This window comes from Kitasatospora cystarginea (assembly GCF_039533515.1).
GTDB lineage: Bacteria > Actinomycetota > Actinomycetes > Streptomycetales > Streptomycetaceae > Kitasatospora > Kitasatospora cystarginea.
This window is the reverse complement of record NZ_BAAATR010000018.1, coordinates 1-56,793: the sequence shown is the minus strand read 5'-3', so window position 1 is coordinate 56,793 and position 56,793 is coordinate 1. Positions and strand designations below refer to the sequence as shown.

The 56,793-nt window shown below is 72.3% G+C and carries 48 protein-coding genes and 3 pseudogenes (1 of these 51 only partly in view); 32 read left to right on the top strand and 19 right to left on the bottom strand.

Going from position 1 to position 56,793, the window contains the following annotated elements; translation table 11 throughout:
• Both ABD369_RS20555 and ABD369_RS20550 read left to right on the top strand, forming a co-directional pair.
• Positions 1-745, top strand: the 3' portion of a protein-coding gene (locus ABD369_RS20555; RefSeq protein WP_344637928.1) for a pseudouridine synthase. Its footprint begins 209 nt before the window's first position; the window shows 745 of its 954 coding nt (coding positions 210-954); its start codon lies beyond the left edge, outside the window; its stop codon occupies positions 743-745.
• 165 nt (positions 746-910) lie between these two features.
• Positions 911-2,011 (top strand): PP2C family protein-serine/threonine phosphatase, encoded by a 1,101-nt coding sequence (locus tag ABD369_RS20550; RefSeq protein ID WP_344637927.1) that lies wholly within the window; start codon positions 911-913, stop codon positions 2,009-2,011.
• 151 nt (positions 2,012-2,162) lie between these two features.
• Here the strand turns inward: ABD369_RS20550 and ABD369_RS20545 are convergent, their stop codons facing one another.
• The 3 genes from ABD369_RS20545 to ABD369_RS20535 form a co-directional block, all read right to left on the bottom strand.
• On the bottom strand, positions 2,163-3,518 hold the full coding sequence (locus tag ABD369_RS20545) for a DUF2254 domain-containing protein (RefSeq protein ID WP_344637926.1): 1,356 nt from the start codon (positions 3,516-3,518) through the stop codon (positions 2,163-2,165).
• Positions 3,519-3,614: 96 nt separating this feature from the next.
• The gene (locus ABD369_RS20540; protein WP_344637925.1) at positions 3,615-5,498 is read right to left on the bottom strand and encodes an APC family permease; all 1,884 of its coding nucleotides are present in this window, start codon (positions 5,496-5,498) and stop codon (positions 3,615-3,617) included.
• A 412-nt stretch (positions 5,499-5,910) separates the two neighbouring features.
• Positions 5,911-6,231 (bottom strand): ArsR/SmtB family transcription factor, encoded by a 321-nt coding sequence (locus ABD369_RS20535; RefSeq protein WP_344637924.1) that lies wholly within the window; start codon positions 6,229-6,231, stop codon positions 5,911-5,913.
• A 101-nt stretch (positions 6,232-6,332) separates the two neighbouring features.
• On the opposite strand from ABD369_RS20535, the gene ABD369_RS20530 reads away from it, so the two are divergent.
• The 4 genes from ABD369_RS20530 (at position 6,333) to ABD369_RS20515 (ending at position 10,815) form a co-directional block, all read left to right on the top strand.
• On the top strand, positions 6,333-7,529 hold the full coding sequence (locus tag ABD369_RS20530; RefSeq protein WP_344637923.1) for an MFS transporter: 1,197 nt from the start codon (positions 6,333-6,335) through the stop codon (positions 7,527-7,529).
• 181 nt (positions 7,530-7,710) lie between these two features.
• A complete protein-coding gene (locus tag ABD369_RS20525; protein WP_344637922.1) occupies positions 7,711-8,970 on the top strand; it encodes a globin domain-containing protein in 1,260 nt (419 codons plus the stop codon).
• A 609-nt stretch (positions 8,971-9,579) separates the two neighbouring features.
• Complete coding sequence (locus tag ABD369_RS20520) at positions 9,580-10,326, top strand: response regulator (protein ID WP_344637921.1); 747 nt, start codon at positions 9,580-9,582, stop codon at positions 10,324-10,326.
• 102 nt (positions 10,327-10,428) lie between these two features.
• On the top strand, positions 10,429-10,815 hold the full coding sequence (locus ABD369_RS20515) for a pyridoxamine 5'-phosphate oxidase family protein (protein WP_344637920.1): 387 nt from the start codon (positions 10,429-10,431) through the stop codon (positions 10,813-10,815).
• A gap of 299 nt (positions 10,816-11,114) precedes the next feature.
• Here the strand turns inward: ABD369_RS20515 and ABD369_RS20510 are convergent, their stop codons facing one another.
• The gene (locus tag ABD369_RS20510) at positions 11,115-12,830 is read right to left on the bottom strand and encodes a GAF domain-containing sensor histidine kinase (RefSeq protein WP_344637998.1); all 1,716 of its coding nucleotides are present in this window, start codon (positions 12,828-12,830) and stop codon (positions 11,115-11,117) included.
• Positions 12,831-13,107: 277 nt separating this feature from the next.
• Between ABD369_RS20510 and ctaD the strand changes: the two genes are divergently transcribed.
• From ctaD to ABD369_RS20495, 3 genes are all read left to right on the top strand, one after another.
• Positions 13,108-14,871 (top strand): aa3-type cytochrome oxidase subunit I, encoded by a 1,764-nt coding sequence (gene ctaD, locus ABD369_RS20505; RefSeq protein WP_449806460.1) that lies wholly within the window; start codon positions 13,108-13,110, stop codon positions 14,869-14,871.
• A 92-nt stretch (positions 14,872-14,963) separates the two neighbouring features.
• Positions 14,964-15,497 (top strand): hypothetical protein, encoded by a 534-nt coding sequence (locus ABD369_RS20500; RefSeq protein WP_344637919.1) that lies wholly within the window; start codon positions 14,964-14,966, stop codon positions 15,495-15,497.
• A 163-nt stretch (positions 15,498-15,660) separates the two neighbouring features.
• Positions 15,661-16,020, top strand: coding sequence for a peptidase inhibitor family I36 protein (locus ABD369_RS20495; RefSeq protein WP_344637918.1), 360 nt, complete (start codon positions 15,661-15,663; stop codon positions 16,018-16,020).
• A gap of 117 nt (positions 16,021-16,137) precedes the next feature.
• Here ABD369_RS20495 and ABD369_RS20490 read toward each other — a convergent pair whose 3' ends face one another.
• Both ABD369_RS20490 and ABD369_RS20485 read right to left on the bottom strand, forming a co-directional pair.
• Entirely contained in the window at positions 16,138-17,592 is a 1,455-nt protein-coding gene (locus ABD369_RS20490) for an alkaline phosphatase family protein (RefSeq protein WP_344637917.1), read from the bottom strand.
• A 184-nt stretch (positions 17,593-17,776) separates the two neighbouring features.
• Complete coding sequence (locus ABD369_RS20485; protein WP_344637916.1) at positions 17,777-18,052, bottom strand: helix-turn-helix domain-containing protein; 276 nt, start codon at positions 18,050-18,052, stop codon at positions 17,777-17,779.
• Positions 18,053-18,127: 75 nt separating this feature from the next.
• Here ABD369_RS20485 and map point away from each other — a divergent pair, with 75 nt between their 5' ends.
• Positions 18,128-18,895: a type I methionyl aminopeptidase gene (map, locus tag ABD369_RS20480; protein ID WP_344637915.1), complete on the top strand. Its 768-nt coding sequence runs from the start codon at positions 18,128-18,130 to the stop codon at positions 18,893-18,895.
• 95 nt (positions 18,896-18,990) lie between these two features.
• Here map and ABD369_RS20475 read toward each other — a convergent pair whose 3' ends face one another.
• Positions 18,991-19,386: a tautomerase family protein gene (locus ABD369_RS20475; protein ID WP_344637914.1), complete on the bottom strand. Its 396-nt coding sequence runs from the start codon at positions 19,384-19,386 to the stop codon at positions 18,991-18,993.
• Positions 19,387-19,544: 158 nt separating this feature from the next.
• Here ABD369_RS20475 and ABD369_RS20470 point away from each other — a divergent pair, with 158 nt between their 5' ends.
• Both ABD369_RS20470 and ABD369_RS20465 read left to right on the top strand, forming a co-directional pair.
• Positions 19,545-20,018 (top strand): winged helix-turn-helix transcriptional regulator, encoded by a 474-nt coding sequence (locus ABD369_RS20470; protein WP_344637913.1) that lies wholly within the window; start codon positions 19,545-19,547, stop codon positions 20,016-20,018.
• Between the two features lie 110 nt (positions 20,019-20,128).
• The gene (locus ABD369_RS20465) at positions 20,129-20,323 is read left to right on the top strand and encodes a hypothetical protein (protein ID WP_344637912.1); all 195 of its coding nucleotides are present in this window, start codon (positions 20,129-20,131) and stop codon (positions 20,321-20,323) included.
• 15 nt (positions 20,324-20,338) lie between these two features.
• Here the strand turns inward: ABD369_RS20465 and ABD369_RS20460 are convergent, their stop codons facing one another.
• Complete coding sequence (locus ABD369_RS20460) at positions 20,339-23,338, bottom strand: AfsR/SARP family transcriptional regulator (RefSeq protein WP_344637911.1); 3,000 nt, start codon at positions 23,336-23,338, stop codon at positions 20,339-20,341.
• Between the two features lie 386 nt (positions 23,339-23,724).
• Between ABD369_RS20460 and ABD369_RS20455 the strand changes: the two genes are divergently transcribed.
• Positions 23,725-24,423 (top strand): MBL fold metallo-hydrolase, encoded by a 699-nt coding sequence (locus tag ABD369_RS20455; RefSeq protein ID WP_344637910.1) that lies wholly within the window; start codon positions 23,725-23,727, stop codon positions 24,421-24,423.
• Positions 24,424-24,947: 524 nt separating this feature from the next.
• On the opposite strand, the gene ABD369_RS20450 is transcribed toward ABD369_RS20455, so the two are convergent.
• The gene (locus ABD369_RS20450; protein ID WP_344637909.1) at positions 24,948-25,571 is read right to left on the bottom strand and encodes a histidine phosphatase family protein; all 624 of its coding nucleotides are present in this window, start codon (positions 25,569-25,571) and stop codon (positions 24,948-24,950) included.
• A gap of 144 nt (positions 25,572-25,715) precedes the next feature.
• On the opposite strand from ABD369_RS20450, the gene ABD369_RS20445 reads away from it, so the two are divergent.
• Together ABD369_RS20445 and ABD369_RS20440 are read left to right on the top strand one after the other, a co-directional pair.
• The gene (locus ABD369_RS20445; RefSeq protein ID WP_344637908.1) at positions 25,716-26,150 is read left to right on the top strand and encodes a ribosomal maturation YjgA family protein; all 435 of its coding nucleotides are present in this window, start codon (positions 25,716-25,718) and stop codon (positions 26,148-26,150) included.
• 59 nt (positions 26,151-26,209) lie between these two features.
• Positions 26,210-29,011, top strand: a complete 2,802-nt coding sequence (locus tag ABD369_RS20440; RefSeq protein WP_344637907.1) for a penicillin acylase family protein — start codon at positions 26,210-26,212, stop codon at positions 29,009-29,011.
• Positions 29,012-29,084: 73 nt separating this feature from the next.
• Here ABD369_RS20440 and ABD369_RS20435 read toward each other — a convergent pair whose 3' ends face one another.
• The 3 genes from ABD369_RS20435 to ABD369_RS20425 form a co-directional block, all read right to left on the bottom strand.
• Entirely contained in the window at positions 29,085-29,843 is a 759-nt protein-coding gene (locus ABD369_RS20435; RefSeq protein WP_344637906.1) for a TIGR00266 family protein, read from the bottom strand.
• 166 nt (positions 29,844-30,009) lie between these two features.
• Complete coding sequence (locus ABD369_RS20430; protein WP_344637905.1) at positions 30,010-31,161, bottom strand: sensor histidine kinase; 1,152 nt, start codon at positions 31,159-31,161, stop codon at positions 30,010-30,012.
• Positions 31,158-31,994 carry a response regulator transcription factor gene (locus ABD369_RS20425; RefSeq protein ID WP_425557688.1) on the bottom strand — a complete coding sequence of 279 codons (837 nt, stop codon included), beginning with the start codon at positions 31,992-31,994 and terminating at the stop codon, positions 31,158-31,160. The genes ABD369_RS20430 and ABD369_RS20425 overlap by 4 nt, the downstream gene beginning before the upstream one ends.
• 115 nt (positions 31,995-32,109) lie before the next feature.
• Between ABD369_RS20425 and ABD369_RS20420 the strand changes: the two are divergent.
• From ABD369_RS20420 to ABD369_RS20410, 3 genes and pseudogenes are all read left to right on the top strand, one after another.
• Positions 32,110-32,784: pseudogene (locus ABD369_RS20420) on the top strand (glycosyltransferase family 2 protein); the annotation flags it as partial.
• Positions 32,758-33,459, top strand: a complete 702-nt coding sequence (locus ABD369_RS20415) for a TIGR04282 family arsenosugar biosynthesis glycosyltransferase (RefSeq protein ID WP_344637995.1) — start codon at positions 32,758-32,760, stop codon at positions 33,457-33,459. The pseudogene ABD369_RS20420 and the gene ABD369_RS20415, both read left to right, overlap by 27 nt.
• Entirely contained in the window at positions 33,456-34,205 is a 750-nt protein-coding gene (locus ABD369_RS20410; protein ID WP_344637904.1) for a methyltransferase domain-containing protein, read from the top strand. The genes ABD369_RS20415 and ABD369_RS20410 overlap by 4 nt, the downstream gene beginning before the upstream one ends.
• Before the next feature lie 67 nt (positions 34,206-34,272).
• Here the strand turns inward: ABD369_RS20410 and tnpA are convergent.
• Positions 34,273-34,644, bottom strand: a pseudogene (gene tnpA, locus ABD369_RS20405) (IS200/IS605 family transposase).
• A gap of 69 nt (positions 34,645-34,713) precedes the next feature.
• On the opposite strand from tnpA, the gene ABD369_RS20400 reads away from it, so the two are divergent.
• A complete protein-coding gene (locus tag ABD369_RS20400) occupies positions 34,714-35,931 on the top strand; it encodes an RNA-guided endonuclease InsQ/TnpB family protein (protein ID WP_344637994.1) in 1,218 nt (405 codons plus the stop codon).
• A gap of 15 nt (positions 35,932-35,946) precedes the next feature.
• Here the strand turns inward: ABD369_RS20400 and ABD369_RS20395 are convergent, their stop codons facing one another.
• Entirely contained in the window at positions 35,947-36,270 is a 324-nt protein-coding gene (locus ABD369_RS20395; protein ID WP_344637903.1) for a hypothetical protein, read from the bottom strand.
• Positions 36,271-36,615: 345 nt separating this feature from the next.
• On the opposite strand from ABD369_RS20395, the gene ABD369_RS20390 reads away from it, so the two are divergent.
• From ABD369_RS20390 to ABD369_RS20380, 3 genes are all read left to right on the top strand, one after another.
• Positions 36,616-37,251 (top strand): acetate uptake transporter, encoded by a 636-nt coding sequence (locus ABD369_RS20390; RefSeq protein WP_344637902.1) that lies wholly within the window; start codon positions 36,616-36,618, stop codon positions 37,249-37,251.
• A 635-nt stretch (positions 37,252-37,886) separates the two neighbouring features.
• Positions 37,887-39,779 carry an Ig domain-containing protein gene (locus ABD369_RS20385; protein ID WP_344637901.1) on the top strand — a complete coding sequence of 631 codons (1,893 nt, stop codon included), beginning with the start codon at positions 37,887-37,889 and terminating at the stop codon, positions 39,777-39,779.
• A gap of 84 nt (positions 39,780-39,863) precedes the next feature.
• The gene (locus tag ABD369_RS20380) at positions 39,864-40,421 is read left to right on the top strand and encodes a hypothetical protein (protein ID WP_344637900.1); all 558 of its coding nucleotides are present in this window, start codon (positions 39,864-39,866) and stop codon (positions 40,419-40,421) included.
• A gap of 45 nt (positions 40,422-40,466) precedes the next feature.
• On the opposite strand, the gene ABD369_RS20375 is transcribed toward ABD369_RS20380, so the two are convergent.
• On the bottom strand, positions 40,467-41,798 hold the full coding sequence (locus ABD369_RS20375; RefSeq protein ID WP_344637899.1) for a M1 family metallopeptidase: 1,332 nt from the start codon (positions 41,796-41,798) through the stop codon (positions 40,467-40,469).
• Between the two features lie 201 nt (positions 41,799-41,999).
• Between ABD369_RS20375 and ABD369_RS20370 the strand changes: the two genes are divergently transcribed.
• From ABD369_RS20370 to ABD369_RS20350, 5 genes are all read left to right on the top strand, one after another.
• Entirely contained in the window at positions 42,000-42,887 is an 888-nt protein-coding gene (locus ABD369_RS20370) for an AAA family ATPase (RefSeq protein WP_344637898.1), read from the top strand.
• The gene (locus ABD369_RS20365) at positions 42,884-44,377 is read left to right on the top strand and encodes a vWA domain-containing protein (protein ID WP_344637897.1); all 1,494 of its coding nucleotides are present in this window, start codon (positions 42,884-42,886) and stop codon (positions 44,375-44,377) included. The genes ABD369_RS20370 and ABD369_RS20365 overlap by 4 nt, the downstream gene beginning before the upstream one ends.
• Positions 44,378-44,480: 103 nt before the next feature.
• Positions 44,481-45,101 carry a DinB family protein gene (locus ABD369_RS20360; RefSeq protein WP_344637896.1) on the top strand — a complete coding sequence of 207 codons (621 nt, stop codon included), beginning with the start codon at positions 44,481-44,483 and terminating at the stop codon, positions 45,099-45,101.
• A gap of 157 nt (positions 45,102-45,258) precedes the next feature.
• On the top strand, positions 45,259-46,218 hold the full coding sequence (locus ABD369_RS20355; protein ID WP_344637895.1) for a helix-turn-helix domain-containing protein: 960 nt from the start codon (positions 45,259-45,261) through the stop codon (positions 46,216-46,218).
• 229 nt (positions 46,219-46,447) lie between these two features.
• Positions 46,448-46,876, top strand: a complete 429-nt coding sequence (locus ABD369_RS20350) for a spore-associated protein (RefSeq protein WP_344637894.1) — start codon at positions 46,448-46,450, stop codon at positions 46,874-46,876.
• Between the two features lie 101 nt (positions 46,877-46,977).
• Here the strand turns inward: ABD369_RS20350 and ABD369_RS20345 are convergent, their stop codons facing one another.
• Positions 46,978-47,325, bottom strand: coding sequence for a hypothetical protein (locus ABD369_RS20345; RefSeq protein ID WP_344637893.1), 348 nt, complete (start codon positions 47,323-47,325; stop codon positions 46,978-46,980).
• A gap of 122 nt (positions 47,326-47,447) precedes the next feature.
• The gene (locus ABD369_RS20340) at positions 47,448-48,785 is read right to left on the bottom strand and encodes a glycosyltransferase 87 family protein (protein WP_344637892.1); all 1,338 of its coding nucleotides are present in this window, start codon (positions 48,783-48,785) and stop codon (positions 47,448-47,450) included.
• Positions 48,786-49,005: 220 nt separating this feature from the next.
• Here ABD369_RS20340 and ABD369_RS20335 point away from each other — a divergent pair.
• The 3 genes and pseudogenes from ABD369_RS20335 to ABD369_RS20325 form a co-directional block, all read left to right on the top strand.
• Positions 49,006-49,385, top strand: a pseudogene (locus ABD369_RS20335) (dienelactone hydrolase family protein); the annotation flags it as partial.
• Between the two features lie 1,021 nt (positions 49,386-50,406).
• Positions 50,407-51,537 (top strand): molybdopterin-dependent oxidoreductase, encoded by a 1,131-nt coding sequence (locus ABD369_RS20330; protein ID WP_344637891.1) that lies wholly within the window; start codon positions 50,407-50,409, stop codon positions 51,535-51,537.
• On the top strand, positions 51,537-51,929 hold the full coding sequence (locus ABD369_RS20325) for a hypothetical protein (RefSeq protein ID WP_344637890.1): 393 nt from the start codon (positions 51,537-51,539) through the stop codon (positions 51,927-51,929). Before ABD369_RS20330 ends, ABD369_RS20325 begins: the two co-directional genes overlap by 1 nt.
• 154 nt (positions 51,930-52,083) lie before the next feature.
• Here the strand turns inward: ABD369_RS20325 and ABD369_RS20320 are convergent, their stop codons facing one another.
• A complete protein-coding gene (locus tag ABD369_RS20320; protein ID WP_425557694.1) occupies positions 52,084-52,977 on the bottom strand; it encodes an S-methyl-5'-thioadenosine phosphorylase in 894 nt (297 codons plus the stop codon).
• A 166-nt stretch (positions 52,978-53,143) separates the two neighbouring features.
• Between ABD369_RS20320 and ABD369_RS20315 the strand changes: the two genes are divergently transcribed.
• Together ABD369_RS20315 and ABD369_RS20310 are read left to right on the top strand one after the other, a co-directional pair.
• Complete coding sequence (locus tag ABD369_RS20315; RefSeq protein ID WP_344637888.1) at positions 53,144-54,430, top strand: TerD family protein; 1,287 nt, start codon at positions 53,144-53,146, stop codon at positions 54,428-54,430.
• A gap of 155 nt (positions 54,431-54,585) precedes the next feature.
• Complete coding sequence (locus ABD369_RS20310; RefSeq protein WP_425557693.1) at positions 54,586-55,380, top strand: alpha/beta fold hydrolase; 795 nt, start codon at positions 54,586-54,588, stop codon at positions 55,378-55,380.
• On the opposite strand, the gene ABD369_RS20305 is transcribed toward ABD369_RS20310, so the two are convergent.
• Positions 55,332-56,480 carry a hypothetical protein gene (locus ABD369_RS20305; RefSeq protein ID WP_344637886.1) on the bottom strand — a complete coding sequence of 383 codons (1,149 nt, stop codon included), beginning with the start codon at positions 56,478-56,480 and terminating at the stop codon, positions 55,332-55,334. The two genes, ABD369_RS20310 and ABD369_RS20305, sit on opposite strands and share 49 nt — an antisense overlap.
• Positions 56,481-56,793 lie beyond the last annotated feature (313 nt).

Here is a 56,793-nt window from a genome sequence, read left to right as displayed (position 1 = left end):
GTACGCGCCGGGTGCCTTCCTCTGGTACCACCGCGACTTCCCCGACGAGGTCCCGGTGCCGTTCCCGATCACGGTGCTGCACCGCGACGAGAACCTGGTGGTCGCGGACAAGCCGCACTTCATGGCGATGTCGCCGCGCGGACAGCACATCACCCAGAGCGCGCTCGCCCGGCTGCGCCGGGAGCTCGACCTGCCCACGCTAAGCCCGGCGCACCGGCTCGACCGGCTGACCGCGGGCCTCGCCATGTTCGTCATCCGGCCCGAGCACCGGGCCGCGTACCAGGGGCTGTTCCAGGAGCGGCAGGTGCGCAAGGAGTACGAGGCGGTCGCGCCCTACGATCCGGCGCTCGACCTGCCGCGCACGGTGAGCAGCCGGATCGTCAAGGAGCACGGCGTCCTCACCGCCCAGGAGGTCCCCGGCCCGCCCAACAGCGAGAGCCGGATCGAACTGGCCGAGACCCGGGGTGCGCTGGGCCGCTACCGCCTCACCCCGGTGACCGGCCGGACTCATCAGCTACGGGTGCACATGTGCGGCCTGGGCGTGCCGATCCTGTCCGACCCGCTCTACCCGGAGATCCTCCCGGACACAGCCCTGGACGACTTCCGCTCCCCGCTGCAACTGCTGGCCAGGTCTCTGGAGTTCACCGACCCGGTCACCGGGGAGCAGCACAGGTTCCGCAGCCGGCGCGCCCTGGAGAGCTGGCCCGCCCCTTCCGGGGGTCCGGCCGACCGGGTGGCCGCCTGAGCGGGCCGTACGGGCGTCGACAGCCGCTCCGGGTCCCCGGCTGACGCATCGGGCGCCGGGACCGCGCCGCCTCGCTCCCTGTCGCAGACCCGCGCCGGGTGGTGAACAGTAGGAGAGAGGAAACGGCTCCGGCAGGTGGGGCCGTCCGGAAGAAGGGCGGCCGCAGTGTCCGACGACGCCGGGGGCGCCCGAGGTCGGCCACCGCGCTACGTGTCGCTCCCGCCCGTGGGTTTCCGCTGGCTGGTGCTGGCCGGGGCCGTGGTGACCGCGGCGACCGTCGCGTTCGATCTCGCGACCGGGCCGAAGTCCACCTTCTCCCCCGTGCTGACGGCGGTCCCGGTACTGGCCGGGGTGGGCACCCGGCGGGCACTGGTACCACTGCTGGCCGGGGTGCTCACCACGGTGGTGGTGCTGCTCCTGGTCTTCACCAATCCCTTCGTGTCCCCGGTCGTTCATGCCACCGCCGCCGGTGCGGTGCTCGCCGTCGCGCTGATAAGCAGCGCGAACGTCGCACTGGTCGCCGCACGCGAACGGGAACTGCGTCAGGTCCGCACCGTCTCGGAGACCGCCCAGCGGGCACTGCTGCGGCCGGTCCCGTCGCGGGTGGGCTCGCTGCGGATCGCCGTGCGGTATCTGGCGGCGGCCGCCGAGGCCAGGATCGGCGGCGACCTCTACGAGGTGGTCCGCACCCCGAGGGGGATCCGGGTGCTGCTGGGCGACGTCCGGGGCAAGGGGCTGATCGCGGTGGAGACGGCCGCCGACGTCCTCGGGGTGTTCCGCGAGGCGGCCAGGGCCGAGGACGACCTGGCCGAGGTCGCGACCCGGCTGGACTCGGCGCTGCGCCGCGACCTGAGCGCCGAGGACTTCGTCACGGCGGTACTGCTCGACGTCCCCCAGGGGGCGGGCCCGGTCCAGGTGGTCAACTGCGGCCACCCGCCGCCGCTGCTGCGGACCGCCACCGGGGTGAGCGAGGTCCGGCCGCCCGTCGACGCTCCACCGCTGGCTCTGCTGAAGCTGACCGGCGGACGGTACCAGGCCGGAAAGGTGCGGTTCGGCGAAGGCGATCTGCTGCTGCTCCACACCGACGGCATCTCCGAGGCCCGCGACCCCGGCGGCCGGTTCTATCCCGTCGCCGAGCGGCTGTCCCAGCTGCCCGAGCAGGACCCCGGCGCCCTGCTGGACCACCTCGTCGCCGATGTGCACGCCCACGTCGGCGCCGGCCTCGACGACGACGCCGCCCTGCTGGCGATCCGCCGCTCGGACTGAGCGTACGGACCGGTCGCCTCCGCGAACCGCCCTGTTCCGCCCTGTTCCGCCCTGTTCCGCGAGGAAGCGTGTGTGGCGCGGCCTGGCGCGAACCGCCTGCGCCGCTGAGTCGTGCGGGGTCCTGCGATGCCGCCGGACGGCGACCGGCGGGTCAGGGTTGCTCGGTCAGGCTCGCGTGGACCGCGAGTACGGCCAGGTAGCGGCGGTGGACGTCGGCGCGGTCGGCCGCTTCGGTGACCGTCTCGGCGTTCAGCCGGTCGATCATCTCGGCCTGTTCCAGCAGCACCCGGCGCTGCTCCGGGGTGGTGGTCTCCGCCATGATCTGCGCGAGTGCGTCGAGCTGCCGGATCAGTACCGCCGGCATGCCGCGGCCCGCCTGGCGGATCTTCTCGAAGGCGCGCTGGACCAGTCGCTCGTAGCTCACCGGCACCGCCATCACCCGGATGTGGCCCGCCTCGTCCCGGTGGACCGGGTTGGGCTGCCAGCCGGCCGCGATCCGGCACAGTCCCTCGCCCAGCCAGTCGATGCAGGTCAGCGCGGTGAAGGTGTCGTTCACCGCGGTCGACAGCGCCCGGATGGCGATCTCGACCAGTTGGTCGACCGCGAAGGCGATGTCCTGGGCGAGCGTACGGGAGGGGCCGGTGATGTGGGCCCGGGCGAAGCTGCGGGCCACCTCGGGCGCCGCCGCGGCGGGCCAGACCGTGGCCAGCTGGTGTCCCTGGACCAGGAAGTGCCCGGGGCGGTGGTCCAGCCGGATGACGGCGTCGAGTTCGGTTGCGATGCGCACCAGCGTGCGGTGACGGATGAACTGCAGATAGCCGCTGGCCGGGGCCGGCACCGCCGCTCCCGACTCGTTCAGCCGGACGTGCAGCTCGGCTGCCGACGGGCCGCGCTCGACCTCACCCTCCCACTCGGGCTCCCCCGCGCCCGCCTCGATCGCCTCGGACAGTTCGACCGCGATGCTGGCGATCACGCGGGGCAGCTGGATGGAGGTGGCGATGTGGTGGATGAAGTAGATCAGCACCGCCAGGTCGACCAGCACCAGCACCATGCACACGGTGATCGACAGGTGCGGGACGAAGTCCCCGTACGAGGAGGGGCCGATGGAGACCAGCGCGAGGATCGCGTAGACGAACGTCCCGACGAAGGTGCCCAGGGTGAGCTGAGTGGTGCGGTCGCGGATGAAGGTCCGCAGCATCCGCGGTCCGAACTGGGTGGAGGCCAGCGTGAGCGTCACGATCATGATCGAGAACACCACGCCGACCACGGTGATCAGGGCCGCCGCGATGGCGGCGAGGATCTGCCGGGCCGCGTCGGCCGTTCCGCTGATCACCCAGGGCGGCAGGGCCAGCGCGCCCCGGTACGCCGCCCGGTCCAGCATCCAGGTGACGACGAAGAGGCCGCCGGCGAGGACGACCTCCAGTGTCGGGACGACCCACAGATTGGTCCGCAGCGCCTCTCGGCGCCACTGCGACTCCAGGTGGACCCAGCGGATCACATCGCCCACCACCAGTCCCCGACCAGGCCCGGTTGAACTCCTCCACCCTAGTCTCAGGGCCCGGTCGGCGCCGTTCGCGCCGGCGCCGACCGGCGGGCCGCGGAATCAGCCGACGTGGACGCGGGGGCGGCGGTTGCGGTCGGGTTCGGCCTCGCGGAGCACCTCGCGGGTGACGGGTGCGACCTCGCCCTGGCCGAACAGGAAGAACCGCAGGAACTGGGCGAAGGGGTTGCCCTCGGTCCACTCGAAGTACATGTGCGGCTGCTGGCCGGTCAGGTCCCGGACGTGCAGCAGCAGCGCCGCCAGGGCGTTGGGGACGCTGGAGCTCTCCAGCGCCAGCACCCGGTAGCGGTCGTGCATGACCTCTCCGCGTACCGTCAGCTCGGCCTCGAAGTCCGACGGGTCCCGGACGGTGACCTCCACGAAGACCAGGTCGTCCTCCGCCGGGAGGTCGTTGTCGGCACGGATCTGGCGGAGCTTGTCGCGGTACTCCGCCATGTCGCGGCTGTTGGGCTCGTTCGCGATGAGCCGGATCGTCCGGTGGGCGCAGTCCCGCAGGAACCGCTCGGCCGTGTCGTCGAAGTTGACGCTGGTGACCCGGAGTTCGAAGGCGCGGGCCAGCCGGGAGAGCAGCGAGACCAGTATGATCCCGGCGATGAAGCAGGCACCGATCTTCACACCGTCGGGGCGCTCGGCGACGTTGATCGCCGTCGTGTAGACGAAGACCAGCGAGATGGCCGCGAAGGCCACGGTCCAGCCGCGCTGGCCGGCCCGGCGGGCGGCGATGGTCACCGCGATGGCGGCCGAGCTGATCAGCACCAGGACACCGGTGGCGTAGGCGCCGCCCTGGGCGTCCACGTCGGCGTCGAAGAGCCAGGTCACCAGGAAGGCCACGGCGGTGAGGACCATCACCATCGGCCGCACCGCGCGGGCCCAGTGCGGGGCCATGCCGTAGCGCGGGAGGTAGCGCGGCATCAGGTTGAGCAGGCCGGCCATGGCCGATGCGCCGGCGAACCAGAGGATGGCGATGGTGGAGAGGTCGTAGATGCTGCCGAACGCCCCGCCGAGGTACTGGTGCGCCAGGTAGGCCAGGGCGCGCCCGTTGGCCTTCCCTCCGGTCTGGAACTCGTCGGCCGGGATGAGCAGGGTGGTGATGAAGCTGGTGGTGATCAGGAACGCGCTCATGATCACTGCCGCCGCGGTCAGCAGCTTGCGGGTACCGCGGATCCGCCCGGTGGGCCGCTCCTCGGTGTCGTCGGGGTCACCCTCGATGTGCGGCATGACCGCCACACCGGTCTCGAAGCCGGACAGACCGAGGGCCAGCTTCGGGAAGACCACCAGGGCCACCCCGATCATGACCACCGGATTGCCGTGCTGGGCGGTGAGTGCGCTGGACCAGTCCGTGATCACGTGCGGCGCGGCGATGACGTGGTACAGGCCCACCACCACGACGACGACGTTCAGCGCCAGGTAGACCGCGACCAGGGCCACCGCCAGCCCGATCGCCTCGGTGAAGCCCTTGAGGAACACCGCGCCGAGCAGGGCGACCAGCAGCAGGGTGATGACCACCTGGTGGCCGTGCAGGGTGCCGGTCAGGTGCGGGTTCTCCACCAGGTGGGCGGTGGCGTCGGCCGCCGAGAGCGTGATGGTGATCAGGAAGTCGGTCGCGGCGAAGCCGAGCAGCGTCAGGACGAACAGCTTGCCCTTCCAGAACGACAGCAGCCGCTCCAGCATGGCGATGGAGCCTTCGCCGTGCGGGCTCTCCTGCGCCACCCGGCGGTACACCGGCAGCGCACCGAAGAGGGTCACCAGCACCAGGACGATCGTCGCGACCGGGGACAGCAGGCCGGCCGCCAGCGCGGCGATGCCCGGCTGGTAGCCGAGGGTCGAGAAGTAGTCCAGGCCGGTCAGGCACATGACCTTCCACCACCGCTGCCCCTTGTGGGCTTCGGGGGCCTGGGCGTCCGGCCCCGGATGATGCTTGGCCATGTCGGACAGGCCCTCCAGCATCCACGCGCGAAAGCGCTGCCGCGCCGTCGGTGTGGAGCCAGGACCGACCGGTGCTGGGGTAACCACCGTGTACTCCCGTGCCTGTAAAAGATCTTGCCGCCGGACCGACGGTCAGGTCAGAGTATGCGACCATCACTCGGATCCCCGATAGTCGAATGTCCATCCAGCGGTGTCACCGGGCCTGGTTCGCGGCCCGGAACGACGGAGTCCGTACTCGAACGGTCAGCGGCCGCCCGGAACTTGACGGATGCGCAGCCGGAATCTCACGACTTGATCACAGTCGCCGGCGACCCGGGCCGTCCGCCACCGGGCGCCGCGAGCCGGGCATCCCCCCGCCCGGCTTCGGCGGCCCCCTCCACCTGGGTATCCACCTGGGTCCCGACCGGCCGGATCAGCGCTCGAGGGAGCGGAGCAGTGCGTCCAGCAGGCCGGGGAAGCGGGCGTCGAGGTCGTCGCAGCGCAGCCGGACGAAGCGGTTGCGCCCGGCACTCCTGGTGGAGGTGATGCCCGCCTCGCGCAGTACCCGCATGTGGTGGGAGACGGTCGACTTGTGGAGCTGCTCGAGGCCGAGCCCTCGGGGGTCGCAGGTGTGCTCCGCGCCGTCGGCGTAGATGGCGAGCAGCCGCAGCCGCACCGGGTCGCCGAGGGCGTGCAGCACCTTGACGAGTTCGATGTCCGCGGTGTCCGGCTGCGGCAACAGCTCATCCGCCATGGCGACCCTCCTTCGGCGCGATTGTTTGACAATCATCCACCAATTCATATTGTTTGACGAGTATCAAACGATCGGCCGCGCGCCACTCCGGGAGGGAACCCGTGCGCCTTCGCCTGCTCCTGCTCGCCCTCGGCACCTTCGCCATGGGCACCGATTCGATGGTGATGGCCGGGATACTCGGCCGCGTCTCCGAGGACCTGGGGGTCTCCGTCGCGGCGGCGGGCCAGCTGGTCACCGTCTTCGCGCTGGCCTACGCCCTGCTGGCCCCTGTGCTCGCCACGCTCACCGCCCGCTGGCCGCGCCGCCGGCTGCTGCTCACCGCACTGACCGTGTTCACCGTGGCCAACGCACTCAGTGCGCTCGCCCCGACGTACGGCCTCCTGCTGGCCACCCGGGCGCTGGCCGCCGCCGGAGCCGCGCTCTACACCCCGACCGCCAACGCCGTCGCCACCGCAGTCGTCCCGCCCGAGCGGCGCGGACGGGCGCTGGCCACGGTGCTGGGCGGGATGACCGTCGCCACCGCACTCGGCGTGCCACTGGGCACCTGGGTCGGGCGGACCGACTGGCGGCTGACCATGTGGCTCGTCACCGCCCTGGGCGCCGCTGCCTTCGCCGGCATCGCGCTGATGCTGCGCGACCTGCCCGCTCCATCCGCCACGGCACCCGGTCTTCGGGCCCGCCTCGCCCCGCTCGGCGACCGCCGCGTGCTCGGCGCGGCCGCCACCACCCTGGTCTTCTTCCTCGCCTTCCAGTCCGTCTACATCTATCTCGCCACCGCCGTGCGCCCGGCCACCGGTGGCGACCCGGGCCGGCTCAGCCTGATCCTGTTCGCGACGGGCGTCGCCTCGGTCGCCGGCAGCTGGCTCGGCGGCAGGCTGGTGGACCGGCTCGGCGCCCGCCGGGTGCTGCTGGTCGGCAGCGCGGTCGCCGCGCTCGCCTTCGCGGCACTACCCTGGGCCGCCGCGACCATGCCGGGTGCGCTGGCCTACGCGGTCGTGACGCCGATCGCCGGCTGGTCGGTCTCCGTCGCCCTCCCCCACCGGCTCGCCTCCATCGACCCGGCCAACGCTCCTCTGCTCATCTCCCTCAACAGCAGCGCCCTCTACCTCGGCACCGCCGCGGGCGGCGCCGCGGGCAGCGCGTTCATCGCCCTCCTCGGCGAGCGCTGGTTCCCGCTCGGGGCCGTGGTCCTGGCCCTCGGCGCCACGGTGACCACCACCCGGGTCCTCCCGCCACCGCCCACCCGGGCCGCGCCCCTCGCGCCGAGCGAACCCCGCAGGGCAACCACCGGCGCCTGAGCACTGCTCCGCGATGGGCCGCCCCGGCACCGGGGCGGCCCATCGCGCGAGCGCCCGGCCGCCGTGCAGCGCAGCGCGGAACGACGCGACGATCACTGTCAAGGGCCGTTCAGCCCTACTCGCCCAGGGCCCAACAGGCCGTGAATTTCAGATAGTTGACGAAGCGTTAGGCTTTCCCGCCATGAAGATCAACACCAGGACCGACGAGTACGACCGACTGCTTGCCCGGCACCATGCGATGCGGTTGCGCCGGCAGATTCTCAGCCCGGAGGGGGCGTCCGCCGCGCGGCCTGCCATCGGGCCGGGCGGGACGGTGTACGACGGTTACGGCGACCAGCAGCTGATCATGAGCCGGCTGGACCTGGTGACGCCGTTCGACGTCCTCATCGAGCAGCTCTATGCGTTCATGTTCCAGCGCAGGCCGTATCTGCGCCCGCTCTTCCCTGAGTCGATGGAGTTCCAGCAGGACCACCTGGCGCGGATGTTCAGGTATCTGATCGAGAACCTGCACCGCCTCGACCATGTGCTCGCGGTGCTCCGCCAGCTCGGTGGCGACCACCGCAAGCTCGGGGTGTGGCCGGCGCACTACCTCGCGTTCGAGGAGGCGTTGGCGGTGGCGCTGCGCAGCCGGGCTGGGGCCGGATGGTCGGTGGAGCTGGAGCAGGCGTGGCTGCGGATGCTGCGGTTCGCGGTGAAGGCGATGGTCGACGGGGCGGAGTCGGCCATCACCGAACCGCCGTACTGGCACGGCCAGGTGGTCGGGCACGAGCGCCGCGGGCCGGATGTCGCGGTGCTCCGGATCAGGACGGGCCAGCCGTACCCGTACCGGGCCGGGCAGTACGCGACCATCGAGTCGCCGCTGCTGCCGCACACCTGGCGGCAGTACTCGATGGCCTGCGCCCCTCGGCCGGACGGTGTGCTGGAGTTCCACGTCCGCCGGACGGCCGCGGGCGGGGTGAGTGAGGCGCTGGTGGAACGGACCCGGGCCGGGGACGCGGTCCGGCTCGGGCCGCCGCGCGGTGTGATGACGGCGGTGGACGACCCCCGGGACGTGCTGCTGGTGGCCGGCGGCACGGGCCTGGCCCCGCTGAAGGCGATCCTCGGGGAGTTGGCCGAGCGGCGGGCGCGGGGGCAGCGGGCGCACCTGTTCGTCGGCGCCCGGAGCCAGGCGGACCTGTACGACCGGGAGGCGCTGGCGAGACTGTCCGGGCGGTTCCCCTGGCTGGAGGTGACTCCGGTGACCGGGGGCGGGGCGGGGTCCGAACCGGGCCCGGGTCCGCTGCCGGACGCGCTGGGCGAACGACGCGACTGGTCCGAGCACATCGCCTACGTCAGCGGCCCGCCGGGCATGGTCGGCGCGGTGCGGGCCACGCTGCTCGCCTCGGGGGTGCCGGCCGACCGGATCCACCACGATCCGCTCGTCGCCGCCGCACGGGACTGAGCAGGGTTCAGTGCTGCCACGAGACCATCCGCATCAGGCAGCGGCGGGCGAGCCAGTACAGGTGACGTGTGGCCATGGTGTCGTCAGTCCCCTCGGTCCGGATGGCGGTACCACTCTGCGTTCCCCGGATCGACGACGGCAGGCGTCGAAGGTCCCTGCGGGGCGGGCCGGGTGTCGCCGTCGGCGGCGTCCGGCCGGGGGCGAACGGCTCGGCGGTTGAGGGACGTTCGGCCCTCGGCTCGCTGTTCCCGGTCGGACAGCCTGGTCTGCAACCGAGGAGGTTGATCGCCGATGACCAGTCTGCCGAGCGGGCCCACCGCCGACATCCGGGTCGAACTCCGCACCGGGCCGCCGAGGTGGAGGCCGGGCCCACCCGGCGGATGTCCGGCGCGGCCGGGCGGCTCGGCCCCGCCGCGCACCCGGTCCGGGTGAGAGCCGGCCGAATCCCCGAGTCCCGAGGACGGCGGTGAGGCCGGCCGGCCCCGGTCGCGAGGACGGCGGCGGACCGGCGTCGAGTAGGGCCTTCCGGCCCTGTCGACGGCTCCCGGCTCCGGAGACAATGCAGTGGCCCCCAACAGGGCGGGCACACGCAGGGAACGGAGTTGGGTCATGCCGGAAGGCACGGAGCGCGCTGGTGCCGAGGGGACCGTACGGGTCTTCCTGCTCGACGACCACGAAGTGGTGCGCCGAGGCGTACAGGACCTCCTGGACGCCGAGCCCGGACTCACCGTCATCGGGGAGGCCGCCACGGCGGAGCAGGCGCTCGCCCGGGTGCCCGCGCTGCGGCCGGACGTCGCGGTGCTCGACGTCCGACTGCCCGACAGCGACGGGGTCAGCGTGTGCCGGGAGCTGCGCTCGACCATGCCCCAGCTGGCCTGCCTGATGCTCACCTCCTTCGACGACGAGGAGGCCCTGCTGGACGCGATCATGGCGGGGGCCGCCGGCTATGTGCTCAAGCAGATCAGCGGCACGGATCTGGTCTCCGCCGTCCGGACGGTGGCCTCCGGTCAGTCCCTGCTCGACTCCGGCGCGGCCACCCGCCTGATGGCCCGGCTGCGCGGCGAGTCCGAGGCGCCCCGCCGACCGGTGCTGCCCGCACTGACCGACCGGGAGCAGGAGATCCTGGAGCTGGTGGGCGAAGGGCTGACCAACCGTCAGATCGGTGAACGGCTGTACCTCGCCGAGAAGACCGTCAAGAACCACATCTCCCGGCTGCTCGCCAAGCTCGGTGTGGAGCGACGGGTCCAGGCCGCCGTGATCGCCACCCAGGGCAGCCAGTCCCCGTCCTCCGTCGGACGCGGCACCCCTGACCGTCCTTCCCGTCCCGCACCGGACGGGGGCCTGGCACGCCGCTGACCCCGCGGAGCCGCGCCGGTTCCGCAGGCGAGGCGCCAAGCGCCCGTGCGGTGGCAGACCGCCCCGGCCTGCGCGCCCTTCGCCCCCCGAGGACCGAACCACATGAAACCCGAACTCCCCTGGCTCGCCGAGCAACGGTGCCTCACCCTGCTGGAAAGCGCGTCGGTGGGCCGCGTCGTCTACACGGTCGGCGCGCTGCCGGCCGTGCTGCCCGCCCGGTTCCGGCTGGACGAGCACGGGGTGGTCCTGCGGGCGGACGGCGGGGAGGCCCTGGTGCGGGCCGTGGACGGCTCGCTGGTCGCGTTCGAGGCGGACCACGTCGACACTGTGGACGGCAGCGGATGGTCCGTCACCGTCCTCGGCCCGGCTCGGGTGATCACGCTGCCGGGCAGCGCGGCGGCGGACCGTACGGCGCACTCCGGACAGGTCGAGATCCGCATCCGGCCGGAGCTGGTCACAGGCCGCACCCTGAGCGCTAGTCGTCACTGATCCGCTCCCGGCGCTGCGGTGCGGCGGCGGACGACCGCGTCGTGTTGTGGAGGCTCACCGCCGCGGGCCGGACCGTCCGCCGCCTGATGCCCTGTCCATTCGCTCTCCGCGCCCCGACCGCCCGCCCGTAGTAGCCTGGTTCTCGGAGCGGCTCCCGTCCGAGGGTGAAGCAGGCCAGAGCTCAGGCAGGATGGTCAGCCGGGTCGTCACCGGGCCCGATGGTGGCGAGGTCCGGTCCGCGGTGGCGGGTAGGCGGTCATGGCCTCGTCACCGGGCCCGGCAGCGCTGAGGCCCGCAGTTCAGAGCCGGGTGAGCGGCGCCGACCACTGGAGGCTGGTACCGCCACCGGCGGGAGCGGCGAGGGTGAAGGTGCCGCCGAGCTGCTGAGCGCGTTCCTGGAGGTTGCGCAGGCCGCTGCGGTGCCCCTGCTGTGCCGGGAGGCCGATGCCGTCGTCGGTGACGCGGAGCACCACCTCGCCGCCGGTCGCGTGCAGGGTGACCTCCACCCGGGTGGCCCGCGCGTGCCGGGCGGAGTTGCTCAGCGCCTCGGCCAGTACCGCCATCACCTGGTCGGCGACCGCCGGCGGCACGTCGGTGTCCAGCAGCCCCTCCATGCTCAGCCGGGGTGCGAACCCCAGGGTGGTCCTGGCCTCGGCGACGGCCCGGGCCGCGCGGGCCCGCAGGCCCCGCTCCTCGCCGTCCCGCGCCCGCAGGCCGAAGATGGTCGAGCGGATGATCTTGATGGTCTCGTCCAGGTCCTGGACCGCCCGCACCACCCGCTCCGAGGCGGCCGGCTGCTCGATCAGCCGGGCCGCGCTCTGCAGCGTCATTCCGGTCGCGAACAGCCGTTGGATGGCCAGGTCGTGCAGGTCGCGGCCGATCCGGTCGCGGTCCTCGAAGAGCGCCAACTGCTCGGCGTCCCGGCGGCGTTCGGCCAGTTCCAGGGCGAGCGCGGCCTGGTCCGCGAAGCCCGGCAGGGCCCCGATCTCCTCACTGCCGAACGGCAGTCGACCGGCCGTGCGGGCCAGCAGCAGCACACCCTGGACCCGCCCGGCCGCCGTGCTCAGCGGCACCGCCACCGCCGGTCCGAGGCCGGTGAAACGGCTCAGCCCGTCGGAGCGGCGCGGCCCGGCCGCGTACCGTTCGTCGCCGGCCAGGTCCGCGGTGGTCACCGGCGAACCCGCCGCGAACGCCGCACCGGAGAGCGTCCCGTCCATCGGCACCGTCAGCCCGAGCCGTCCGGCGCTGTCCCCGCCGACGGCCAGTTCGACCCGCAGCCGGTCCCCCGCCACGGGCACCGAGAGATCCGCCAGCTCGGCACCGGTGATCTCGCGGGCCCGCTCCGCGATCAGCGCCAGCACCTCCTGGCGGGGCGCCCCGGAGAGCAGGCTGCGGGTGATCTCCCCGCTGGCCCGCAGCCAGCGCTGCTGGCGCCGGGCCTCCTCGTACAGCCGGGCGTTGTCGATCGCCACACCCGCCGCCACGGCGAGGGCGGAGATCAGAGCCTCGTCGTCGGCGTCGAACTCCTGCCCGTTGCGCTTGTCGGTGAGGTACAGGTTGCCGAAGACCTCCTCGCGGACCCGCACCGGGACCCCGAGGAAGGTGCGCATCCCGGGGTGGTGGGCCGGGCAGCCGTACGAGGCCGGGTGCTCGGACAGGTCGGCCAGGCGCAGCGGTTCAGGGTGACGGATCAATTGGCCGAGCAGGCCTTTGCCGCTCGGGTACGGGCCGATGGCGGCGATCTCCCCGTCCGACAGACCGACCGTCAGGAACTGCGACAGGGTGTGCCCGTCGGGTCCGATCACGCCGAGCGCGGCGTAGCGGGCGTCGGAGAGCGCGCTGGCCGCCTCGACGATCCGGCGCAGCACCTGGGTGAGGTCCAGCTCCCGTCCGACCGAGAGGACCGCCTCCAGCAGGCCGTGCACCCGGTCGCGGGTGCCGCGCACGTCGTCGATCCTGGCCTGCAACTCCTCCAGCAGTTCGTCCAGCCGAAGCTGCGGAAGCCGCGAGGGCATCCCCTTCCCGCCCACGTCGTCCTCCTGGTTCCGCTTCGGCCGGCGCAGCCGTACGTGCCCGTCCAACGCTATCGGTCCGGTGCCCGGGTCGGTCCGCCGGGGGACGGTTCACGTGCGCGGATGCCCACCTCGCCCGGTCCACGGCCGGGGCGGACGAACGGCACGTGAGCCGTGGACCGGTCGGCGGGGGCCGCCGGGACCATCGGCCCTGTGGCCGCCGAGGGCCCCGAACCGAGGATGAATCGCCGCCCGAGAGCCATTTGGGTGCGGCTGAGCCATGTTCGGTGGATGTGAAGGAGGGCGGCCGGTGGCTGCCATCGAGGAGAAGGAAGAGCCGGCCGCGGCCGCTGTCCTCGGAAGGAGGTCCGGTTCGGCGCTGGTGCGAATGCTCACCACCACCGATCACAAGACGATCGGAACCATGTACCTGGTCACCGCGTTCGGCTTCTTCCTGGTCGGCGGTGCGATGGCGCTGGTGATGCGCGCGGAGCTGGCCCGCCCGGGGACGCAGATCCTGTCGAACGAGCAGTTCAACCAGGCGTTCACGATGCACGGTTCGATCATGCTGCTGCTGTTCGCCATGCCGCTGTTCACCGGTTTCGCCAACTGGATCATGCCGCTGCAGATCGGCGCCCCCGATGTGGCCTTCCCCCGGCTGAACATGCTGTCCTACTGGCTGTTCCTGTTCGGGTCGCTGATCGCGGCAGGTGGTTTCCTCACCCCGCAGGGCGCCGCCGACTTCGGCTGGTTCGCCTACGCGCCGCTGTCGGACGCGGTCCATTCGCCGAGTGTCGGCGCGGACATGTGGATCATGGGTGTGGCGCTGTCCGGGTTCGGCAGCATCTTCGGTGCCGTCAACTTCATCACCACGATCATCTGCATGCGGGCACCGGGTCTGACGATGTTCCGGATGTCCATCTTCTGCTGGAACGTGCTGCTGACCTCGCTGCTGGTGCTGCTGGTCTTCCCGGTGCTGGCCGCCGCGCTGTTCGCGCTGGAGGCGGACCGCAAGTTCGGGGCGCACGTCTTCGACTCCGCCAACGGCGGGGCGATGCTCTGGCAGCACCTGTTCTGGTTCTTCGGCCATCCCGAGGTGTACATCCTGGCCCTGCCGTTCTTCGGCATCGTCTCGGAGATCGTTCCGGTGTTCAGCCGCAAGCCGATGTTCGGCTACTCAGGCCTGATCGCGGCCACCATCGCCATCGCGGGCCTGTCGCTGTCGGTCTGGGCGCACCACATGTACGTCACCGGACAGGTGCTGCTGCCGTTCTTCTCCTTCATGACCTTCCTGATCGCGGTCCCGACCGGAGTGAAGTTCTTCAACTGGGTCGGCACCATGTGGAAGGGCTCGCTCAGTTTCGAGACCCCGATGCTCTGGACGGTCGGCTTCCTGGTCACCTTCCTGTTCGGCGGGCTGACCGGCGTGCTGCTCGCGGCGCCGCCGATCGACTTCCACGTCTCCGACTCGTACTTCGTGGTGGCCCACTTCCACTACACCCTGTTCGGCACCGTGGTGTACGCGATGATGGCCGGATTCCACTTCTGGTGGCCCAAGATGACCGGCAGGATGCTCGACGAGCGCCTCGGGAAGATCACCTTCTGGACGCTCACCATCGGGTTCCACGCCACCTTCCTGGTCCAGCACTGGCTGGGTGCCGAGGGCATGCCGCGCCGCTACGCCGACTACCTGGCCTCGGACGGCTTCACCACGCTGAACACCGTCTCCACCATCGGCTCGTTCCTGCTCGGTCTGTCGATCCTGCCGTTCCTCTACAACGTCTGGAAGACCGCCAAGTACGGCGAGAAGGTCACCGTCGACGACCCGTGGGGCTGGGGCCGCTCGCTGGAGTGGGCCACCTCCTGCCCGCCGCCCCGGCACAACTTCACCTCCCTGCCCCGGATCCGCTCCGAGTCCCCCGCCTTCGATCTGCACCACCCGGACATCGCCGCGCTGGACTACCTGCAGAACCACGGCGAAGCGGCCAAGCACCTGGCCGGCGTGGCACCCGCCCGGTCCGGTGAGCCGTCCAAGACCGACTGACGGTCAATCAGATTCCGTCCCCGCCCCGCCCCTCTCCCACCGGGGCGGGGACGGCCCCCGATCCCGTACCGAGTCCGAGGAGGACAACCGCCATGCCGCACACCGTACTTGCCCTCGGCGCCGCCGCACTCACCGCGTCCGGCTGCGTCTGGTACATCCCGGCGGTGGCGGACCTGCGGGCGGGCGACGACCGCCCCAGGTCCGTCCGGCTGTCCGCGACCGCCTGTCTGGTCTGGTGGCTGGGCGTGGCCGGTACCGGTCTACTGCTGCTCTCCCCGGCCACCTGGCAGCTGCCCGCGGCGCTCGCCGCCGGCAGCGCGGTGGCGGGCGCGGCGCTGCGGCTGGCCGCGGTCGCCGACCACCGGAGCGAGCGGCGCGAGGAGAGCCGGTACTGGGCGGAGGTGCTGCCCGGCGCGCCGTCGTGCCTCGACCGTCCGAGGCCCCAGGTCGTGCTGCTGGCCTGGCTGGTCGCCGGGGTCTCGGCCTCCTCCGTGGTCGCGGTGTCCATCGTGCTGTCCGCCCGCGCCGGCACGCTGTCGGGACCGGCACTTGCCGCGGCGGCCTGCGGCTCCGTCGGACTCTCCCTGGTAACCCTGCTCGTCGCGGCCACCCGCCCGCGTTCGTGACCGAGTCGGCCGCCCGGCCGCCTCGTTCGCGACACCGTGGGGCGCTCACCTGGCAGCCGCACGCCGGCAGCGCGACCCCGCGCGCGGGTTCTGCGCGGTGCCCGACATTCCGAATCTCCATAGTGCCGATGATGGTTCTGACACGAACTCGGAGGACCGGCCCATGCGCCGACTCACCACCGCTCTCGTTGCGACGCTCTTCACCCTCACGCCGGCCGGGCCGGCCGCCGCCGCACCCGCCGGCCACCGCGACCCGGCCCAGTGCCCCGGCGGCGCCGTCTGTGGGTGGCGCGAGACGGGCTGGTCGGGTGGTCCCGTGTACTGGTCGCCCCCGTTCGACAGCAGAACGTGCCTGGTGGAGGACGGCCTGGGCCCGTTCAACTCGGTGTGGAACGACAGCGGCCATCCCGTGCGGTTCTACCGCGGCGGCAACTGCGACGGCAGCTACGTCGACCTCGACGCCGGAACCGGCTCTCCCCAGACGCCGTGGCCGGTCGGCTCCGCGCGCGTGCTCGAAGTCTGACGGGAGCCACCTGCGCGCACCTCGCGGTGCCCCCGCCGACGGCAACAGCGGCCTGGCGGCACCCCGGGGCCGGACGGAGCCCGGCCGGTCCGAGGCTGCCGGGCTCCGGGCGTCGGATCAGGAGCCGGCCGGGCGGTGCGGACGGTGGCCGCGCTCCTGGCGCGGGAACTCCTGGTCGGCGCCCGGCAGCTGCGGCGGCGGCAGGGTCGCCACCTCCCGCTTCGCCAGGGCGAGTCGGGCGGCGGTGTCGGGCAGCCCGGGCGGGCGGTGGACCCCGCGGTCGAACTGGAAGGCCGAGGTCAGATCGCCGAAGGTGTCCCGGCGCCAGTCGGTGACATTGGCCGCCCGGACACCGGTGAAGCACTCCAGGAACCGCAGCACCGAGGTGTGGTCGAACGCCTCCGATGCCACCCAACCGCCCACCGTCCAGGGCGAGATGATGATGCAGGGAACCCGGAAGCCGCCGCCGATCGGCAGCCCCCGGACGAACTCGCCGGGCGTGCCGGCCTCGGGCACCGGCGGCGGGACGTGGTCGAACAGGCCGTCGTTCTCGTCGTAGTTGAGGATGAAGGCGGTCTTCGCCCAGACCTTCGGATTGGACGCGATCGCCTCGATCTTGGAGGCGACGTAGTCCGCGCCGGCGGCGGGCAGGTAGTCCGGGTGCTCGGACTGGTAGCTGGTCGGCAGGATCCAGGAGACCGCGGGCAGCCGGTCGTTCCTGGCGTCGTCCTCGAAGGTCCCGGCCGGCTGCGCGGTCAGGCCCTTGTCGTGGAGCGGGTCACCCGGTCTGGCCCGCTGGAAGTTCTCGAACAGTGACAGCATGTCCGTGCCGTAGTTGTCGGTCTCCTGGTAGACCCGCCAGCTGACGCCCGCCGCCTCCAGCTGCTCGGCGTAGGTGGTCCAGGTCAGTGGCTTCGGGGTGGAGTTCTGGATGATCGGCCCGCCGCAGGTGCCGTCGGCGTCGATCGACCCGGTCATCCAGTACAGGCGGTTGGGCCAGGTCGGCCCCTGGACGGAGCAGAAGTAGTTGTCGCAGATGGTGAAGGACTCGGCCAGGGCGAACTGGAAGGGGATGTCGTCCCGGGTGTAGTAGCCCATCACATAGGGGCCGTTGACGCCGTCGGCGGCCCGGTGCGCGGGCAGCCACTGGTCCATCTTCCCGCCGTTCCAGGCGCGGTGCTGGACGGACCAGGCGTGGCTGGTGGACGGGATCGCCTGCGCGCTGGTGGTGCGGGTGTCGAGGTGGAACGGCAGCAGGTAGCCGTCCGGGTTGACGCTGTCCGGCTGGTAGAAGACCGAGCGGCCGTCGTCCAGCCGCAGCGCCTCCGGGTCCCCGAAACCGCGGACACCGGCCAGCGTACCGAAGTAGTGATCGAAGGAACGGTTCTCCTGCATCAGCAGGACCACGTGCTCGACATCCCGCAGCGAGCCGCGCCCGGGCACCCCCGCCGCCACCGCACGCTGGACACTCGCCGGCAGCAGACTCATCGCCGCCGCCCCGCCCGCCACCCCGGCCACCCCGGCCACCCCGGCCACCGAGCCCAGCAGCCTGCGTCGGGTCATTCCGGACATCAGATCCTCCCTCTCCGCCACTCGCACAACAGTGCCTTGAGACATGGCTGCGTCAGATCGAGTACGGGTCTGCCGTAGCGGAGTTCCCTCGCGCGGGGGTGCCGAGTGAACACTCGGCCAATGTCAGGGGCAGATCATCTTCGCCGCCTGGACGTCAGTTCGCTCCACTGGAACGCCATTCGGCTCAGGCCGACAACCGTCCGGCGACCCCCTCACCCACGGGAGCACACAGCCGGACCAGCTCGTCCAGGGACAGACCGAGGGCTCCGGCGAGCGCCGCCACCGTGAAGAAGGCCGGCGTCGGAGCCCGGCCGGTCTCGATCTTGCGGAGCGTCTCGGCCGACAGGCCCGCCGCCGCCGCGATCTGGACCATGCTCCGCTCGCCCCGGGCCTGCCGGAGCAGAGCACCGAGGCGTTCGCCGCGTTCACGTTCGAAGGGAGTGAGTGGGGTGCGCACCATGACCGTGATACTAATACCGGTATAAGAATTGGCCCACTGTGGGGTCACGGGGATCGACCGGGGAGGCCACCGGAGATGGTGGAGATCAAGACTGACGCGGCGTTGGACGCGATGCGAGAAGCCGGACGGGTCGTCGCCGACGCACTCGACGCGGTACGCCGCACGGCGGCGGTGGGGGTGTCCCTGCGGGAACTGGACGAGGTGGCCCGCGAGGTGCTGCGCGAGGCCGGGGCCGACTCGCCGTTCCTGGGCTACCGCCCCGGCTTCGCCGCCACCCCGTTCCCGGCGGTGATCTGCGCTTCGGTCAACGACGCCGTGGTGCACGGCATCCCGACCGGCCACCGGCTGCGCGACGGCGACCTGGTCAGCATCGACTGCGGGGCCGAACTCGGCGGCTGGACCGGCGACGCGGCCGTCAGCTTCGTCGTCGGCACGCCCGCGCCCGCCGACCTGGCGCTCATCGAGACCACCGAGCGCGCCCTCGCGGCGGGCATCGAGGCGGCGGTGGTCGGCGCCCGGATCGGAGACATCTCCCACGCCATCGGAAGCGTCGGCCGCGCGGCCGGCTACGGGATCCCCGCCGACTTCGGCGGCCACGGCGTGGGCCGCGGCATGCACGAGGACCCGCACGTCCCCAACGACGGACGCCCAGGACGCGGCATGGTCCTGCGGCACGGCATGGTCCTCGCGATCGAGCCGATGTTCCTGGCCGGCGGGCGGGACCACTACCGCACCGCCCCCGACGGCTGGACCCTGCTCACCCACGACGGCAGCCGGGCCGCGCACGCCGAACACACCGTCGCCATCACGGAGGACGGGCCGCGCATCCTGACCCTGCCGTGACCGGCCGGCCATCGCGCGTCCCACCCCCGCCCTGACGGGCTGGCCACCGGGCCGCGCACGCCGACCGGCCGGCCACCGGCCCCCACCGTCCGGCGTCAGCTCATCTGCTGCTCCAGGTCGAGCAGTTGGGCCTCACCGCGGCCTGCGGACCAGTCCGCCGAACCGTTCTCGGTCAGCACCACCAGGACGTCCTCGGACCGGACCCCGACCTTGCCCGCCTCCTCGGCGATCCGCCGGTACAGGGCGCGCTTGGTCTCCTCCGGGCGCCCCCGGCGCAGCGTGATCTCCACGCAGACGACGTCGCGCCGGTCGACGCCGAGGTACTCGTGGTCGAAGAACATCTGCTCGGCGGGCAGGGCCTGGACGATCTGGAAGCGGTCCTTCTCCGGGATGCCGACGGCGTCGACCAGCGCGCGGTGCACCCCAGCCGCGATCTGCGGCCGCTGCTCGGCGGGGCGGTCGGAGCTGAGCGTGATGCGGACGAGCGGCATGGCACGTACCTCCTGATGGCGGCCGGCGGCGGGCCGGACCGATGACCGGCCGCCACGGGCAGTGCGATCCGGTCCCGACTTCCTGATGGACGGTCAGCAGTCTACGCAGCTGGCTTTCAAATCGAAAGCCAACATCTCTGAACGGCTACAGTGGGTCCGTGGAGTGGGGTGAACAGGACGTCAGCAACTGCGGCATCGGCCGCGCGCTGGAAGTGGTGGGACGGCCGTGGGCGCTCCTGGTCGTCCGGGAGATCGCACGCGGCCTGGAGCGTTTCGACGAGATCCAGCGCCATCTGGCGGTCTCGGCCGCGGTGTTGAGCCGGCGACTGGACGAGCTGGTGGAGTCGCGACTGCTGGAACGCTTCCCGTACCAGGAGGCCGGCCGGCGCACCCGGTTCGGCTACCGGCTGACCCCGCGCGGCCGCGAGCTGTACCCGATCCTGCTCTCGCTCAAGGAGTGGGGCGACCGGCACCGGGGCGACTCGGCCGGTCCGGCCACCAGGCACCGGCACGCGGACTGCGGCGCGGACGTCCGTCTGGCCCTGGTCTGCGAACGGGGACACCCGGTGACGGGCCTGGCCGAGGTGGAGCTGGTCCAGGGCCCCGGCGCCCGCCCGGTGCCCCGGCCGTAGCACCGGGGCGGTCACCGAACCCCTGTGACCAGCTCGTATATGAGACATAGATCGCGAGCGGTGAGGATGAGGGCCTGAGCACACCGTTTGAACCGACCGGGAGTCTCCTCATGAAGCGATCTGCAGTGTTCCGCCGATTCCGTGCGGCGGTACTCGTCCCGGCCGCCGTAGCCGCCGTGCTGGCCGCCGCCGGTACGGTCGCTTCCGCTGTCACCCACGACGTGCCCACCGGTCACGCAGTCGCCGGCGGCGGCTCGGGGCCGCAGCCGCCGAGCGACGTGACCGAGTGGAACACCAAGGTCTGATCGGGCCGTTCCCGCTCAGGCCGGCGGGATCGGGCCGTCCGTGGCCTGCGCGAGCGTGAGGGAGCGGGCCCGGCCCGCCAGCGCCGCGGCCTCGGCGGCCTCGGGGAGCCCGATGCCGCCGAGCACCAAGTGCGCCTCGGCCGCGTGGGCCAGCCCTTCCTCGACACGGCCGAGGTCCAGCGAGACCTGGGCGAGGATCAGCAGTGCGTGGCCCCGGTCGCGCTCACTGCCGACCGCGGTGCGGTAGTGGGCCAGGGCCCGCTCCGCCGCCCGGTACGCCTCCGGCAGCCGGCCGAGCGCCCGCAGCGTGGCCGCACCGCGGTAGCGGGCCTGGGCCGCCTGGCCGGGGATGTCCGAGCTCGCGCAGATCTCGAGGCACTCCCGGTACCCGGCGAGCGCCTCCGGGTACCTCCGCAGCTCGTGCAGGGCCAGACTCCGCACGCACAGCGCGTGGGCGGTGCCGTGGTGGTCGGCCACCTCGCGCAGCAACGGCAGTGCGCCGTCACAGGCCGCCACGGCCTCGTCGGCCCGGCCACTGCGCAGCCTGGCCATGGCCGCGTTCAGCACGGTGACGAGTTCGCCCGAGCGGTGGCCCATCTGCCGGGCCAGGGCCAGCGCCTGGTCGAAGTAGTGCACGGCTTCGTCGTAGCGCTGCTCGAACTGCGCTATCACACCGAGGTCGTTGAAGGTCTGACGCAGGATGACCGTGTCACCGGCACGGCGGCAGGCCTCGGTCGCCAGCCGGATGTGGGCGCTCGCCGTTGCCAGCCGGGTGGTCTGCAGCGCGGCGTTGCCGCACACGAAGAGAGCCCGGCCCGCGGCGCGGTCGTTGCCGGTGCGGACGGCCTTCTCGGCCACCGCCGCGGCGGCGGAGGCCAGTTGGCTGTAGGGGATGTCCCGGCCGAACGGACTCAGCGCGATGAGCAGGTCGGCCGCGGTGTCCAGCAGCTCCGGAGTCGCGGTGCCACCCTGCACCGCGAGCTGGATGACGTGGACGGCCCCGTCGAACTCCTCGGCCACCCAGGCACGGGCGTCCGCCAGGCCGGTGAAGCGCGGTCCGCGCGGGTCTCCCGGGGTGAGCGTGGTGTGCACGGGGTCGCCCGGGACCATCTGCTGGAAGGCCGATCCGGCGGCTCCCAGCAGGAAGTTGAGCAGCCGGTGGGCCACCCCGGTGCGCCCGCCGTCCTGTTCCCGGCCCGCCGGTGCGGGCAGCTGCCGGGCGAAGGCCCGGACCAGCTGGTGGTACCGGTAGCGGCCCGACGACGGCGACTCCAGCAGCGCGGTGTCGACCAGTGACTCCAGCAGCGGCTCCGCCTCGTCCTCGGTGAGGCCCAGGGCGGCCGCCGCCGCGCCGAGGCCGATGCTCCCCCCGGTGACGGGCGCGAGCGTCCGGAAGGCGTGGGACTGGGACTCGGTCAGCTGGTGGTAGCCGAGCTCGAACACGGCGGCCACGGCCAGCTCGCCGGCCTGGAGTTCGGTCAGCCTCCGGCGTTCGTCACCGAGCCTGCGCACCAGGTTCGCCACCGTCCAGCCCGGCCGGGCGGCCAGCCGGGCCGCCACGATCCGCACGGCGAGCGGCAGGTTCGCGCAGGAGGTGACCAGCTCGACGGCGTCGGCCCGTTCCGCGGCGACGCGTTCGGTGCCGATGACCCGCTGGAGCAGGGCCAGCGCCTCCTCGGTCTCGAACACGCACAGCCGGACGTGGGCGGTGGCGGGCAGCCCGGCGAGGCGAGCCCGGCTGGTGAGCACGACCGCGCAGTCGGCCGAGCCCGGCAGCAGCGGCCTGACCTGGGCGGCGTCCCTGGCGTCGTCGAGCAGCAGCAGGACGCTCCGGCCGTCCAGCACGGTACGGAAGAGCCGGGTCCGGTCCTCCAGGGAACGGGGGATCTCCTGGCCCGGCACTCCCAGCGCCGACAGGAAGCTTCCCAGCACCACACCGGGTTCGGCCGCGTCCGTCCCGGTACCCCGCAGGTCGGCGTAGAGCTGGCCGTCGGGGTAGCGCTCCTTGACCTGGTGCGCCACCCGCAGCGCCAGGGTGCTCTTGCCGATGCCGCCCATCCCGCTGACCGAGGCGACCGTCAGGGCGGTCCGGTCCGCGCCGAGCAGGGCCTCGCGCAGTTCCGCCACCGCTTCCTCGCGGCCGCTGAAGTCCCCCGTGTCCGGCGGGAGTTGAGCGGGACGGGCAGGGGCGGGCGAGGTCGTGGGCACGGCGGCCGGGGGCGCGGCGGGCCCCGCGCCGATCCGTACCGGCGCGGGCGCCCCGGTGTGTGGCGCCAGGTCGTTGGCCAGGATCCGCCGGTGCAACTCGCGCAGTTCCGGCCCCGGGTCCACACCGAGCTCGTCGGCCAGCAGCTGCCGCGCCCTGGCGAAGACGGCGAGCGCCTCGCCCTGCCGTCCGCAGCGGTACAGGGCCTCCATCAGGAAGCCGTACGGCCGCTCCCGCAGCGGGTGTTCGCCGGTGAAGGCGGTCAGGTCCGGGATGGTGGACGGGTACCGGCCCAGCAATAGGTCGTGATCGAAGCGCTCCTCCAGCAGCATCAGCCGCAGTTCGGCGAGCCTGGAGCGCTGCTGCTCGGCGAAGGGTCCGGGCACCCCGGCCAGCGGCTCGCCCCGCCACAGCGACACAGCCTCGGTGAGCAGCCGGGCGCACTCCTCGTGCCACCTCGCCGCGCGGGCGCGTGCCGCCTCGGCCGCCAGCTCCTCGGCGCGGTGGGCGTCCACGCCGGCCGGCGCCACCGCCAGCCGGTAGCCGGACCCGGCGGAGAGCAGCAACTGCGGGGTGGCGCGCCCCTGTTCCAGTCGCTGCCGCAACCGCCAGACGTAGGTGCGCAGACTCGTTACCGCGGAGTCCGGGGCCTCCTCGCCCCAGACCATGCCGACCAGTTCGTGCAGCGAGGCAGCTCGCCCCGAGCGGAGCAGCAACGCGGCGAGCGTGGCCTGCTGCTGTGGTGGCCCGACCGGGACGTCGGCCCCGTCGAGACAGATCTGCATGGCGCCGAGCACATTGAACCGCACCGCCCCCTCCAAGCCACATTCCCTTCCCCGGCACGACCGGGCCGGCCTCCGGCCGATCGCGCGACACTTCCGTACGGAAACCGTTCGGTCATATTAATGACGGGTGAGCAGGATGGAACGGTTAGAGCGCATGCGATCCGAGTGTCGGCGCCCGTCTTCCGGCGCGCCGGGACCGCGCCCATCGGCGCAGGCCCGCGCGGACCGGGGCGAGCGGTCCGGGTGGACGGCCGGCTGGTCCGGGTGAACGGCCGGCTGGTCCAGGTGAACGCGATGTCCGCCGCGCTTCCCGGCCACGTGACGGGTCCACCGCTTCACGGCGTACCGACCGCCGTACGCCCGGTCCACCCAAGTCCGGCCGCTGGAACCGCTCATGAGAACATCAGCCGGTGCGCAGACTGACGGTACTGGGGACGTGCGGGGCCTGGCCCGAGGCCGGCCGGGGCGCCAGCGGCTACCTGCTGGAGTACGACGGGTTCCGACTGGTGCTGGACCTGGGCTACGCGACCTTCCCGCGCTTGCTGGAGCACTGCGCAGACGGGCAGTTGGACGCCGTGCTGATCACCCATGAGCACCCCGACCACTGCGCCGACCTCAGCGCCCTGTGCCGCGCGCGCTACTTCGCGACGGAGCGGGGCGCCCGCCTGCCGCTCTACTGCCCTCCCGGGGTGATCGGACGCGTCCAGGCGATGGAACCGACGGAGGATCTGCTCGACGTCTTCGACGTGCACCCACTCCCGTCGAACCACCGGGTGGGACCGCTCCGGCTGGACTCCGCGCTGCTGCCGCACCATGTCCCGCACGCGGGCGTACGGTTGACCGCCCCCGGCCTGACCCTCGCCTACAGCGGCGATGCCGGGCCGGACCCGGCCCTGGCCCAACTGAGCGCAGACGCCGACCTTTTCATCGCCGGAGCCACGCTCCAGAGCACATCGGCGGAGAGCGGCGACCCCTATCTGATGAGCGCCGTCGATGCCGGAACCTGGGCCACCCGCGCCGGGGCCGAGCGCCTAGCCGGGAAGCTGATCCAGCACGGATGCCTCCCGGGCCGTGGGCTCCGCGGCCGCCATCGGTGCTGCCGAACTTGATGGCGACGGTTGCGAGGGTGCCAACTGCCTTCCACACGGTGCTGCCGCGTCGATCGCTGATCTCCTCCAGCGCGATCTGCCCGCAGATGGCCTTGGCGGCCGTCTCTGCTTCCGGGGGGCAGGAAGTGAACTCGCCCACCGTCGTACTTCCTTCCACTCACAGGGGATGTGCGCGAACACGTCCCGGCCATCGTCGTCGGCGGCCATGAGCGCCTGGGCGAGGTCCGGGGTGTCCCGCAGGAAACGGGGATCTCGGGCCCGCACCGAGGCGCGGACGGGAAGGAAGGAAACCACTCCTCCGCCGAGCCGGTTGTACAGAGTTGCAAAGCCTCGGTCGGACCTCCATGTTCCGCTACTTGATCGGCGGCGTCCGGGATTTGGCCGGATTCCCGGGCGGTAGCAAGGCGCTCGGGAGGTGCGGGTGGACCTCCGCGTGGACGCGCAGGTCGAGGGTCTCGGCCGGCGCGAGGGAGCCGACGGCGGCACGGAGTACCGTGCGGGCGGCCTCCAATCGGTCGCTGGACTCAAAGCCGAAGCTCAGGAGGAAATCCGGTCCAGCACAGTTCAGCGGGCAGGTGCCGCATGTCGTTGTAGACCAGGACGGACGACGGTCGCCCAGGCGAGTAGCGGATGACGGTCAGGGCGGCGTTGCCGTGGTTGAGGCCGAGCCAGCGCCACTCCGGGGCGGACGTGGCATGCCGCACCAGCCAGCCGATCAGGAAGTTGTGGGTGACGACCAGTTCGTGGCGCTCCTCGTCGCCCGCCACCGGGCCGGTGAACTGCTCCAGGGCCCGGCCTGCCAGCACCGGACCGCGCTCACGGTCCTCGGCCGTCGCCTGGGACAGGAAACGCAGGAGGAAGTCGGCGCAGTCGGAGGGCAGTTCGTCCCGCTGCGGAAAGTGCGGGAAATAGTCGCCGGCAGTCTCCGAGACCTCGAGAGCGGCGCCGTCCAGGTGTTCGCCGATCAGGCGGGCGGTCTGTGCGGCCCGGGGCAGCGGGCCGTGGTGGACCACCGAGATGGGGCGGTTCGCCAGCCGACGGCCGAGCAGGACCGCCTGCCGGCGCCCGTTGTCCGACAGTCCGCTCTCGTCCGGCAACGCCTCGCCGTGGCGGACCAGATAGAGGTAGCGGGTGGCCGTTCCCGTCATGTCCAGGGCTCCTTCGCGATCCATCACGATCTTGCACGTTGTCCTGGGGTCGACGCCGTTCCTGCCGCTCCGGTTCCAGCGGTTCCGGTCGACGGCCGAAGAGGACACCGGCCCGGCTGGCTCGGACGCACTACGGTGTCCCGCATGAATGATCTTCCCAAGGGCCACAAACCGCTCCTGATGTCCCGTCTGTGCGCGCTCATCGCGGCTGCGCTGACCGTCGCGGCAGGCCTGGGCAGCAGGAGCGTGCTGCCGGGAGATGCCGGCAAGGTGGCCGGGGACGTGCTCTACACCGTCCTGGTGTACACCCTGGTCGTCCTGGCCGCGCCGCGGATCAGGCCCGCGAAGGCCGCGCTGGTCGCCCTGGGGGTCAGCTGGGCGGTGGAGTTCTTCCAGGCCACCGGGATACCCGCCGAGCTGTCCCGGCGGAGCGTTCTCGCCCGGCTCGTCCTCGGTACCACCTTCAACGTCCCCGACCTGTGCTGGTACGTCGCGGGTGCCGCGTTCGGCTGGCTGGTGCACCGCGCGGTGGGCGCCGCGCAAAGGCGCCGGAGACACAACGGCGCGTCCGGAGTCTAGGCAATCGGCCAGTATTAGACCTACCGTCAACTCCCCGTAGTATCAACGGAGGAGCTGGTATGCAACGACGCATCCGCGCGCTCAGACTCCAGGCCGCCTCACTCACGGCGGTTCTCCTGGCGGCGTTCACCCTGGCCGCCGCACCGGCAGCACCGGCAGCACCCAAGGCTGCTCCCGCCGTCGCGGGCGATCTCTGCGGCGGCCGCTGTCTGGACGTTCTCCCGCCGGGCGAGAACGGCAACGCGACACTGGCCGACATCCTCGTCAACCGGGTCTTCGGCACCCGTCCGGCGCACACCGACGACCAGCTGGGGCCGTACGCGAACCTGGCGTCCGCCTATCCGGGGCTGACCGACAGCACCCTGCGCAGCTTCTTCAACGACTCCTCGTTCGGCGTCCCGGCCGACCAGGTGGCGTCCACCGGCTCGCCCCGCTCGGACGTCACCATCGTGCGCGACAAGGCGACCGGCGTTCCGCACATCACCGGCACCACCCGCTACGGCACCGAGTTCGGCGCGGGCTACGCCGCCGCGCAGGACCGGCTCTGGGTGATGGACCTGTTCCGGCACGTCGGGCGAGGGGAGCTCTCCGGCTTCGCGGGCGGCGCGGCGGCCAACCGCCAGCTGGAGCAGAGCTTCTGGCAGGCCGCCCCCTACACGGAACAGGAGCTCCAGGCGCAGATCGACGCGGTCGCCGCCCAGGGCCCGCGTGCCCAGCAGGCGCTCACCGACGCCCGCGCCTACCTCGACGGGATCAACCAGTACATCAACGAGTCGTACCAGGGGCGCTACTTCCCCGGCGAGTACGACCTGACCGGCCATGTGGACGCGATCACCAACGCGGGCGGGATCGAGCCGTTCAAGCTGACCGACCTGGTGGCGCTGGCCTCGGTGATCGGCGCGCTGTTCGGCTCCGGCGGCGGCGGTGAACTGGCCTCCGCACAGGTGAAACTGGCCGCCGAGGCCCGCTACGGCAAGGCCGCCGGGGACGCCGTGTGGAGCTCGCTGCGCGAGTCGAACGACCCGGAGGCGGTGCAGACCCTGCACGACGGGCAGAGCTTCCCGTACGCGCAGCCGCCGGCCGATCCGCAGGGCGTGGCGATGCCCGATCCCGGGTCCGTGGTGCCGGAGCGGCTGATCTACGACGCCACCGGTTCGGCGAACCAGAGCACCACCAAGGCGGCCGGTGTGCTTCCGGGCAACCTGCTCACCGCCAAGCACGGGATGTCCAACGCCCTGGTGGTGTCCGGCCGTTACACCGACGACGGGCACCCGATCGCGGTCTTCGGCCCGCAGACCGGCTACTTCGCCCCGCAGTTGCTGATGCTGGAGGAGTTGCAGGGCCCGGGGATCAGCGCGCGCGGCGCGGCCTTCGCCGGGCTGAGTTTCTACGTGGAGCTGGGCCGCGGCCAGGACTACGCGTGGAGCGCCACCTCGGCCGGGCAGGACATCACCGACACCTACGCCGTCCCGCTCTGCACCACCGACGGCTCCCCCGTCACGCTGGCCAGCAACTCCTACCTCTGGCACGGCCAGTGCCTGCCCTTCGACCGGCTGGACCGGAAGGACGCGTGGAACCCGACCACGGCCGACTCCACCCCGGCGGGCTCGTACACGCTGGTGATGTACCGCTCGAACTACGGCCTGGTGACCGCCCGCGGCACGGTCGGCGGTACTCCCGTGGCCTTCACCTCGCTGCGTTCCACCTACCGGCACGAGGTGGACTCCATCATCGGCTTCCAGATGTTCAACGACCCGGGCGCGGTGCACGATCCGGCGAGCTTCCAGCAGGCCGCGCAGCACATCGGGTACACCTTCAACTGGTTCTACGCCGACTCCCAGCACACGGCGTACTACAACTCGGGCAGCAATCCGGTCCGCGCTCCGGGGGTCGACCCCGGGCTGCCGCTCATGGCCCAGCCCTCCTCCGAGTGGGCCGACTTCGACCCGGCCACCAACACCGCCCGGTACACCCCGCCCGCCGAGCACCCGCAGTCCGTCGACCAGGACTACTACGTCTCCTGGAACAACAAGCAGGCCACCGACTACGCGAGCGCCGGGTTCGGAAACGGCTCGGTGCACCGGGCCAACCTGCTGGACGCCCGGGTGAAGTCCCTCGTCAGCAGCGGTAACAAGGTCTCCAGGGTGGCGCTGACCCAGGCGATGGAGAGCGCGGCGCTGACCGACCTGCGGGTGGAGGACGTACTGCCGGACCTGCTGCGGGTGATCGGCAGCGCACCGGTGACCGACCCCGCGCTGGCGGACGCCGTACAGAAGCTGGCCAACTGGCGGGCAGGCGGCGGGCAGCGGAAGGAGACTTCGGCGGGCAGCCACAGCTACGCCGACGCGGACGCCATCCGCACCATGGACGCGTGGTGGCCGCTGCTGGCCGACGGGGTGTTCCGGCCCGGGCTCGGGGACGGGCTGTTCACCGCGCTGCCCGGGGCCGTGCAGATCAACGAGTCCCCCTCGGGCGGGCAGACCGGCGCCACCAGCGGCGGGGTGAGCGCCAACGAGTCCATCCCGCACAAGGGTTCGTCATTCCAGTACGGGTGGTGGAGCTACCTCGACAAGGACCTGCGGCACGTCCTCGGCGACCAGGTGGCGGGCCCGCTGGCCCAGCCGTACTGCGGGGGCGGGGACCTGGCGGCCTGCCGGACGGTGCTGCTCAGCACCCTCAAGAGCGCGCTGGCCCAGACCCCGGCCCAGGTCTACCCCGGTGACGGAGACTGCTCGGCGGGCGACCAGTGGTGCGCCGACTCGATCATCCAGCGCCCGCTCGGCGGGGTGACCGACGGCAAGACCACCTGGCAGAACCGGCCGACCTACCAGCAGGTGGTGCAGTTCCAGAGCCACCGCTGACGCCGGCGGACCACCACTGACCGACGGTTCTCGGGGGCGCCCGCCACAGCGGGGGCGCCCCCGAGACACCACGTCAGCCGCGCAGCATGCCGCCGACGATGCCGCCGATACCGGCACCCTCGGCACTGGCCACGGCGCCGTCCCGGGCCAGGTACGGCTCAAGGGCGTGTGCGAGGCCGGACAGCGGCATGCTCTGCAGCCAGATCCGGCCCGGACCGGTCAGCGCGACCAGGAAGAGGCCGTCACCACCGAAGATCTTGTTCGCGATGCCCGGCACCCTGGTGATGGTGAACTGCACGGACTCGTCGAACATCCCGACGTGCCCGGGGTGGACCAGCATGGTCTGGCCCGGCGCGAGGGTGTACTCGGTGAGCTCGCCGGAGAGCTCGATCCAGGCGCGGCCCTGGCCCTGCAGCTTCTGCAGCACGAAGCCCTCGCCGCCCCACAAGCCGCCCCGGAAGGACTGCTGCAGCGCGACCGTCGGGGTGATCCCGGGGGTGCCGCAGATCCAGCCGTGCCGGTGCACCATGACGCTCCGGTCAGGGGCGATGTCCACCGGCAGGATGTGGCCCGGGACCTTGGCGGCGAAGGCCACCATGGCGGGGCCGTTCTGCGCCTCGTACTGGGTCAGGAAGATGCCGCCGCCGCTGACCGCGCGCTTGAGCGTGTTCAGCAGACCGCCACCGCCGGGGCCGCCGGTGTTGGTGGTCTGCGACATGTGCATGTTCGCGGACATCCAGGACAGCTCGCCGTGGTGGGAGATCACCTTCTCCCCGGCCTCCAGCTGGATCTCCAGTACCGGCATCGTGCTGCCCTTGACCACTGCCTGCATGACGGTTTCTCCCCCGCTCTCGGGGCGGTGCCGTACCGCCCACGGGAACGGTAGCGCCACCGCCTTCAAGGGTCGTTAAAACAGTTGAAAAGACTGGCAAAGGCCCCAAGAGGGGCGGCACCCGGCGACCGCAACGGTTCAGGCCGGTGATCCGCAGTGCTCCGGCTCAGCGCCCCCCGGCGGCACTCGGGAGCGTGATCTCGAAGCAGCAGCCGCCGCTGACGTTGTGTACGCTCGCCCGGCCCGCATGGGCCTCGACGATGCCGCGCACGATCGCCAGCCCCAGGCCCGCGCCGCTGTCGCCGTGCTCGGGACGGGAGCCGTCGGCGGAGCGCGGCGTACGGGCGCTGACGCCGCGCCAGCCGGTGTCGAAGACCCTCGGCAGGTCCTGTTCGGGGATGCCGCCGCAGCCGTCGGTGACCGAGAGCACCACCTCGTCGGCCTCACGGCGGGCCGCCACCGCGACCACCCCGTCCGCCGGAGTGGCGCGGATGGCGTTCACCAGCAGGTTGTCCAGCACCCGGGTGATCTCCCGGCCGTCCACCTCCACCGGCTCGGCCTCCACCCGGCCGCCCTCCAGCCGCACCCCGCGCTGCCGCGCCAGCGGGTGGGCGCCCGCGATCGCGTCACCTACCAGGTCGTAGACCGAGACCCGGGCGAGCGAGAGGGTCAGCGCACCGGCCTGGATCCGGGAGAGTTCGAACAGGTCGTCCACCATGCCGGTGAGCCGGTCCACCTCGGTGCGGATCCCGGTGAGGTAGCGGGGCGGGTCCTCCGCCACGCCGTCCTCCAACGCCTCGGCCATCGCCCGCAGTCCGGCGAGCGGCGTCCGCAGATCGTGCGAGATCCACGCGATCAGCTCCCGCCGGGAGTGCTCCAACGCCTGCTCCCGCCTGCGGGATTCGGCGAGCCTCGCACTGGTGGCGGCCAGTTCCGCGCTCAGCTCGGCGAGTTCGGAGCCGAGCGGCTGCGCGGGCGCGGCGAAGCCGTCGTCGCTGCCGACGGTGCGCGCCGCCCGGGCCAGCGCCCGGCTGCCCGCGACCACCTGGCGGCCGAGCAGCGCGGCGGTGCCCAGTGAGACCGCGGCCGCCATGCACAGCACCGTGATCACCACACCGAGGTCGTGCTCGGAGAGGAACATCGCCTGTGCCACCGCCAGCGTCCCGGCAGTCATCGCGAGCACCGTCACCACGGCCACGCAGAACAGCGAGAGCGCCAGCGAGCGGCGGCGCAGCAGGCGGACCGCCGGCCAGCCGAGCAGTCCGGCGGCGCCCGCGCCGAGGGCGGCGTAGGCGGCGATCAGCAGCAGGTCCTTCACGACTCCTCCACTCCCCCACTCGCCCCGGCCGGGTCGAAGCGGTAGCCGACGCCCCAGACGGTGTTGATCAGGCGGGGTGCCGCCGGGTCGTCCTCGATCTTCTCCCGCAGCCGGCGGACGTGGACGGTGACGGTGGACAGGTCGCCGAAGTCCCAGCCCCAGACCCGCTGCATCAGCTCCTCCCGGCCGAATGCGGTCGCCGGGTGCCGGATCATGAACGCCAGCAGGTCGAACTCCCGCAGGGTGAGCGAGAGTTCACGTCCGGCCCGGTGGGCCCGTCTAGCCTGCGGGTCGAGCGACAGATCCCCCGCCGTCAGCAGTCCCGCGGAGTTCGCGGGCGCGGCGGCGGCCCGGGAGCGGCGCAGCACGGACTGCACCCGCAGGGTGAGTTCACGCGGGCTGAACGGCTTGGTGACGTAGTCGTCCGCGCCGAGTTCCAGGCCGAGGATGCGGTCGGCCTCGTCGCCCTTGGCGGTGAGCATCACCACCGGCAGTTCGGTGCCGTGGCCGCTCGCGCGCAGCCGACGGCAGACCTCCAGGCCGTCGATGCCGGGGAGCATCAGGTCCAGCACGATCAGGTCCGGCGGGGCCGCCGCCACCGCGGCCAGCGCCGCGTGACCGTCGGCGGCGCGCTCCACCCGGTGGCCGGCCCTGGTCAGGTAGCCAGCGACCACCTCGGCCACGGTGGGGTCGTCGTCGACCACCAGGATCCGCGCGGGCCGGGCGGCCGCTCCGCTCGCGGGTGTGCCCGTGCCGGCTTCCCGGCCGTTCGGCGCGGTCGCGGGCACAGGCGCGGTTACGGGTGCCGCCGGGGTGGCGGGGTTGTCTGTCACGCCTTCGAGGATAGGAAACCCGCCGCCCGGACCGGCCGCCGCGCACTGCTCCGTACGACTTCCGTAAGGTCGCACAGCCGCTGCCGCCCGGCCCGCGCCGGGTAGCGTCAGCCGGGTGACCACTCCTCCCCCACCGGCCTCCGTCGACGTCGTGCTGCCCTGCCTGGACGAGGCCGCGGCGCTGCCCTGGGTGCTCGACCGGATCCCGTCCGGCTGGCGCGCGATCGTCGTGGACAACGGTTCCACGGACGGTTCCGCCGAGCTGGCCCGTTCGATGGGCGCGACGGTCGTCCACGAGCCGCGCCGGGGCTTCGGCGCGGCCTGCCACGCCGGTCTGCTGGCGGCCGGCGCCGAACTCGTCTGCTTCCTCGACTGCGACGGCTCGCTGGATCCGGCCGAGCTCCCGCGGCTGACCGGGCCGGTGCTGGCCGGTTCGGCGGACCTGGTGCTCGGACGGCGCCGTCCGACCTCCGCCCGGGCCTGGCCGCTGCACGCCCGGCTGGCCAACGCCGAGCTGGCCCGGCGGCTGCGGGCCCGCACCGGGGCCCCGTTGCACGATCTCGGCCCGATGCGCGCGGCCCGGCGCGAACGCCTGCTGGCCCTGGGACTCGGCGACCGGCGCTCCGGCTATCCGCTGGAGATGGTGCTCGCCGCGGCGGCGGCGGGGATGCGCATCGCCGAACGTCCGGTGGAGTACCGCCCGCGCGCGGGCCGCTCCAAGGTGACCGGCACCCTGCGCGGCACCCGTCAGGCGGTCCGGGACATGCGGGCCGTGCTCGCCGCTCCGCCGCCGACCCTGCTGGTGATCGCCAAGGAGCCGCTCCCCGGCCGGGTGAAGACCCGGCTCACCCCGCCGTGCACCCCCGAACAGGCCGCCGCACTGGCCGAGGCCGCGCTCTCGGACACCCTGCGCACGCTGTCGACCGTCCCGGCCGGACGGCGGGTGCTGGTCCTGGACGGCGTCCCGGGCCGCTGGCTGCCGCCCGGCTGGGAGGTGGTCCCGCAGTCGCCGGGCGGCCTGGACGTACGGCTGGCGGCGGCCTTCGCGCACGCCGCACCCGGTGCGCCCGCGCTGCTGGTGGGCATGGACACCCCGCAGCTCACCGCGCGGATGCTCGCCGAACCGCTGTCCGCCGCGCGGCGGAGCGGGGTGGACGCCTGGTACGGCCCCGCGACGGACGGCGGCTTCTGGGCGCTCGGCCTGGCCCGGCCGACGGCCGAGCTGGCCCGCCGGCTGCTGGCGGGGGTGCCGATGTCCTGCGATCGGACCGGCGCGGTCCTGTTGGCCCGGCTGAGCGGTCTGACCGTCCGCCACCTGCCGCCGCTGACCGACGTGGACGGCGTCCGGGACGCAGCCGAGGTCGCCGCGCTCCGGCCGGGCGGGCAGTTCGCCTGCTCCTGGCGGTCGGTCGCGGGCGCGCTGGGCGAGCGCTCGGCGCCGGAGCACGGCGGAGCGGACCGGTGACCGCCACCCGGCCGTGGGTCGACGACCCGTTCGCCGAGGCGATCTCGTCCGGGCGGGGCCCGCTCTGGCTGCGCCGCTCGGACGGCGGGCGGCTGCGGCTGGACGTCGAGCGCTGGTGCGCGCCCGCCGCCGGGGCCGATCACGAACTGCTGCGGCGCTGCGTCCGGCTCGGCACCCCGGTGCTCGATCTGGGCTGCGGCCCCGGTCGCCTGGTCGCGGAGCTGCTGGCACTGGGTGTGCCCGCGATGGGGGTGGACGTGACGCTGACGGCGGTGGCCCGGACCCAGCACCTGGGCGGTCCGGCGCTCTGCCGTTCGCTGTTCGACCGGCTGCCCGCCGAGGGGCGATGGGGCACGGTCCTGCTCGCCGACGGCAACCTCGGGATCGGCGGGGACCCGGACGCGCTGCTCCACCGGGTCTCCCAACTCCTCTCGCCCGACGGCCGGTTGCTGGTTGAGGTGGAGCCGGCGGCGGTGGACGAACGGCTGACCGTACAGGTGCAGGGCCCCGACGGCCGCTGCGGTCCGCCTTTCCGGTGGGCACGGCTCGGTGCCGAGGCGACCGTGCGCCGGGCGGCGCACGCGGGCCTGGTCGAGCGGGAGCGCTGGACCTCGCACGGCCGGTGCTTCCTGGCGCTCGCCCGCGACCACGGCGATCACGCCCACCGTGAACGGTCGTCCGGCAGCGGCGCTACCAGCTCCAATCGCAGTGCACCGGGCTTCAGCCTGGTGGTGAAGCGATTGTGAACCCTGTGGTGACATGTGTACGGGTGTGCACCTTCCCGCACTGTTGACGGTGGCCCGCCGAAGGCGGTCAGGCTGGCGGGTGCTGCTGTTCGATGTGCTGGCGGACTGTCGACAGCGGTGCACCGCCGACCGATCCGGCGAAGTGCGAGCTGGACCACAGGCGCTGTGCCCGCCAATGGTGCTCGATGAGGTCGGGGAACTCCTGTCGCATCCGGCGGGAGCTGACGCCCTTGAGGCTGTTGACCAGCTTCGACCGGGCGACCTCCGGCGGGAAATTCTCCAGTAGGTGGACGTGGTTGTTCTCACCGTTGAACTCGACCAGCGCCACCTCGAAGTCCTGGCGGACGCTTCGCATGATCTCTTCCATGCGCGTCAGGTGCCGGTCGGCGAACACCTTGTGTCAGTACTTCGTCACGAAAACCAAATGCGCGTGCAGCATGAAAGCACAGTGCCGACCAGTACAAACATTCTGTACTCAGCCATGAACCAACATGTACGGTGCGGCATTATGCAGCTCGGGTACAGCTTCCGCCTGTACCCGAACGGGCCTCAGCGTGCTTCGCTGGCAAGGGCGTTCGGGTGCGCCGGCGTCGTGTTCAACGACGCATTGCGCGCCCGTGAGGACGCCCGCATGGCTGGGCTGCCGTTCGTCCCGTCCGGGGCGCTGTCGAAGGCATTTACGGAGGCGAAGAAGGCACCGGAGCGGGCCTGGCTCGGTGAGGTGTCCGCCGTGGTACTGCAACAGTCCCTGCGGGACCTGGACACGGCCTACCGGAACTTCTTCGACGAACTCAAGGGCAAACGCCCGCGCACAGGAGCACCCCGGTTCAAGTCCCGCAAGGATCACCGGCAGGCGATCCGGTTCACCGCGAACGCCCGCTGGTCGATCACCACCGGCGGCGACCTGTCACTGCCGAAGATCGGCGATGCGCGGGTGAAGTGGTCCCGGCAGCTGCCGTCGGCGCCCTCCACGGTGACCGTGGTCAAGGACGCCGCCGGACGCTTCTTCGCCTCGTTCGTGGTGGAGACCGACCCGGCCGACGACCTGACCCGAATGCCCGAGACGGACGCCGTGGTCGGCATCGACCTCGGGCTGACCCACTTCGCAGTCCTCTCGGACGGTCGAAAGATCGACAGCCCGAGGTTTCTGCGCCGCGCCGAGAAGCGCCTCAAGAAGGCACAGCAAGCCCTGAGCCGCAAGGCCGAGGGAAGCAAGAACCGGGACAGGGCCCGCATCAAGGTCGCCCGCGCTCACGCGCGGGTGGCGGATGCGCGCGGCGAGTTCCACCACCAGCTGTCCACCAGGCTGCTCCGCGAGAACCAAGCGGTCGCCGTGGAAGACCTGGCGGTGAAGGCGCTCGCCCGAACGCGCCTGGCGAAGTCCGTGCACGACGCGGGATGGTCGCGGTTCGTGGCCATGCTGGAGTACAAGGCATCCCGGTACGGGCGCGCCTTCCACCGGATCGGCCGCTTCGAGCCCACCTCACAGGTCTGCTCGACCTGCGGTGTCCAGAACGGTCCCAAGCCGCTCAACGTCCGGAAGTGGACGTGCGGGGCCGTCCTGGACCGGGACGTCAACGCGGCGGTCAACGTCGCCAAAGCCGCCGGACTGGCGGTGACAGCCTGTGGAGCGCAGGTAAGACCGGTACTCGTACCGGCACAGCGCGAAGAAGCAGGAACCCACCGAGACGGTCAGACGACCGTGGTAGGGATCCCCGTCCATTAGGGCGGGGAACGGAAGTCAACTCCTGGTCTGGTACGTGACGCCGCGCGCCTTCACGGAGTAGGGGCACTCCGCCTTGTTGTACTCCCACCGCCAGCCGCTGGTGGACGAACTGCCGTCCGCACAGTGCACGGTGGCCCTGACGTAGACGCCCATCCCCTGGCACTTCGCGTGGCCGCGACCGGCTCCGCCGGGACCGGCGCTGTCAAGCCAGGTGATACAGCCCGCGAGCCGGGTGTCCGTCGATCCGACGACGGGCGCGGCGGCGGCGGACAGGGCCGGGACAACAGCGAGCGCCAGGGCCGCGGTTGCCGTCCCCAGAACCTTGTTCAGGCCGAGCATGGCATGTTCCCCTTCCGACGGAACGGGCCGTCGCCGCAGGGCGACGCCGACACGTCTTGTCCTGTCCCCGCCCATGCTGGCCTCCTCTGTTCGGCGCGGCTCTCCGTTCCCGGCGGAATGGCGGATTCTCCCCGGCCCTGCGGCCGGAACGAGCGTCCGTGGCCGCCTTGCCGATCCTTTTGCCCGATCTACCCTGAAAGATGGTGGTCAGGTCGGCGTCCACCACCTCCGATGGACACCGCAGCCGGGCCTCCGGGCAACCCTCGGCGCCGCATCCGTCCCAGTCCGCTCCGGCCCGACGGCCCGACCGGGCGGCGGACGCCCGCGCCGCGGAAAGGAGTCATCGTGGCAGACGCCGACCGATCGGGTTCGCAGCCCGCCGCCGCGCCGGTCGCCGCACCCGCCCCGACTGCCCCCGCCACGGCGGATCCGGGCGCGCTGGGCCTGGCGGCCCTGGCCATGACCACCTTCGTGCTCAGCTGGTTCAACGCCGGACTGATCAACGGGGCGGTCGGCTACGTGGTGCTGCCGCTGGCCTTCTTCTACGGCGGCATCGTGCAGGTGCTCGCCGGGATGTGGGAGTTCCGCCGGGGCAACACCTTCGCCGCCACCGCGTTCGCCTCCCTCGGGGCCTTCTGGCTCGCGTACTGGGGGTACGTCGGCGGAGTGGTGCCGCACCTGATGCAGGAGCCGCAGCTGTACCAGGCGACCGGCCTGTTCCTGCTGGCATGGACCATCTTCACCGTCTACATGACGATGGCCGCACTGCGCACCAACGGCGCCGTGCTCGGCGTCTTCGCCACCCTGAGCCTCACCTTCCTGTTCCTCACCATCGGCGCGTTCGCGCAGTCGACCGACTGGATCAGGATCGGCGGATGGGTCGGCCTGATCACCGCGCTGGTCGCCTGGTACGCCTCCTTCGCCACGGTGGCCAACAGCACCTGGAAGCGGACGGTGCTGCCGGTGTGGCCGCTGAGTTGAGCCGCCGCAGCGGCTCACGATGAGTCAAGAGATACCCGGAAGCACAGCTTTCGACCCCATCCGATCCCGCCGCGGTGGCTCTGGCCACCGCGGCGGTCGCGTGCACCCTGCGCCTCGCACCACCTCGCCCGCCCTTGCGGCCGGGCGGGCCCTCGCGGTGCCGAGGGCAGCCGCAGCCCTCTGACGTCCATGAATGCATCGCACACGATCCCGAACACCTAACCTCCCGATCGATCGGTCGGGAGGTAAAAAGCGCGTCAGCTCCACGCCGACTCCGTTGACCCGCCTTCCCCGGCGGTGCTTTGCTTCACGACAGCGAGGCGCACAACCTGTCAGATCGTCAGACACCGTGCGATCCACCACGGTTGGTTCCACCGCCCCACCGCCGGAACAGGACGAGAGCCCCAAGCGGACCGCTACGCCGTGTCCCGAGTTCCTCGGCTGCCAGGATCCTCCGCTGCGCAGACACCGCGTGACCTTTCGCTCTCCCGCCCTGCCGTGCGACACCTCCGGCGTCCGGCCCGGTCACCGGGCTACCGTCCGACCAGTGCGCCCCGCCACCTGTCCCACGCAGCCCCGACCGCCCGCCGCCGACCGGCGCCCGGGCGACCTGCAGGAGAGAGGATCCCCCGCACATGGGCAACCCCCACAGCCGCGGCGCGGCCAGAGCCGCCCTGACCGGCCTCGCCGCACTGTCCCTCGTCACCGGCGCCCTGATCGCCGCCACCGCACCCCAGGCGGCGGCCGCGCCGGACGCGCAGCAGAACCGGACCCGATCCGTCGCCAACCCGTACAGCCCCGCGTACGGGCACGACTACCGGCACGGTGTGGTGCCGACCATCCAGCAGAACGCCAAGATGAAGGCCTGGGCCGCTGCCCAGCCGTCACCGCACGTCGCGACCGGCCCGGAGACGCTGTCGTACGGCGGCGGCACCAACGGCGTCGGTGTCCTGGACGGCCACGCCAAGGTCTACCTGGTCTTCTACGGCACCCAGTGGGGTACGCAGAGCACCAACGGCAACGGCGACCTGACCTTCTCCGGTGACGCGCAGGGCGGCGCACCGGTCGCCCAGGAGATGTTCAAGGACATCGGCACCGGCAACGAGCTGTGGTCGGCCGACCTGACGCAGTGGTGTGACGGCCCCAACGTCTCGGCGGGCGCGACCAGTTGCCCCTCGAACGCCAGCTTCGTCCCCTACCAGAGCGGCGGCGTGCTGGCCGGCGTCTGGTACGACAACTCCGGCTCCTCGCCGAGCGCGGCCAGCGGCAACCAGCTGGGCCAGGAGGCCGTCAAGGCAGCCGGCCACTTCGGCAACACCACGGCGGCGGCCAACCGGGACGCCTACTACGTGATCCTCTCGCCGCACGGCACCAACCCGGACAACTACCAGAACCAGTACTGTGCCTGGCACGACTACACCGGTGACAGCTCGCTCACCGGCGGCGCGGTCAGCTCGCCCTACGGCGATCTGGCGTTCTCCAACCAGCCCTACAACATGGACTCCGGCGCGGGCTGCGGTGTCGGCTTCGTCAACTCGCCCGGCGCCCTGGACGGCTGGACGATGACCCTCGGCCACGAGTGGCACGAGACGATGTCCGACCAGTTCCCGGCGGGCGGCTGGACCAACCAGCAGGCCGGCAGCTCCTACAACGGCCAGGAGAACTCGGACGAGTGCGCCTGGCTCAGCCCCGGCACGGCGGGCGGCGCGGCCATGGTGACCATGGGCACCGGCACCTTCGCCGAGCAGGCCAGCTGGTCCAACGACACCAACTCCTGCGCCATCTCGCACCCGATCGTGGGCGGCGGCACCGGCCAGAACACCGTCACGGTGACCAACCCGGGCAGCCAGAGCGGCACCGTCGGCACCGCGGTCAGCCTGCAGATCAGCGCTACCGACTCGGCCTCCGGCCAGACGCTGACCTACTCTGCCACCGGCCTGCCGGCCGGCCTGTCGATCAGCTCCTCGGGACTGATCTCCGGCACCCCGACCACCGCAGGCACCTCCTCGGTGACGGTCACCGCCAAGGACGGCACCGGCGCCTCCGGTAGCGCGACCTTCTCCTGGTCCGTCTCCGGCTCCGGCGGCGGTGGCGGCACCATCACCAACGGCGGGTTCGAGACCGGCAGCCTGAGCGGCTGGAGCGCGAGCGGCGTCACCAGTGCCTCCGCCTCCGCCGCGCACAGCGGCGGCTACGGCGCGATGCTCGGCTCGGCCAACCCGACCACCACCTCCTCGATCGCCCAGACCTTCACCGCGCCGGCCGGCAGCAGCAAGGTCTCCTTCTGGTACGACGTCACCTGCGACGACACGGTGACCTACGACTGGGCGACAGCGACCCTCAAGGACAACACCACCGGGACCAGCAAGACCGTCCTGGCCAAGACCTGCACCCTGGGCTCGGGCTGGAAGCAGGCCACCGGCTCCCTCACCGCGGGCCACAGCTACACCCTCACCCTCACCAACAAGGACGACAACTACCCGGGCGACGCGACCTACACCTACTACGACGACGTGACCGTCTCCTGACGTAACGTCACTCCCACTGCGGGGGCGGGCCGGAACCGGCTCGCCCCCGCGGCCGTCCAAGGGGAGACCACGACAGGAGGGACCGTGAATCCTCGAACGGTTCACCGGCGTACCGCGCACATCCTCGGCGCACTGCTCAGCACCGCCCTGGCCGTCGGCGGCTGCTCGACGACCGGCGGCCGCCCGGCCTCCGCCGGGCCGTCATCGCCATCGTCGCCGTCCGCCCCGGGCCCGGCGTCAGCTACACCATCCGACCCGGCGTCCGCCCCGGCATCCACGACAGCTTCCCCGACGGCCTCCGCTCCGGGTACGGCCCCGCACGGGTCGGTCCTCCTCGACGAGCACGCCGCGGGCAGCACGGTCCGGGTGGGCACCGGCACGGCCGTGCTGGTCCGGCTGCACAGCACCTACTGGTCGATCCCGGCCAGTTCCGACTCCCAGGTGCTCGCGGCCGTCTCCGGCGGGAGCACACCCACGGGGGCCTGCGAGCCCGGCGGCGGCTGCGGCGTGGCCGCGGCCGACTTCGTCGCCCGGCGGCCGGGCAGTGCGAAGGTCACCGCCGGGCGGCGCAGCTGCGGCGAGGCGATGCGCTGCCCACCGGGGCAGGGCAGCTACACCGTCACCGTCGAGGTCACCGGTTGACGGCGGAACACCCGGCCTGAACTCCTCACCGGCGGCCCGGGCCCGTCAGTCGCCACCCGGCAGGGGCGGGAGTGCCGGTTCGGTCAGCCAGGCCGTGAAGAAGTCGTCCAGTGGGCGGCCGGCCCAGCGGGTGGCGGCGGCGGTGAAGTCGGCGGTGGTGACGGTCGAGTGGCGGTGGGTGTCGGTCCAGTCGCGCAGCAGCCGGAAGAAGGTGTCGTCGCCCAGGACGCGGCGCAGGGCGTGGACGGTGAGGCCACCACGCTGGTAGACGCGGTCGTCGAACATCAGCCGGCGGCCCGGGTCGGCGAGGACCAGATCCTGTGGCAGGGACGAGAGTTGGCGGTGTGCGGCCTCGGCGAGGGTGTGGGCGGCGGGGCCGCCGGAGCGCTCCGACCAGAGCCACTCGGCGTACTTGGCGAAGCCCTCGTTCAGCCAGATGTGCTGCCAGTCGGCGACGGTGACGCTGTTGCCGAACCACTGGTGGGCCAGCTCGTGGGCGACCAGCCGTTCCCAGCCGCGCGCGCCGTCCAGGTGGTTGACCCCGAAGGTGGCGAGCCCCTGGGCCTCGACGGGCACGTCCAGCTCCTCATCGACCACCACCACCGTGTACTCGCCGAACGGGTAGGGGCCGAACAGCTCCTGGAACAACCGCATCATCTCGGGCTGCCGCCCGAAGTCGCTCTCGAAGCGCGCTGCCAGGCGGGCCGGGACGTACCCGAGCTGCGGCACGGCGGCGGGGCTCTCGTCCAGCCGCACCGCCCGGTACGAGCCGATCGACAGCCCGACCAGATAGCTGGGCGTCGGGGCCGGCTGCTCGTAGACCCAGGTGGTGGTGGACGCGTGCGCGGCGCGCGCCAGCAGGCGCCCGCCGAGTACCACCGTGTACCCGGACGGCACGGTCAGCGAGATCAGGTACGCGGCCTTGTCCGAGGGCCGGTCGTTGCACGGGAACCAGGACGGCGCACCGACCGGCTGAGCGGCCACCAGGGCGCCGTCCTCGGTCTCCTCCCAGCCGATCCCGCCCCACGGGCTGCGGACCGGCTGGGGCTTGCCGGACCACCGCACCTCGACGGTGAACTCGGCGCCCGGCGCCGGGGGCACGGCCGGACGTATCCGCAGTCTGCCCCCGCGATGGGTGTGCTGCGCCGCCCGTCCGTCCACCCGGACCCGCCCGACCCTCAGACCGGCCAGGTCCAACGCGAACTCCCCCAGCCGGTCCGGTCCCGGGGCGGCGACGGCTTCGATCCGGGCGCTGCCGACGAGCCGGTTGCCCTCCGGCCGGTAGTCGAGCTTCAGCTCGTACCGCCGGACGCGGTAGCGCGGGTCGCCGCTGTCGGGGAAGTAGCCGCTGGTGGCTCGCGCCTGCTGGGAGTTCACCGGTTCGTCCGCTCTCTGCGAGGGCCCGCCGTGGTGCCGTGGCACCCACCCTACCGCCGGGCTCACCCCGCGCAGGTCACCCGTCGTCCCCGGATGCGGTCCGCCCACTGCCCCTCCCCGAGCGGTCCCGCGACTCGAACCAGCCAAGTGACCGACCAGTAAGGTACTCGGTACGACGCTGGGCGAAGGGGAGTTGGCGAAATGAGCGACGACGGCGCGCAGCCGACCGGAACCGGGTTCTTCACCTCGGTTGACGATGTGTCCGCGAAGCTGGCCGAGGCGGGTTATCTGGCCTCGCCGGCGGTCGCCACCACGGTCTTCCTGGCCGACCGGCTCGGCAAACCGCTGCTGGTGGAGGGCCCGGCCGGGGTCGGCAAGACCGAACTGGCGAAGGCGGTCGCCCGGGTCGGCGGCGCGAGACTGGTCCGGCTGCAGTGCTACGAGGGCATCGACGAGTCCCGCGCGCTGTACGAGTGGAACCACGCCAAGCAGCTGCTGCGGATCACCGCCGGGCGGGACGAGACCTGGGAGGCGGCCCGCACCGACATCTTCGGCGAGGAGTTCCTGCTCACCCGGCCGCTGCTCACCGCGATCCGCGGCAGCGAGCCGACCGTGCTGCTGATCGACGAGACCGACAAGGCCGATGTCGAGGTCGAGGGCCTGCTGCTGGAGGTGCTGAGCGACTTCCAGGTCACCGTGCCCGAACTGGGCACGATCACCGCCACCCGCCGCCCGTTCGTGCTGCTCACCTCGAACGCGACCCGCGAGCTCTCCGAAGCGCTGCGCCGCCGCTGCCTGTTCCTGCATCTCGATTTCCCCGACGCCCGGTTGGAACAGCGGATCGTCCGGCTGAAGGTGCCCGGCCTGGACGAGGTGCTCGCCGAATCGCTGGTCAAGGTGGTCGGCGCGCTGCGGGCGATGGAACTGCGCAAGTCGCCGTCGGTGGCGGAGACCATCGACTGGGCCCGGACCCTGCTCGCACTCGGCGCCGACACCTTGGACGAGACGGTGGTCCGCGACAGCCTCGGTGTGATCCTCAAGCACCAGGACGACGTGCTGAAGGCCTCCCGTCAGCTGACGTTGACATGAGCGAGGCCAAAGTGAGCGAGGCCGACCAGGGCGCGGCCGACGCCGCCGAGCCGGTGAACGCCCTGCCCGAGCGGCTGACCGGGTTCGTCCAGGCACTGCGCGGCCACGGCCTGCGGATCGGCCCCGGCGAGAGTGTGGACGCCGCCTCCGTGCTCGCCGTGCTCGGCCTCACCGACCGCACGTACATCCGCGAAGGGCTCGCCGCCGCACTGCTGCGCACCGACGGCCAACGCGCCGTGTTCGACGCCACCTTCGACCTCTACTTCCCGCTCGGCGTCGGCACCCCGGAGGCCGCCCGCCGGAGCGCGGACCCCGGACCGGCCGGGCCCGCCACCGCCGAGCCCGTCAACCCCGTCAGCCCGGTCAGTCCCGTCAACCCCGCCGACCGGGCCGTCCTGGACGACCTGAGGGAGCGGCTGGCCGAGGCACTGGCCGCCGACGACCGCGCGGCCCTCACCCGGCTTGCGGGCGAGGCGGTGAACACCCTCGGCAGGTACGGCTCCGGCCCCACCGCCCAGGGCTGGTCCGCGTACCAGACCCTCAGCCGGTTGCAGCCGGAGACCCTGCTGGCCCGGGTGCTCGCCGCCCTCCGTGCCGGACAGCCGCCCGGGTTCACCGACCGGCTGGACGCGGACGGGATCCGCCGCCGGATCCAGGGCTTCCGCGGTCTGGTGGGCACCGAGGCCCGGCGGCGCGTCGCCGAACTGCGCGGCACCGACCAGGTCGCCCGGCGCGCCGTGGCACCCAGCACCGACCAGGTCGACTTCCTGTTCGCGGGCCGCGACCAACTGGCCGAACTGCGCCGCACGGTACAGCCGCTGGCCCGCAAGCTCGCCACCCGGCTGGCCGCCCGCCGCCGCAAGGCGAGCGGCGGCCGGATCGACCTGCGCCGCACCCTTCGGTGCTCGCTCTCCACCGGCGGCGTACCGCTGCGTCCGGCCTACCGCCGGCGTCGCCCCGGCCGGCCCGAGATCGTGCTGCTGTGCGACGTGTCCGGCTCGGTGGCGGGCTTCGCGGACTTCACCATGCTGCTGGTGCAGGCGATGCGCGACCAGTTCAGCAAGGTCCGCGTCTTCGCCTTCGTCAACCGCACCGACGAGGTGACCCGGCTGGTCTCCGCGGGCTCCGCCGACCCGGCCGCGCTCAGCCGGCGCATCCTCACCGAGGCCAAGGTGGTCGGCTTCCACGGCAACAGCGACTACGGCGCCGCACTGGGCGAGTTCGCCGACCACTATCCGGACGCGCTCGGTCCGCGCACCTGCGTCCTCGTCCTCGGCGACGCCCGCAACAACGGCCGCGATCCCAACCTGCCCGCCCTGAAGCGGATTTCGGAACGCGCCCGCCGGGTCTACTGGCTCAACCCCGAGCAGACCGAGCTCTGGGCCACCGGCGACTCCGCCGCTCACGCGTACGCCGGACTCGTCGAGATGCACTCCTGCCGCAACGCCCGCCGCCTGGGCGAACTCATCGCCCGGCTGCTGCCGGTCTGAGTAACGCGGGAATCCGAGTGCGGTCGCCGGCCGGCTGTGGCAGGGTCGGTCCGGCGAGGGCAAGCCGCCTTCCCCGCCGGCCGGCTGAGCACAGGAGGGTTAGTTGACCACGCCACCTCGACTGGTCCCACTGCTGGAGCAGTTCGACTTCGCCCGCAAGCGCCTCACCGACCGGATGGCGGGCCCGGTCTCGGACAGTGGCAACGGCGTGGACGTCGACGTCGCACCCATGACCGACGAGGAGTACCGCTGGGAGCCGGCACCAGGCTGCTGGTCGATCCGCCGGCGTGTGGACGGGCCCGGGCCGAGCGCGGCCTTCCTGGTCGGTGCGGGCGGCTGGGGACGCGACTCGGCAGACAGCCCGCACCCCTCGCCGCCGCCGTTCACCACCATCGCGTGGCGCCTGAGCCACCTCAGCGAGATGCTCGCCCTCCGCGCCGACCACACCGACGGCAGCCACCGACTGACCCGGGAGGACCACCCGGTCGCCGCGGACGCCGCCGGGGCGATCAGGGTCTTCGACTCCGCTGCCACGGCCTGGCGAGCGGTGCTGCTCGGTGCCGACGACGCCGCGCTCGACACGGTCGGATTCAGCCGGTACCCGTACGGCAGCGACCCGGAGGACCTCTTCATCGAGACGGTCTGGTGGGTCAACCAGGAACTGCTGCACCACGGAGCCGAGATCGCCCTGATTCGCGACCTCTACCGCGCACGGCAGCACTGACCCATCCCGTCACGGCCGGATCACGACTCGGCTGCTCTCACTCCGAAGAAGGCTCAACTTGCTCTTCACGCAATGGGATTGACACCCATCTCGTTGACGCCTTCCGACGCACTGGGCCATCGTGCCCACATCAGGACGGCGAGTGGAGGACGAGCCCATGGCAATGGACCACCAGCGATTACCACTGTCCACCGGCAGCGAGTGCACGATGGTGTACGGCCGTCCCGGTCCCGCGCTGCGGGACTGGGTCCTCGGCTACCGCGGCTACCGGATGAGACTGCCGCAGCCGCGACGACGCATCGAAGTACCCACCGACGTCATCACGTTGGCGCTCGGTTTCGAGGGTGTGATCTCCCTGGTCGACGCGGTGGAGCCGGGCCCCGTCGCACGGTTCACCTCCGTGGTGAGCGGTCTGCGGCGTACCGCGACGATCGCGGCGCACGACGGCCGGCTGCGGGGAGTCACGGTCTCGCTCACCCCGCAGGGCGCGTACCGGATGTTCGGTCCCGTGGCGGCCGAGCTCGGCAACCGGTGGACCGACGTCTCCGAGGTCATCGGCCGCGGTGCGACCGAACTGGTCGATCGCCTGGCCGGGGCAGCGGGCTGGCCGGCGCGGTTCGGCATCCTCGACGCCTTCTTCACCGCCGGGCTGGCCGAGGGAACGGAGTGGGATCCGGCGGTCGCCCGCGCCTGGAACGCGCTGCGGGCCTCCGGCGGGCAGACGACGGTGGAGCAGCTGACCGATCTCACCGGCTGGAGCCGCCGCCGGCTGGAACTGCGCTTCCGCTCGCAGATCGGGGTGCCGCCGAAGCAGGTGGCCCAGATCACCCGGCTGCAGCGCACACTCGAGGCGTTCGAGGCCCCGGGCCGGCCGTGCGGCGCACTGATCGCCGAGCGGTGCGGGTTCTACGACCAGGCCCACCTCGACCGCACCTTCAAGGGGATGGTCGGCTGCTCACCCCGGGAGTTCTTCGGCTGGCGCGATCTCGGCGCCGGGCTCCCCGAGCCGACCGACCGACTCCGCGGCCGGGTGACCAGCGCCGCGCTGCTCCCGGCAGCGGACGGCCCCGCCGGACCGGCCTACTTTGACCGGCCGGTCCTGACCGGCCGGTTCTGACCGGGCAGCGGCACGCTTTCGCTTTCGTACAAGACAGGCCGGCCCGTCCCACGGCAGGCTCTGCAAGGACGGCCGCACCGGGAGACCCGACCCGGCCGCACTGGGGGGAGTCTCGCACCCGAGGTCCGGCAGGACCCGGTCCGGACAGGCCGGTCCCGTCCCGCGAACCGCCCGGAGCACAGTGCACGGAGAGCGTTGCAGACAGCAGGATCGACACCAAGGAGCCGGAATGTCCTTCCGAACGTCAGTCCGTCTGGCGGCCCTCACCACGGTCGTCGGCGCGGGCCTGCTGGCGGTCCCCGCGACCGCCGACGCCGCCATCGCCCACTACACCCCGCAGTCCGTCTGCGGTTCCAGCTACGGCACTCGCGCTTCCTTCAACCTGCCGGGCGGCACCTCGACGGTCTACCTGACCTACAGCGGCTCGACCGGCAAGAACTGTGTGGTCACCATCAAGAACAGCCGGGTCGGCACCCCGACCCTCACCGGCGCCTACATCACCTACGGCGACGGCAGCGGACGGCAGCAGGACGCCGGCAACTACAGCTCCTACGCCGGGCCGGTCTACCTGTACGCCCCCGGACAGTGCATCTACTTCGGCGGCGAGGACTACAACTCCGGTGGCTGGTGGGGCGAGGGCCCGGGCTGGTGCGGCTGACGGACCAGCCGCACCAGGACGCACCGTGACTGAGGACCGTCCGTGATCCCCCGGCCTCGGCCTTCCTCCGAGGGCCGAGGCCGGCCGGCTCCGGGCGGGCCTCAGGAGAAGACCACCGAACGGAACTTCAGGCGCTCGGAGGCGTGGCCGGTGAACGGTCGAAGGCTGAAGTGGTCGCCTCCGCAGTCGGCGTCCTTGAAGACCGTGGCGGTCGAGGCCGTGCGGTTGCGCGGGGTGTCGGCGGGCTCGGAGTCGTTCGGATCCGCCACCTCGGGCAGGTTGACGCACACTCGGCTCGGCGGGTCGATCAGCCGGCCGATCTGCGGGGAGCCGTCCAGGCCGATGAACCGGTAGGTGAACTCGCCCTGAGCCGCGCCGGCCGAGGCGGGCACGGTCAGCACGAGCAGGAGAGCGGCGGTGGCGGCCGTCGCGGCGTTGCGGAGACGCATGATCAGGTGTTCCTTCTCGATGGCAGGGTTTGCCAGGTCGGACAGGCACCACGGTAGGAGGCCCCGCATCCGCCGAAACGATTCCTCGCGTCACCTTCGCACTGCACCGAGTTGACGAGACGTCAACTTTTCTTGATCCGGGCACGTCGCACGATCGCGCCGAGTACCACCACGGCCAACGCGGCGCCGTACGCGGGCTGCTGGGCGCCGCCCTGGAGGAGATAGAGCGCCTGCCCGGCTGCGGGGACGGCCAGCCACTCCCAGCGCCCGTCGAGCGCCACCAGCGCGACGACCAGCAGGCCGTACCAGGGGTACGCGGGCGCGACCAGCAGCAGCGCGGTACCGGTGACCAGCAGCGCACCGCTCCACGGACGCGCCGGGTCGCCTCGCCGCAGGACGTACAGCACGACCACCGCCAGCACCAGAGCGGCCGCGTACGGCGCCCAGTCCGCCGGGAGCAGCAGCCGCAGCAGGCCGAACCGCCCGATGCCGCCGTCGTCCTGGTACCCCTCCTCGCGCAGATAGCCGGGCAGGTAGCCGATCACCCTGGTGCCCGAGGCCATCACGTACGGCAGGTAGGCGAGCGCGAACGCGGCCAGCGCGGCGCCGGGCAGCACCAGATCACCGAGGCCCGGACGGCGGGCGAGCACGCCCGACATCGCGCCGGGCAGCGCGAGTCCGGGGAGCAGCTTGGTGGCGACGGCCGCGCCGAGCGCGGCCCCGGCCGCGACGACGCGCCGCCTGACCGCCAGCGCGAGGGCGATGACCAGCAGCAACGCACCCAGGGTGTCCACATGGGCGTCGTTGACGGACCAGATCGCGATGCCGGGGAACCATCCCCAGAGCGCCGCGCGCCAGTCCCGGCGGCGGACCAGCAGCACCCCGGTGGTGGCGACCGCGAGCAACGCGCCGCCGACCTGGACGGTCCGCACGGTCCCGCCGGCCGCGTGCAGACCGAGGAACCAGAACTCGGCGACGGGCGGGTAAATGGTGTGCACGCCGGGCCGGTTGATGTGGGTGCAGACACCCGAGGCGGTACGGTGCTCGTTCCATGCCCGGCAGGGGTCCGGCGGGAACAGCGCTGGGTCCCGGAGCCGGGCGAGCGCGGAGTCGTCGGGCGTGTACCGGTACGGCGAGACACCGGCGGCCTGGACCCGGCCGTCCCAGACGTAGCGGTACACGTCGTCGCTGGTGCGCGGCGGTGCCGCCAGGCCGGTGGCGGCGACGGCCACGCTGCCCGCCAGGACCAGTCCGGCGACCCGCGGCGCGGGCACTCGGCGCAACAGGGCCACGGCGGTCGCGAACAGGCCGAGGTCGGCGAGGTACCAACCGTGCAGCGGACGGGAGTTACCGAGCGTCCCGCCCCGGCTGACGGTCAGCGCGAGGGCGGCGACCAGCGCGACCAGGGCGCAGACGGCGAGCACGGTGGCGGAGCGGGCGGGCGGGCGGGTGGCTGGCACGGGTTCACCCTGCCACCGGGGCCCGCCGCTCCGGCGCAATGGCGGGCCTCCGTTCGACTTCCGTAAGCACGCCGAACCCCGACTTCGCGGCCCGCAGGCGCCCTCATGGAGGCGTGGAACCGACGACCCCCGGATGACGTGGCGATGGCCGGCGGCCTGGTTCGCATCGGTGTCGATGTGCTCCGCCAGAACCAGAGCCTCCACAGGGGCCCACCCACGGGCCATCGGCTACGGCACCGGGGGCGCAATCGTGCTGGAACTCGGGCGCGACGGCGCCGACCTGCGGGTGATCGGGACGGTCAACGCACTGACCACGGGCCGACCGGGCGAGGCGGCGCGCATTCGCTGCCCGGTGTGGGCCGGGGTCGGGTCGGAAGACCCGATCATGCCGCCCGCGCAACGGGACGCGTTCACCGCCGAGATGCAGGCCGCGGGCTCGACTGGCGCCTCGTGGTCTACGGCGGAGCCCTGCACGCCTTCCACCACCCGCCGGTCGACCAGACCGTGGTCCCGGGCGTCGGCTACCACCCGCAGCACGCGCAGCGGGCCTGGCGCGACATCGTCGACCTGCTCGCCGAGTGCCTGCCCGTGACGGAGTGAGCTGGAGCATCGGGACTGCCATCGTCATGACACGGCAGCGGAGAAGATGACACAGCGCCTCAGGAGCTACGAGGACGTACAGGTCCTCAGCTTCGCTGCCAAGCCGCGAGATCGGGAACGTGGTGCCCCTGGTAGGCGGCGGCGGTCACGATGCCCGTGCACGAACTCCGGTCCAGCGCCCGGAGATCCTTGGCCAGAGGCCACCATGACCAACACCACGGCCAGCAATGAGCTCCGCGCCCACCTCGTGACCGGCGTCATCGACGGCACGTACCGCGCTGATGAGCTGATCGATGCCTATTGTCCTGTCGGGGGCGCGATCGGGGCGGGCGTTGCTCACCGCACGCTACCGGCCGCGCGACGATCCCCACCGACGCCACCACTCCGACGGGCGGTCAGCGGTGAAACCTCACCCGATCGAGGGGGTGGGACCAAACGAACCCGGAACTCTCCGCCCTTTCCTCGCGCCCTCACCTGTTCAGCGCAGAAGTGGGGCCAACGGAAACCCGTGGCGGGTTTGCGGATCGCTTCTCAGCGCAAGCCACCCCACGAGGATCGGCCGGCAGAGCGAGTTGAATCCGCCAGTAGACGTGCACAGCAGTTCGGCTCACAGGACTATCGCCGTTCGACTTCTGTAAGCACGTCGAGCGCCCTCGCCAGGCCCAACACGCGCTCTCATTAAGGCGTGGACCCGAGAACCCCCGAACCTCACGATCGCGAAGAGGATGGGCCGAAGGCCAACGGCCCCGAGCCCGCCAAGCCATCCAAACCCACGGAAACACCCAAGTCTCCACCTCTCCCCGAAGCCGCTCCGCCCTCCAAGGCGCCAGTCCCGACACCCCCGTCCGCCGTGCGACCCAAGCCCGAGGCCCCTCCCAATGCCGGGGCAGTACGACCCACGCCCGGGGAGCTGGCCGAGCCTCAGACAACCATCCGGGTGAGCCGAGACGTCGACTTCCCGCTGTCACTCCTCCCGCAATCCCTGCGCCGAGGTCCGTTTCGGGAGGACGCATTCACGTCGGTGCTGCACGAGCCGCGCACCACCGTCGTGGTGGGCCGCTGGCTGGGCGCGGCACTGGTGGTCTGTTTCATGACCGGGCTGCTCAGCCATGTCCTCCAGCAGCCGCCGACCTGGCTGCGCGACCACCTGCCAAGCCGCCCGGTGAACGGCTACCGGGTCACCCAGGGACTGCACGTCATCTCGGGGATCGCCGCGATCCCGCTCCTCGGGGCGAAGCTCTGGGCGGTCTACCCCCGGCTCTTCGGTCATAAGCTTTTGGGCGACAGTCACGACCCCCGTTTGAGAAAGTCGAAGCTGTTCGAGTGGCCGCCTGTTCGCAGCGTGCTGCACGCACTGGAGCGGCTCGGCATCGCGGTCCTGGTCTCCACGATGCTGCTGGAGCTGTTCATCGGACTGCTGAACATCCTTGAGTGGTACCCGTGGCCGTTCCCCTTCCGGCAGACGCACTTCTGGCTGGCCTGGGTGGCCACCGGCGGGCTGCTGGTGCACGTGGCCGCCAAGGGGCCGATGATCGCGCAGCACTGGCGGCGCGGCAGCGTCCCGGGGCTGCGCCAGCGGCGGGCGTTCCTCGGCGCGGTGACGGTGGCGGCCGTCGCGGTCACGGCCACCACGGCCGGTCAGACCGTGCCGTGGCTGCGCCGCCTCACCCTGTTCGCCCCGCGCCGCCCCGACCTGGGCGAGCTCGGTCTCCCCGTCACCCGTACGGCCGCCCAGGCGAACACCACCGTCACCCCGCCGGACTGGCGGCTGCGCATCGATGGTCCACGACCGTACGAACTGACGATGGATCAGCTGCTCGCCCTTCCGCAGTCCGAGTCGCGGCTGCCGATCGCGTGCGTCGAGGGCTGGAGTGCCTCCGCCCACTGGTCCGGGGTCCGCCTCAGGGACCTGCTCGCCCGGGCCGGCGCGCCGCCCACCGCCCGGGTCCGGGTGACCTCGCTGGAGGCCAACGGGCCGTACCGGGTGATGGAGATGCCCGCCGCGTTCGCGCAGGACCCGCTGACGCTGTTGGCGCTCCGGGTGAACGGCCGGGTGCTGACGGCCGACCACGGCTACCCGGCACGAATCATCGCGCCCAACCGGCCGGGTGTGCTGCAAACCAAGTGGGTCGCACGGCTGGAGGTGATCTGATGCGGACGTTCCGGGTGGTGACCGCGCTCGCCGGGACCGGCCTGATCGGGTACGGGGTCTACGGGCTGCTGCACGACAGCTACATCACCGATCCGCTCGACGTGCTGGTCTGGCTGTTCGGCGGGCTGCTGATCCATGACGGGCTGTGGGTCCCGGTGCTCTGTGCCCTCGGGGCGGGCTTCGTCCGGGGACCGGTGCTGCGCGGCTGGCTGATCGTCGCGGCGGCGGTCACCGCCGTGGCGCTCCCGCCCCTGCTGCGCGACGGGCGGAACAACGGCAACGCCTCCCTTCTCCCGCTGCCCTATCTGCGCAACTGGCTGCTCGCTCTTGCCGTCACGGCCGTCGCCGCCGCTGTGACGGCCCTCGTCTCGCGGACCCGCCGCCGCGGATGAGCCGCGAAGGGCGAGCGCGTACCGCATCGAGGGCTGCCGTCGCGCTCGTCCTGGGCGGCCGTCACGGTGACACCGGTGCGACCGGCTCGACCACGCTCACCATCACCTGGGGCCGGGTGGGACCGGTCGGGCCGGGCGCCGCCGAGGCCCGGGCTCACGTCCCCGGCAGTCCGGTCTCAAGGCCGTCGAGCGCGTGCGAGCAGATGCAGTCCCGGGCGCTCGGCAGGCCCTCAAGTGCCTTGAACAGGACGGTCCGCAGCCGATCCACGTTGCGCGCGAACACGGCCAGCACCTCGGCGTGGGTGACCCCCTCCCCGGTCTCCACACCTGCGTCGAGGTCGGTGACCAGGGCCAACGAGGTGTAGCAGAGCCCGAGTTCACGGGCGAGGACCGCCTCCGGATGGCCGGTCATGCCGACCACCGACCAGCCGTTGGCGGTGAACCAGCGCGACTCCGCCCTGGTCGAGAAACGCGGGCCCTCGATCACCACCAGGGTGCCGCCGTCCACCGGCTCCCAGGCGTTGTCCCGGGCGGCGGCCAGCGCCGCGCGCCTGCCGTCCGGGCAGTACGGGTCCGCCATCGAGACGTGGACCACCTCGGGTACCCCGCCGTCCGGCAGCGGCAGCCCGTCGTAGTAGGTCTGCACCCGGCCGGAGGTGCGGTCCACGAACTGGTCAGGGACGACCAGCGTGCCGGGGCCGTACTCGGGGCGCAGCCCGCCCACCGCGCACGGTCCGAGCACCTGGCGCACCCCCAGCGAGTGCAACGCCCACAGGTTGGCCCGGTAGTTGATCCGGTGCGGTGGCAGACTGTGCGCGCGACCGTGCCTGGGCAGGAAGGCGACGCTGCGTCCGGCCACCTCCCCGATGAAGAGCGAGTCGCTGGGCGGCCCGTACGGGGTCTCCACGGCAACCTCGGTCACGTCGTCCAGCAGTGCGTAGAGGCCCGAGCCTCCGATCACGCCGAGCTCGGCTCGCGGGAGCCGGGCGGTGCCTGCGATGGTGTCAGCCACGGTGACTGCCTTTCGGTCTCGTCCTGCCCCCACCATAGAAGCAGCCACCGCCGGAGCGGTGGTCCCGCGTCTTACCGGACTCGGACGGTGCGGCTCTTAGGGTAGGAACCACGAGGGCCCCTCGCCCCCAGCCCCCACCCGGTGGCGGGCGATGAGGGTGCGTCCTCGCCTTTCGGAACCGTCTAAGCGGAGCGGACTGCTGATGCTGATAGCGAAAGGCGCGAACCTCGCGCTGTCCACGACCGGAGTCCGGGTGGAGCTGCACTGGCGCGGCGGTCCCGGTGTCCCCGACGCGGACGCCTCCGCGCTGCTGCTCGCGGGCGGACGGGTCCGCTCCGACGCCGACTTCGTGTTCTACAACCAGCCGCAGGACACCTCCGGCGCGGTCCGCCACCTCGGCAAGCGGCCCGATCAGGACGGCACGGTCGCCGACACGCTGACGGTCGCTCTGGACCAGCTGGACGACGCGGTGGAGACCGTGGTGCTGGCGGCCTCCAGCGACGGCGGCCCGTTCGGGGCATTGCCCGGACTGCACCTGCGGGTGCTGGACTCGCACTCCGGCCAGGAGGTGGCGCGGTTCGAGGACACGGGGGCGAGCAGCGAGACCGCCTTCGTACTCGGGGAGCTGTACCGGCGGGGCGGCGGCTGGAAGTTCCGGGCGGTCGGCCAGGGGTACGACAGCGGGCTCGCGGGTCTGGCCACGGACTACGGCATCACCGTCGATGACGAGCCGGGCCAGGCTTCGGAGCCCGCCCCCGCGTCCGTACCGGTGCCCACACCCGCACCCGCACCCGCACCCGCCGACGCACCCGCACCCGCACCCTCCCCTGTCAGCCTCAGCAAGATCCGCCTCACCGAGAAGGACCCGGTCGTCTCGCTGGCCAAGCACGGGACCACCGCCGGCATGCTGCGCGTGAACCTCAACTGGTCTTCGGCGGAGGGCCCGCAGCCGGGCCAGGGCACCGGTGGCCGACTGATGAAGGTGCTGCGCTCGGCGTTCCAGCCCGTCGCGGCGGCCCGGGATCTCGACCTGGGCTGCTTCTGGGAGCTGGCGAACGGCAGACGGGGCGTCGTCCAGGCCGTCGGCGGGAACTTCGGCGACCTGTACCAGCCGCCGTACGTGCTGCTGGCCAACGACGACCGCACCGGCAGGGTCGCCACCGGCGAGGACCTCTGGGTCAACCTCGACCGGGCCGCCGAGATCCGCCGCCTGCTGGTCTTCGTCTACGACTACGACAAGCTCCCGCTCACCGGCCTGAACGGTCTCGCCACGCTCTTCCCCGTCACCGGGCCGACCATCGAACTGACGCTGGACGGCTGCGAGTTCCCCGCGACCGCCTGCGTGGTCGCGACACTGGAGCACGACGGGAGCGGACTGGCGGTCCGCCGTGAGGGACGGTACTTCCAGGCCACCCCCGCCCGGTCCGTGCACCAGGCGATCGACGCCGCGTACGGCTGGAACTTCGACTGGTTCCCCGGGAGCAAGTGACGGCCCCCACCGCGCGCGGCGCCGGTCCGGGCCACCCCGGCACCAGCTCCCGGCCCACCTCCCGGAACCTGCCGTCCCGGCCCGCCGTTCCGCATACAGTGACCGTCCCGAGAACGGGACGAGAGGCGACGGCACGGGAGCAGGCAGAGGTGGACATGGCAGTGAGCGGCTCAGCGGTGGGCGGGCACCAGGCGCTGGCCTGGCGGGTGCGGCCGGCCGCCCCGGTCGCCGCCGTGCTGGTGCTGCACGGCGGCGAGGTGGCGAGCGAGGCCCGCCCCGGCCCGGTGAACCTGCCCGGGCTGCGGATGACCGGGTTCGTGCGGGCGGTGGCCAGGGCGACGGCGGGCGACGAGGTCGCCGTCGGGGTGGTGCGCTACCGGTACCGGGGGTGGAACGGCGAGCGGGCCGATGCCGTTCGGGACACCACGGCCGCGCTGCACGACCTCGCCGAGGAGCTGGGCCCGGTCCCGACCGTCCTGATCGGCCACTCGATGGGCGGCCGGGCCGCACTGCACGCGGCCGGCCACCCGTGCGTCACCGGCGTGGTCGCCCTCGCGCCCTGGTGCCCGGCGGACGATCCGCACGAGCAGCTGAAGGACCGCCAACTGATCGCGCTGCACGGCGACCGCGACCGGGTGACCGCTCCCGCCGACACCCTCCGCTTCGCGGCACGTGCCCGCTCGGCGGGCGCCCGGGTCGCCGGGTACACCGTCCACGGTTCGGGCCACGCCCTGCTGCGCCGCGCGTCCGACTGGCATCGCGCGACCGCCGGGCTGGCGGGCGCCCTGCTCGGTCTGCGCCCGCTGCCCGCCGCCGCGGCGGACGCGTTCGCCCTCGACCAGGACGCCTCCGGTGGTCTCGAACTCCCGCTGCCCAGGCGGATTTCCGAGCCGCCGCCCTCCTACCGGGTCAGCACGTCGAGTTCGTTGTCGGCGTCGTTGACGAAGTAGACCGCGTCACCGTCCAGGTCCACCGCGAGGCCGAAGAGCGCTCCCGCGCCCGGCGGGGTGCCCTCGGAGTTGATCTGCTTGACCGCCACCTGCTTGCCCTTGGGTGTGGTCTCGACGATGTTGCCGTCCCCTCCGTTGACCGTCAGGATGTCGCCTCTGGGCGTGAGGGCCATCCCCAGCGGTCCGTTCAGGGCGCCGCCGGTGCTGATCACCCGGCCGATGCCGTCGCTGTCCTTGCGGGTGAGGGCGCGCGGGATCGCGGTGATCCGGCTCCGCACGGTGTCCGCGACGAAGAGCGTTCCCTCGCGGTCGAGTGCCACCCCGGTCGGGCCGACCACCAGCGCCTGCGGGTCGGTCCGCTGCGGGAAGCCGTCGCCGATGACGGTGGTGGCCACCGGGTGCGGCGGTTTCTTGTCACCCTTGTGGCGCAGGGTGATCCGCAGCACGGTGCCCTGGTCCACCTCGTTGCCTCCGCCGGCGACCGTTCCGTTCAGCACGTTGGTCACGAACAGCTCGCTGCAGTCGTCGTGGCTGACGGCGGTCATGTCCCACGGCCCGTTGATGCCGTCGCCCGAGATGGTCTCGCGCACCGTGCCGTGGCTGTCGAGCACCAGCAGACAGCCCGCCTGGGCGGTGTCCGAGGTGCCGTCGGTGGTGGGCAGGCTGCCCACCACGACCCAGCCGCCGGGGAGGACCGTGAGCGCGGTGGTCAGCCCCACTCCGCCGGGGCACGGGCCGGGGAGGTGCGCCGGGTCGATCTGGGCGAACTGGGTGACCTTCCCATGCGGGCTGATCTGGACCAGCGTGGTGCCGCGGCCCTGCTGGTTGCCGAGCGCCTGCGAGTTGTTGAAGTTGCTGACCAGGATGTTGCCCCGGTGCAGGTCGCCGGCGTTCTCCCGGATCGCGAAGGTGCCGTACGGGTTCAGGTCCCCGTTCGCCGGGACGGTGGAAGCCACCGTGGACACGGTGTTCAGCCGGTTCAGGAACGGCTCGTGTTCGCCGCCCGCGGGACCCGCCGCGGCCGGCGCGGCCCCGACGGCCAGAGTGGCCACCAGCGCTGCCGTGGCGGCCCACGCGCTCGAACTAGCCCGAAGTCTCATCTACTTGCCTCCTGAAGGACGGGCAGGCAGCCCGAAGGGCGGCACTCGGCCCGCGAGAATGACGCAGAATCGTCCCCCGGGACGCCACGTTAGGTTCGACGGGCGGCCGCACGCCCGGTGACTTCCGCCAAAGGGTGGTCACGCTGCGTCATCACGGAGAGCCGGGAAGCCTGGTCGCCAATCGCAGCGCCGTGAGTCCGACGCGTGTTACACGGGCGGGTTCGGCTCCAGCTCGGCTCGTCCGGCCGCGTCGGAGAGTTTGATCAGCACGGCGGTCAGCAGCCAGTTGGCGGTCAGCGACGAGCCGCCGGAG

Bases quoted from the DNA above. Each gene is read 5' to 3' on its own strand.
- ABD369_RS20320 (WP_425557694.1), bottom strand. From the start codon at position 52,977: ATGGTGGGGGCAGGACGAGACCGAAAGGCAGTCACCGTGGCTGACACC.
- ABD369_RS20355 (WP_344637895.1), top strand. From the start codon at position 45,259: ATGGCAATGGACCACCAGCGATTACCACTGTCCACCGGCAGCGAGTGC.
- ABD369_RS20495 (WP_344637918.1), top strand. From the start codon at position 15,661: ATGCGCCGACTCACCACCGCTCTCGTTGCGACGCTCTTCACCCTCACG.
- ABD369_RS20440 (WP_344637907.1), top strand. From the start codon at position 26,210: ATGCAACGACGCATCCGCGCGCTCAGACTCCAGGCCGCCTCACTCACG.
- ABD369_RS20520 (WP_344637921.1), top strand. From the start codon at position 9,580: ATGCCGGAAGGCACGGAGCGCGCTGGTGCCGAGGGGACCGTACGGGTC.
- ABD369_RS20325 (WP_344637890.1), top strand. From the start codon at position 51,537: ATGCGGACGTTCCGGGTGGTGACCGCGCTCGCCGGGACCGGCCTGATC.
- ABD369_RS20395 (WP_344637903.1), bottom strand. From the start codon at position 36,270: ATGCTCGGCCTGAACAAGGTTCTGGGGACGGCAACCGCGGCCCTGGCG.
- ABD369_RS20465 (WP_344637912.1), top strand. From the start codon at position 20,129: ATGAAGCGATCTGCAGTGTTCCGCCGATTCCGTGCGGCGGTACTCGTC.
- ABD369_RS20385 (WP_344637901.1), top strand. From the start codon at position 37,887: ATGGGCAACCCCCACAGCCGCGGCGCGGCCAGAGCCGCCCTGACCGGC.
- ABD369_RS20515 (WP_344637920.1), top strand. From the start codon at position 10,429: ATGAAACCCGAACTCCCCTGGCTCGCCGAGCAACGGTGCCTCACCCTG.
- ABD369_RS20415 (WP_344637995.1), top strand. From the start codon at position 32,758: ATGCGGGCCGTGCTCGCCGCTCCGCCGCCGACCCTGCTGGTGATCGCC.
- ABD369_RS20450 (WP_344637909.1), bottom strand. From the start codon at position 25,571: ATGACGGGAACGGCCACCCGCTACCTCTATCTGGTCCGCCACGGCGAG.
- ABD369_RS20525 (WP_344637922.1), top strand. From the start codon at position 7,711: ATGAAGATCAACACCAGGACCGACGAGTACGACCGACTGCTTGCCCGG.
- ABD369_RS20445 (WP_344637908.1), top strand. From the start codon at position 25,716: ATGAATGATCTTCCCAAGGGCCACAAACCGCTCCTGATGTCCCGTCTG.
- map (WP_344637915.1), top strand. From the start codon at position 18,128: ATGGTGGAGATCAAGACTGACGCGGCGTTGGACGCGATGCGAGAAGCC.
- ABD369_RS20490 (WP_344637917.1), bottom strand. From the start codon at position 17,592: ATGTCCGGAATGACCCGACGCAGGCTGCTGGGCTCGGTGGCCGGGGTG.
- ABD369_RS20510 (WP_344637998.1), bottom strand. From the start codon at position 12,830: ATGCCCTCGCGGCTTCCGCAGCTTCGGCTGGACGAACTGCTGGAGGAG.
- ABD369_RS20475 (WP_344637914.1), bottom strand. From the start codon at position 19,386: ATGCCGCTCGTCCGCATCACGCTCAGCTCCGACCGCCCCGCCGAGCAG.
- ABD369_RS20535 (WP_344637924.1), bottom strand. From the start codon at position 6,231: ATGGCGGATGAGCTGTTGCCGCAGCCGGACACCGCGGACATCGAACTC.
- ABD369_RS20540 (WP_344637925.1), bottom strand. From the start codon at position 5,498: ATGGCCAAGCATCATCCGGGGCCGGACGCCCAGGCCCCCGAAGCCCAC.
- ABD369_RS20400 (WP_344637994.1), top strand. From the start codon at position 34,714: ATGCAGCTCGGGTACAGCTTCCGCCTGTACCCGAACGGGCCTCAGCGT.
- ABD369_RS20500 (WP_344637919.1), top strand. From the start codon at position 14,964: ATGCCGCACACCGTACTTGCCCTCGGCGCCGCCGCACTCACCGCGTCC.
- ABD369_RS20350 (WP_344637894.1), top strand. From the start codon at position 46,448: ATGTCCTTCCGAACGTCAGTCCGTCTGGCGGCCCTCACCACGGTCGTC.
- ABD369_RS20365 (WP_344637897.1), top strand. From the start codon at position 42,884: ATGAGCGAGGCCAAAGTGAGCGAGGCCGACCAGGGCGCGGCCGACGCC.
- ABD369_RS20305 (WP_344637886.1), bottom strand. From the start codon at position 56,480: ATGAGACTTCGGGCTAGTTCGAGCGCGTGGGCCGCCACGGCAGCGCTG.
- ctaD (WP_449806460.1), top strand. From the start codon at position 13,108: ATGTTCGGTGGATGTGAAGGAGGGCGGCCGGTGGCTGCCATCGAGGAG.
- ABD369_RS20310 (WP_425557693.1), top strand. From the start codon at position 54,586: ATGGCAGTGAGCGGCTCAGCGGTGGGCGGGCACCAGGCGCTGGCCTGG.
- ABD369_RS20485 (WP_344637916.1), bottom strand. From the start codon at position 18,052: ATGGTGCGCACCCCACTCACTCCCTTCGAACGTGAACGCGGCGAACGC.
- ABD369_RS20435 (WP_344637906.1), bottom strand. From the start codon at position 29,843: ATGCAGGCAGTGGTCAAGGGCAGCACGATGCCGGTACTGGAGATCCAG.
- ABD369_RS20315 (WP_344637888.1), top strand. From the start codon at position 53,144: ATGCTGATAGCGAAAGGCGCGAACCTCGCGCTGTCCACGACCGGAGTC.
- ABD369_RS20345 (WP_344637893.1), bottom strand. From the start codon at position 47,325: ATGCGTCTCCGCAACGCCGCGACGGCCGCCACCGCCGCTCTCCTGCTC.
- ABD369_RS20370 (WP_344637898.1), top strand. From the start codon at position 42,000: ATGAGCGACGACGGCGCGCAGCCGACCGGAACCGGGTTCTTCACCTCG.